Origin of the sequence: Aquimarina sp. Aq78 (assembly GCF_900299525.1) — a bacterium.
Lineage (GTDB): Bacteria > Bacteroidota > Bacteroidia > Flavobacteriales > Flavobacteriaceae > Aquimarina.
The window spans coordinates 634,385-676,052 of the sequence record NZ_OMKA01000003.1; the positions used below are offsets into that span (position 1 = coordinate 634,385).

Consider the following 41,668-nt stretch of genomic DNA (forward strand, 5'->3'; position numbering starts at 1 on the left):
ATTGAATTAGAGAAGTTGCGTTTTGGCAATCGTTTGAATCTACAAATGGAAATCACTGGTAATTTTAGCGGTGTGATGATCACTCCTCTTATCCTAATTCCTATAGTCGAAAATGCTTTTAAACATTGTTCTTTGAATGAAAGAGGAGATGTAGATATACAAATAAAAATAGCGGTTACTAATGATGAATTACATATCAGCACTGTTAATCCTGTAGGAAACTCTGTAAAAGAAGGTAATAAAAACGGAATAGGCGTTCAAAATTTATCTAAAAGATTACAGATTATTTACCCTCAAAAACATACCTTTAGGTTAGAAGAACGTACGCATAAGTTTTATGTCGACCTAAGTATACAACTAGATAATTGATGAGTACTATAAAATGTATTATTGTAGATGATGAGCCATTAGCTCAGGATGTTATTTCTGATTACATCAGCAGGTTAGATTTTTTATCCGAAGTTGGAAAATTTGATGATGCTTTATCAGCTATTGAATTTTTGAATACCGAAACAATCGATCTTATTTTTCTAGATATACAGATGCCTATGCTAAATGGGATCAATTTTTTAAAAGCCGTCTCTTCTCCTCCTAAGGTTATTTTTACAACAGCACATCGTCATTATGCAGTAGATGGATTTGAGCTTAATGCTGTTGATTATCTAATAAAACCAATTCCTTTTTATCGCTTTGTACAGGCTATTGAGAAAATAAGAACACATACAGATCAACCCATAAAAATTCCAGAAACTTCTCCTGGCGCCGCTTTTTTTAAGGTAGATAATAAAAAAATAAAGGTGTACTATACTGATATTCTTCTAATTGAAAGCTTAAAAGATTATATTAAAGTAGTACTAAAAGACAGGTTTTTTGTTACTTATCAAACCCTTTCGGGAATGTTAGAACTATTACCATCGTCTCAGTTTGTACAGGTTCACAAATCTTTTATAGTAAACTTTCACTATATAAGTGTTATACAAGGAAATGTATTAGAAATAAATGATCATACCATCCCGATGGGAAGAAGTTATAGAGATCAGGCTTTGGAAAAAATATACCTGACCGGAAAAAAGGTTTGGAAATAAACCTGTCATCTACTACAAATAGTACATATGATCACATTTTATCTTTAAAATTGCTTAAGTTCTTCTGGTACAATTTTACTTGTTTATCTTTTCTATGTTTTGCAATAGCTACGGCGGCTTCATAATGTTTTAATGCTAATTTATTCTGTCCATTTTGTGCTAAAACCTCGGCATAGCTATCCTGTGCATTGGGAGAATCAGGAAAAAGTATTGATCCTGCTCTTAGGATTACCAAGGCAGCTTTTATATTTTTTTCCAGATAATTATATCCCATATCGTTAACCATAAAACTCTCCATATGCCCTCTTTTCAATATCAATTGTAGAAGTTCACAAACAGTTTTTTCGTCTTGTTCTGTATACTCATTTTTTTCCAAAACCTTTTCTAGCTGTTTAAAAGGTTTTTCTCTATATTTTGCAGCACTTACTTTAGCTATTTCTTTAGCTTTTTCTAGTGCATCATCGGCAGTAGATTTAACATCAGGTATCACACCAACACCTTCCCAATTTGTATTTGTTACAGGATTGATCGACCGAGCAATTGGAACAATAAGCCTATATCCTTGTGGTAATCTCATAAAATTCACAGGATGCGCACCACCACCAGTGTTTTCTCCTATAATTGTAGCCCTTTTTCTCGCTTGTAGGTCGTATGCAAAAGCTTCGGATGCAGAAAAGGTTCTGCCATTGGTTAATATAAATAAAGGAACATCCAGTCTTTGCATACCTTTTACGGGTACTGTACTATAGTTTTCCATAGTATCTGTTCTTCTTGTGTATACACTAGTTAATGGTAAGTTTTCAGGAAGAAAATAACTACTTAAATTAACTCCAACAGGACCATTACCTCCCCCATTCCCTCTCAAATCTATAATTATAGCATCAGCAGTTGACAAATATTTCATTAGAGGATCTACTTTTATAGTGTCTTCTACTCTAAATCCTTTTAGGTGAACATACCCCACATTTCCTTCAAAAAAATTAACCTCTCCAAATCCTCCCATACGAAAACGCTCTATATTTTGTAAATGCCTGGGAATAAAACTCAAAGGGTTACTTTGAGCACTATTTCTAGGTCTAGGCGGGGCGATATTAAGATGTTTATCATTTGTGATTTTTTGCATCTCTTTTGTCAATGCTCTTGCAAAATCTTCTGGCTTTTTAAAAGTATCAAAATACTTCTCTTCCATTAATTTATCCAGATGTTTATTTACCTCCTGTGCCTTATCCAGAAAAACATAGTTTTTGATCATTAGTCCTTCTATTCTTTTAATGACATCAGTATTTGATTGCGCTAAAAGAAGCATTGGGGTTAAGACAGTCAGGATAAATATCAATATTTTATTTTTCATTATTTTAATCTGTATTATAATGTATCTTAGGTATGATTTTTATTTATTTTGGTTTGGATATCGATCCACATTCTTATACTGCCAAAGTAAATTTATGATTTGCCATTGGTTATTTGTTTTTACTAAATGTAAATACTCTACCCAATTGTCTGAAATCAATTTAACAGTAGCCATACGGTTATAGATATCTAGTATTTTTATTTCATTACTTGGTTTAGGCGGAAACTTGGTTCCAGACTTATTCCATGATTTTGCAAACTCTATCATCTGTTCATAACTGGTTTCTCTAATCACTTCTTTTTGTTTTTCCCGGTCAAAACCCATCGTTCTCTTTGCTAAATCTTCATGAAACACTTCTTTCATAAGATCAGGTTTTAATTCCTGTAGTGCTACTAAATACCCTAACGCTCTTTCCTTGATTTCTATAGTATCTTTTTTACTTACCGCACTAGCCATTCTTATATGAGTAACAGAAGGAAAATCTCGTTTGTGTATCAGTTTATTGTTTTCGTCAAACATCGCTCCTTTTATGAGGTATCCCTTGTCATCAAATTCTTGGTTGTTGGCTGCAAAATTCCATTGATTTTTAGTTAATTCTCCTTTTACATTATGATAAGAATACCTAATATGATTTCCATTTTTATCATAAGTATCTTGGTAAGAAGCCACTCCTATTGAGTTTTCTTGAACTTCTAACTTCTCATTAAGATTATAATTAGCTTTTGGAGATCCGTCTTTTCTATATAAAATTCCTGTTATCCCAAATTCAAAATATGGTGAAATATTAACAGGAGTATTTTGCAAATCATATCTCTTTTCTATTATTAATTTTTTGTTTTTTGACCACCTATAATTCGCAATTTTCCAATTAGATTCCATAGGATCACCATTCAGATCATAGAAATCCAGCGCATTTACAAATCCTTTTTTATCATATTGATATACTTCTTTATACACTTCACGATCATTGATCATTCGATTTCCTTTCTTATCAAAAAAAACACGGGTCTCTACCCCATTAGTGTAATCAAAAACTGTTCTATGAGCCCCTATTGTTGCTAAAGGGTGTTTTCGCTGATCATGATAGTGATAGTTAATAATCTCTGTCAACTGTTTTTTTTCATTATACTTAAACACATAATGAGAAGTACGTTGAGCTTCTTGATGATTTATTTCATGAATTCCTTTTATCTTTACATGTGGCGATACATGATTATACCTCATGTGTCTAAAATATTGTTCTGTAACAGCGTGTTGAGCATTAGATTTAGGAAAGTGTAATACTGTTAATAGCAAAAATGACGTTATTAAAAGGAGGTTGTTTTGCAGTATGTTTTTCATGAATATATTTTTTTAGTGTTTCTATATATTGATACTTCTTAATTTGTTTGATCAATACACCTTATCTAACCAATGTATTAGATTAAGTAACAGTTGATAATTTTCAGCAGCTTCTGCAGAATTCATCCCAACCTTAACTCTATCTCTACCGGCAATTTGCGCAGTAAACATGGCTGCTTCTCCAAATACAGCTATCCTACCTTTTCCATATTCTAAAACAGCACCTTGTGATAAATTCTCTGCAGAGATTCTAGGTGTTTTTTCATTAAAAACCCACATAGTATCTGTCATAAATACGGTATATTCTTTTTTTAAATTTAAAATTGAAGTAGCTTTTTCTGGTGTTTTAAACCCTTGACCGGTAAAGGTTCTTATGCGATTTATCCGCTCTTTAATATTTCTACCATTTGTTATCATATTATGACTGAGCATTTTATTTTTCCTGGAAAAGTCAAAAATGCCCTTATCATCTGGATCCATTACAAAGCCGTCATAAAATGTAAAACCAAATGCTTTTGCAAGATTTGCAGAGGCACCAGCAAAAGGCATATGATCTGCTATCAGAAAAAGAGAACCACCATTTTTAACCCATTCTTTTACATTATTTATCTCATTTTTCGAAAAAGCACTTTCTGTAGGTGCTACAAAAGGAGGTCTGCTGTTTTCTGATAAAGCATTAGAAATTACTAATATCTTAAGATCTTTTAATTTATCTTTTGCAAATTTCCCTTCAAAACCAGTAACTTTATAACCGTCCTTTGATACTAATTTTGCAAAAGGCAAAAACCTGTTGTTCTTTGTATGAAAATTGTGATGTCCTTGATCTATATGTATCGTAGTACCAGGTTTTTTTGGATACATTTTTACTGTTATTTCAGGACTATAAATTGTATCTGGTATCTGTTGAGAAAATAAATGGCTTATAGTTAAAAGACAAATTATAAGCATGATCTTTCTGTTCATTGTTTTTTGATTTTTAACTGACAAAAAGGATAAATTACTTTATAAAATCGTATGGCACCTATTAGCAGTCATTAATTCTGTTCTATGCATCAAGGTAATACAATCATACTCTTGCAGTTAAATATTTTTGCTGAACGGTAAGATCATACCTCTATATTAAATATCTATCTCGACATCCTGCCAAAAGTTAAATATTTGTATTTCATCGAGAAGTAAATGTTGTTGAGAGAAGATAATGAACAACTTTATACCAAGATTAGATATATCTTAGAAAAGTAATCCATCAAAATAAATGAGTTACATATTGTATATCTACTTAGCTTTTTAGTTGTTTTCCGTAGTCACAATCATCTGCTAACCCTTTTGAATAGCTAGTCTTTGTATTTAGATCCATGATAAGGTAAACTTTTTTCTTTATGGATATGGTTACATGCTCTTCTTGCCAATGTACTTTTATATCTTTCTTTTTAAGGTTTTTAACATAACTATATCGATTAGCATATAAGGCAGGCAATGGTGCATCTCTTCTTTCCAGGATATTTTTATGTGAATTTACGCCAGAAAATTTTGGATCGATTACCGCACATAGAAAGCCATCAAAATCAATATCTTCTTTATCTGCTCTCAAGAGGTAAGCCCAAACAGCATAGGTTTCTTCTTCGATCATCAATGTTCTACCGGAATTAGTATGTGTATCTGTCATAAAAATTTTTGCAGTACTCTTTTCTTGCTTCTTTTCTTTGGTGTTTACACTAAATAATCCATCAAAAATAGATAGTAATTCAATTTTCATTTACAAGTTTTCTTTTTGGGGCCCGTCGTAAGCTAGAGCTTAATATATTGGACGCAATCTCACCGTAATGGGTAAGATGTAGAGTTTTTATTTTTTACTTATTTCTTATTCATTTTCTGGCACTTTATTACACTAAGATATGCCTACATAGGATACTAATTCTTAAACTATGAAACTGTAGTTGGTCTAAACCAATTTGGTAAGATTATAAACTTCATTATCATACGTGTAATACTGCTAACATAAGTAATTATTTTTAAAGTTGTTTACGGTTTTCCACAACAATACCTAGGGGTTTTTTCCCCTGTTAAAGCCTCGGACCCCTTATCAATACTCAAAAAAAATTCGATAAAAAGATTCAAAAAAAAATGAAAAAAAATGAAAACAGAGCCATATAAACCAAAATCAAGTACTTTTCACAGGTTTTTCTTATCATCCTGATCGCAAAAAACCACTTTATAGGAGGTCAAAAACTTCTTCCTACTCCAGAAAATAACATACTTTTTACCTTTTTTTCATCATAGATAATGTAAATCCTCCTAATAGTAGGATCACAATACCCATTATACCCCATAACCAGATCTTATTAGCAAACAAGGGTTCTGTTACAACAGCTTCTTCTTGGTCAATAACCTGTTGTATTTCGGGAAGTAACGTTGATATCTCACTCGGGATTTTGGCAGATATATGATTAAGATCATACGAAGGTTTTTTCATTTTATCATTTCCATAAACAAGATAATATGTTCCTGGATTTGCAAAACGTGTAACAAGTTCGTGTTGATATCCTTTAACGATAACTTTATTAATTTTTAAAGGTTGATTGTCATGATTATCGATCACTATTCTAAAGTTCTGAGCAATTGTACTCGTATTGGTAAATACATTATCTTCTATAGAATTAAGTATTCCCGAACCAAGCTCTCTATAACGGGGTTTCCAGCTACCTTGCTTAGTTTGTATACTATCTGCTATATATCGAATAGATATAGGACGATAATAATCAAAAGTTTCCTGTACTTCGATACCAATATAACTTACAGGAACTGGTATTTTAAGATTAACATCTATAATAGTCTTTTTGGTCCCCTTAGGATTCTGAATATTTAGTTTTTCTATGTCATACTTCTTGTAGTTTGCTTCTTTAACTTCATACCTGGTTACACTAGCCGATTGTAAAACGGGTTTTTTAATACTTTTTATCAGTATCCTAAAATAGCGATACTGTGCGTTAGGAAATCGTACTGTGGTGAATTGATAGTCTGTAAGTTCATTTTTTATAGAGAGTATACGGTAGTCTTCTTTTATGGTATACCATTCTTTACGATCTCGAGTTCCCTCTAAAGTAATCAACCAATCAAAATTTGATTGCTCAAAATCTAGATGAATTTGATTAATTGGTTGCTTAGTTGGAATCTCCATTGTAATATATGCCCCTTTCTCATTATATGAAGTATTTAAGATGGTAAAAGGTACTTTATTAAAGGATTTTTTTTCGGTTTTTAATCGTAAAAGATAAGGTGCTTCTATCGTGTCTTTCTTGTTTGTGATCCCAAAGACTCTAATATCGGATAAGTTTGGCAAAACCTTACTAAACATTTCATCAGGTAGACTAATTGCATGCCAGGTATCTGTTATCTCTGGCAATATATTTTTATAAGCATATTGATCCATCTGGGCATAAGTCCCAAAACAAATCAATAGTGCCAGAAATATTATAATTTTCTTTTTCATGAGTTTAATTCTTTTTAATTATCTGCAAACAAATTAAGAACACATATAATCACTGCACACTCACTTTAAAGATTTTAAACATATTCTTATTCTTCATGAATAGGTTTTTAAAACTAGTTACTATTTGTTTCATCTGCTATAATATGTTTGTATTTATTGTATAAAAATGAAATAATTAAAAGAAGCACTCCTAAAGCTAAGAATACAATAGTTTTAGCAATAGTTTCCATATGTGAAATATCATAAAAGAATAATTTTATAAGTGTAATTCCAAATACGATAATTGCTAAGACCCGTAGATATTTTTTTCTTTTCCATATTCCTAAAACAATGAGTAACAAAGCATAAATACCCCATAAAATACTCAATCCTAGTTTATATGTTTCTGTATACCCCGACAGGTCTAACCAATGTATTAATTCACTACTTACTATCCAGATTAATGTACTATGCAATATAATTTCAAAAGCTATTTTAAAGGTTATACCAAGAAACTTTTGTCGTACATATTTATAAAAAGTAAATAGTAAACCAGCCACGAATACAAAAGAAATGTATCGTATACCTATGTGGGAAAAGGCTTCTGCACTAAATTCTGTTTCTTTTAATTCCAGATAATTAACTCTAAATTCACTTAACAGGTATAATCCTCGAGTTAAAAACCCAAAAAGAGCAAACATCATAAAACCAAGGGTGATATATCCAAAAACATTGTTTTTGATTTTTTTGATATTTACAAAAGACAAAATAATCAGAAACAATAAACTATAATTAATAAGCCAAATAGCTTTAAAATTTCTGGTATCTGATAATACTGTATACTGTTCTGTATTATTGATATTTTGAGAAATATACTGGTGGTCTATATCTTGATAAACCTGGTTCCAATAACTATCTATTTCTATCCAAAATGTAAAATAAGTGGTACATATCAATAGTAATGCAAGACCTATGGTAAGCATTGTATATAACCAGGGTTGCTTTGGCCAGGGAAAAGATAATTTCTCTTTACGATGTGTGATATAAATAAATGCAAAAGACACAATACACAATATTGATGTCATAAGGTAAATATTAAACACTGGTATTAACTTGGTTTCTGGTAGTGTTGGACTATATCGATAATACACTACGATCCAATCATGTAAAAGACTAAAAAAAGTTAAGGCCCACAATGGATACGAAAGTATTTCGTATATCGGCACTTTTTTGGTTCGCCCAATCCAAAATAACAATGCCGCTTCTCCTGCCCATAGCAGTGTAACCCAATTTCCATCTAGTTGTACAGGAAATGCAATTGTAATAAAAATCAAAACCATACCTGACACAAAATAAAACAGGTTACGGTCAGCTAGTTTTAATCTATGTACAATAACGCTAACTACAAAATGAATCACTGCATTCACCAATGTAAATACACCTAATAAATCCTTACCATATTCGTGATTGCTTAACATCGAAAATCCAATGCCATAAAAGATAAATGAATTAGATAACTGTAGAATTACATCAATGATTTTAAAGCTTTCTTTTTTTCTGAGTTTATATACCAAAAACATAAGATAGAATGTGATAAAAAATACAGAAAGAAATATAAAGCCAAGAGTAAAGTGTTCTTCTATAGTGTATTTATCTGCGTACCATGACATAAAAATGATCCAGGTAAGCAAAAAAGATGAAAAATAAAGAGGTTTCCAGTATTTTTTGATGGCAATAATGAGAATACCTATATTAATAATCGCCATATAACTAAACAAAATCACTACTCTACCCGATCCATCACTTAATAAAAAAGGAACCGCATATGCACCTACGAGCCCGATATGAGCTATGATTTGTTTATTATACTGTATTGCTGCAAAAACAGTAAATGCCGTAAATAATAGCATAAGAATAAATGTCAGAGTCTGCGGAATTAGACCGTATAAATCATATGCTAAAAAGGTAATAAAATATAATATAGTCATAGCACCACTAACCAGTACAGCACTAAAATTCTCATATTTTTTCTTTAGCTTCATTCCAATTCCTAAAAGCCCTAATCCTGTTAGATATCCCAGTATAATCCTAGTTAATGGTCCTATTAGATCATGTTCTATAGTATACTTTGCTCCAATAGCAACACCAATTATAATAATGATGATACCTATTTTATTGATTAGATTTTCTCCAATAAATTTTTCAAGGTTAGATTTCTTTTTTGGTATACTGGTTTTGGTAATAGTAGTTTTTTCTTCTTTTACTAATGCTGGTGGTACATCTTCAGATTTAACAGAAGAGGGTGGGGTTTTGACACTTTCTTTTGTAATTTCGGTTATAGGTGAAACAGGAGTTGGGTTTTCTGTTTTTATATCCGGCTGGTTGGCTGATGATATTTTTATCTTATATATTTCATCTTTAAGATCTTGTATTTGAGTTGAGAAATCTTGTTGTCTTTTCAGTAGAATTTCTAGCTTCTCCAAAAGCTGATGTATCTGATCTTGGTTGTTTCCCATATTACAATATTATTATATTTGCCTAATGCTAAATATTCTTCAAAGCTTTCATAAATTAAGATACTACAAAATATAACAAGGTTATATTTAAAGCTATATCATCACTTCTAAGAGTAAATACCACTATCTAAATCAAAAATTCAAAACCTGTTTCTTTTCAAAACTAAATATATAGCATACACATTTTGAATAGTCAACAAATATCTATGATACGCTCAATTTATAGTACACTGTTTCCCGTGAAAAGTATTATTTATATTTCACCCGGAATTACAGAATAAAAAATATTCATTCTGAAAAGGTAAAAAAGTTTTTCTAAAAAGGCACTATCTTAGTATATAATAGATGTTTGTTTTTATTTCAAAATACGAGCAATTTTATCTTTTAGAAACTGTCTTTCTTGTTTAGACTGGGTAAGTTGCATTGCTTTTTGGTAGTATGTTGCTGCTGTACGATTATCTTCTAACCGTTGATAGATTTCGCCTAAAGTTGCATGGTATAGATAATATTTTTCTAGCAACTTATTGTTCTTTACATTTTCAAGTGCTATTAGTGCTTCTTTTGGACCTCTGAGTTCTAAAATAACCAGGCATCGATTTAAAAATACGATAGGATCGTTAGCGATTTTTAATAAGAGTTCATAATACTCTAATATCATTTCCCAGTTCGTATCTGCATATTGCTTTGCGCAGCAATGTTGATATGCTATAGCAGCTTCGAGATGATATGTTGAGAGTTCGTCTCCAAAAGCAGCTTTGTTTAGATACTGTTCTCCAGATTGTATGAGTTCTGCATCCCATGTTGTACGATCTTGTTCAGAAAGTAAAATAAGCCTTCCTTCTTTTGTTAGCCTACTATCAATTCTTGAAGCGTGAAAACACATTAACCCCATCAATGCATATACTTCGGGTAATTGTGTACGTTTTTCTGATAATAGAGATTTACATAAAAGCATTGCCTGGCTAATTAGGTCTTTGCGAATCAACTGATCGGCATGAGTAGAATTATAGCCTTCGTTAAACATGAGGTAGATGGCATTAAGAACAGTTTTGGTTCTTGGGTTTATCTCATCAGAAGTTGGGATTACAGGGCGTATCTTGTGTTTTCTAAAATATTCTTTGGTTCGATATAACCTTTTAGAGATAGTATCTTCATTACTAAGAAAGGATCGTGCAACCTCCTTGGTACTAAATCCACATAATGCTTTTAGAATAAATGTAATTTGATTTTCTTGCGAGATATCAGGGTGACAGCACGCATACATCATTCCTAAGAAATCATCTTTAATATGCTGTTCCTGCCAATAGTTATCCATTGTAGTGGTTAGTGTATATCCCGAAGTCAGAAGTTGTTTTTCGGGATCAGAAAAATCGATAACACGACTATGTTTATTATGCCTGATAATATCTATCGCTTTGTTTTTAGCTGTACGATATAACCATGCTCTTGGGTTATCTGGCATTCCTCTAAATTTCCAGGTTTCCAGAGCTTTAACTAGAGCATCTTGCACCACGTCCTCGGCTAATTCTATATTTTCGATACCGAATATTTTAATCAATACAGAAACCATCTTTCCTGACTCTTGTCTAAAAAGATGGTTTAATGTATGATCTATGTGATCTCTATTTTCCAAAAAGTTACTCCATTGGGCTTATTTCTCGTACTTCGACGCTGCATCCATATTCAAAACCCGGACAATCCTTAGCTATTTGTGCTGCATGGTCCAGAGAGTTTGCCTTAATTAGTAAGTATCCACCAACTAATTCTTTACCTTCTGCTAATGGACGATCGGTTACCTTTTTACCACCTTCGGTCAATGTTTTGGCCTCGTTCATTAATGGCTGACCACCAACAAGTTGTTCTGATTTCTCCAAACTACCCATCCATTGTTGCCAATGTTGCATATGTTGTTGCATCTCTTCTGGTGATCGGTTAGCATCATGTCCGCCACGAATAATATACATAAACTCTTTCATTACTATATCTTTTTAATATTCTATTATCTTAATCCTCTGGCCATACTTCTCTTACTTCTACATAAGAATTCCATTGCAATCCAGGGCATCCTTTTGCCATTTCGGTAGCATCTTCTATTTTATCTGCTTTTATGATCAAATATCCACCTACCAACTCTTTACCTTCTGTTAGAGGTCTATCGGTTACTTTGGTTCCTCCGGGATGAATTGTATTTCCATGTGAATATAGTCGTTCGCCTCCAATAAATTTTTCTTGTTGGGCCATTTCGCCAATCCATTGTTGCCATTCCTGCATATGCATTTGCTGTTCTTCTGGAGATTTAGAATCCCATACTTTATCATCTCCTCTAAAAAGAAACATAAATTCTTTCATTTGTCTGTTTTTTTAAGTGATTATTTATTTTTTACATTACTATGACGAACGCTTTTTTGATTTTTGGACAAGCAACATGATATTTTTTAATAAAATGTTTTAAAAAATAGGCCAAAGTGATATTTATAGTTTGATATTGTATTGTTTTTCAACAAGTAAATCTATCTACACATTGAAAAAATCACGAATTATTGTTAAAAAGATAGCGGGTGTATTTTAATACACCCGCTATCTTTTTATAGAATTTTGTTAAAACGTTGTCTTCTTAAAAAACTTCTTATTCTTTAGTAGATCTATTATATATTACTTTTTCTTTGTTTATATAAAGAAATAACGTGTTTTCCGTTACTTCATAAGTTATACATTCTGAACTATCAATACACACCTTGCGATCTTTTACGTTTATAGTCCACGTTTTTTTAGTCGTCTTTGTTTTTGATTTTTCTACTAATGTATTATCTAATTTAAACATGATAACTGTTTCAGGGTCATTTTCTTTTACCCATATTCCCATCAGTTCAGCTCCTGGGAATACCTGATCAACTAAAATTCTTGACTCTGCTATCTGATCTTGCTGTACAGGATTTGTCTTAAAACTCATTAAAGTTACAGCTAAAATAACAATTGTAAAAATTACGGATATAGATTGGGGACTTTTCATAATTTAATTTTTTAATAAAATAAGGATATAAATTTAGTGTTTTTTTGGTAATATATAGTTTTGATATTTTTAAATGCTCAGAAGTTGATAAACTTATCAATTCTTTTACTCTATCAGCAAATTTTATACCATTGCTATATTATTATTCTTTAAATCTGGCATAATGAAGTTTCATTTCATTCATGGTAATCTCCAGCATATCTTCTCTTAGCACATATTCTAAACACATTTCTGTGCCTCCTTCTACCGATGTAGCTTTTAAGCATAGTTTGCTATCTTTTAATAGCCAGTACCTTTTTAGGGGCTCTCCTAAGGATTTTTCTATAACAGTTCCATCTGATCTCAATTCTATATAAGTATTAGGATCACCATCCATTACCCATTTCCCTATTAATTCTTTTGGGCCTCCCTGGTATACACCACTAGTATTTTCTTTTTCTCCAACAGTCTCATGATGTTCTGGGCTATTTTTAAAGCTGCTCAATGTTAGCATAGCTATACTAACTGTAGTAAGAATTAATTTGGATTGCATAGTTTGGGCATTTAAGTAGGCTAAATTTAACGTTTTTTTTGGTTTTATCCCTAATACTATGTTATTAAATATCCTTGCTTATATATGACAAATGCAATACAATTCATGTAAAACAATACAATTTACCAGAATCCCTATTCCAGTTTTGCTATCATTCTGGTTCTTATTATTAAGATATCTTTAAAAATTTTATTCATATTCTGTTCATCAATTTTTAAATTGAGAATTTCAAATATTATTTTAAGAAATTAATTGAGGTAGGGTATTATCCTTTATAAACGTTTTATTATAAAACGCCCATAACTTATCTATTAACGTAAATGGCTAAAAGGGAACACATATAAGGATAGTGTTCCCTTTTTATTGAACTCATTTATAAAAATGGAAGTTGTTTTAAATATTTTAATAGTTTCTGAAAATTACACTCTTTCAATTTTACATATAAAGCAACAAGCTTCAGCATTTCTGGCATGTAAATATGCTATGTCATTATAGTTATTAAATATTTCTGGTATCAATAGATCTACATCATCATCGCCTACCAATTTTGTAAATATCATATTTTGTTTCTTAGTATACCCAATCAATGATAAAGGGAAATTTTGTTTATCTGCTTTGATTTCTGGTGGGAATTGATGGCTATTCTTATAAGGTTTAACTTCTTTTTTGTGAACAAAAATTGGGCCTGGTTGATTAAATGCATTTTTAATTTCAAAAGGACTATGACTAATCAATAATCGGATATCTTTTCCTGGATCAAATTTTTGTAAGGAAATACGACAAGGCCCATAACCTGTAGCAATTTGTTCAACAATTGGGTAACCAAAATCATCTACTCTTGTTTCTTTGATTCTTGACACATATTCTTTTGTTAATGGGACAATTCTAAATTTTTGCATATTCTTATTTTATGATTTAGTCCAGACTATGCCATAGAAAATTCATTACATAACTCTGGTTTAACAAAAGTGACCAGAATCTAAAAAGCAAAACACCCGAATCTTGCTTAGTTATGAATTAACTTTTGCTGCTTCCCAGCCAATTATAGCTGTTTTGCGCGTACTGCCCCAATGGTATTGTCCTAAATCACCTGTAGATTGGATTACCCGATGACAAGGGATTAAAAATGCAACAGGATTACTACCTATAGCGGTCCCCACAGCTCTGGATGCTTTAGGTTTATGAATGTGATTGGCAATGGTTCCATATGTTGTTAATCCACCCTTTGGGATCTTGAGTAATGTTTCCCAAACTTTTAATTGAAAATCAGTTCCTTTAAGATGTAATTTTATTTGATTCAATTTTTTCCAGTCTTTCGTGAAAATAAATAAAGCATTTTGCTGAGATCTATCTACGATTTGAGTAAATTTTGCTTTTGGAAAACGTTTTTGTAATGTTGTAAATGCATGTTCGTCATCTGCAAATGTCATATGACAAACACCCTTTGAAGTAGAGGCTACCAGCATTTTACCAAACGGGCTTTCGGCATAGCTATAATTGATGTCAAGGTTTTGACCCCCATTTTTGTATTCTCCGGGTGTCATTCCTTCTATTTTTATAAAAAGATCATGTAATCTTCCTGTTCCAGAAAGTCCAGTCTCATATGCCGCATCAAACAAAGTCGTTTGTTGATCTTTTAAAATGTTTTTTGCATATTCCAGACTGGTATACTGTAAAAACTTTTTTGGGCTCACTCCTACCCAATCTGTAAAGAGTCTTTGAAAATGAAAAGGGCTGATATGTACCTTTTCTGCAATCTCATCCAGATTAGGTTGATCTTTAAAATTTTGCTTAATATACGTTATCGCCTCTGCAATACGATTGTAATGAAACTGATTTTGTTCACTTATCTCCATAATACTTTAATTTTAAAAACGGTATAAAAGTATTTAGCCCAAGGTATTTTTAAAACCCAGAACTTGCTTATTTCAATACAGAATAAAAATAATAGTATTTTAAGGTTAGAAAAATTATGAAGTAATAAACTGATTTAATCCATTATAAAGCTGAATCCTCCAGAAAACAAACTAGAGCTTAGTCCAGAGTCACGTTCATATTGTCTAAATCGAAGATCAATACTTTTTAAACCAAGTTTCCAGATATGTAATTTTGCAAAGATATCTGTATAACTAATACCAAAACCGTATTGATTCGCATCAAATCCAGACAAATCATAATCAGAGGTGTAGAATTGCTGTGTAGATAAATGTTGATTAAACGGAGCGAAATAATCTGCTTTTGTTTGTGTATAAAAACGATATGAAGGGTACAGTGTAAATTTATCTGTAATTTTAATAGGTACTTCTATACTTGCAGTATGCGAGTTAATCCCCCAATCATCTGTATAATATCTATAAAATGTTCGTATTGTAAAAATTTCATTAATATAATAATGTAATCTTCCTCCTGCGGCTATTTTAAATCTAGAATCTGGTAATCTTTCTACATCATCACCGTATGTAAATTCTTCAATAATTACGTCGGCCACATCGGCAAATTGTACTCGTTGAAACGGTGTTGACAAAAGACCTTCTTGTTGAATAAAATCTAATGCAAGGGATCCTTGTAATTTTTTAGACAAAATTTGTGAGAACCCAAATCCTACAGAATATGAATTACGAGATTCATCATCAAACTTTGTAAACGTAGGTTGATCTCTTAATTCTGTGGGATATATTGCTTTCCATGTATCCAGAAACACATTAGCTTTTACACTTAATTCTGTATTTTTTTCATTGAAAAGTCTAGAATAACTACCTCCAAAACCAACAGAAAAATAATCATACTCGGTTGCAACTGCTACATTGGCCGACCATACACTATTTCGATCATCACTACTATGGCTATAACTTCCTGATATTGTAGTCAAAACATCCTTTTTTGATGCTCCAGAAGAAGCTACAAATGGACTTGCAGTACCATTACCATCAAAAGGATTAACATTACTAGAAGAAGCTGATGAATATGCTGATATCCCTGCATCTATTGTTAATACATCATCATCGTTTAGTGGGATAGAAACCACTATTGTAGGTGTAAGATCAGTAAGTTCTTCTGTACCTACACCACCTGTAACCGCAGCATTATCTCCTTCCTGAGTGTAATAACTCATCAAGAAATCTACTTCTGCAGATTCTAATACTCTTTTTTTGTATGTTGTGGTACCATCTTGTTGTTGCTCCTGTCCAGTTACAATCACTACCGACAATATTGCTATTATTAAGGGGATTTTTTTCAAGGATCTTTACTTTATAAAATTGTATAGTATATTTTAATATTCTTTATTAATATGGTTATTGGTCACTAATTACAACCACATCCTCCTCCGGTTTTCCCTCCATTTGCTCCTGCAGCAGATTCTCTATAGGCCTGGAAATTGGTTTCGAAGCGATCAATTTTTTTGAGTGCTAACTCCATATCCGGATCATTGATTTGTACTTTTTCATATTCTTTTACGGCTACACATGAATTTAGAGAAAGTAGCAGTACTAAAAGTATTGGTATTAACTTGTTCATAAAGTACGTTTTATAAAAATTATCGTTATTGGTTATCTATCTTAATATGATCAGAGGTATGAATATTTCCCTGGTCATCAATAATGATACATTCAATTCCTGTTAATTGATTTATTCTATTTAATCCTATCTCAATCCCCATTACAAAAACAGAAGTTGCTAAAGCATCTGCCAACTCTGCTTTTGGGGCAAAAACTGTAGCACTTACTATACCAGTAGATGGATATCCTGTTCTGGGATCAATAATATGAGAATATCGCTTATTATCAAAAGTTACATATTTTTCATAATTCCCAGAGGTCACTACTGCTTTATCTATTACGGGTAATAATGCAAATGCATTATTTTTATTTAAAGGATTGGTAATTGCGACTTTCCACTCGCTTCCGTCGGGTTGTTTCCCCCAGGTATTCATATCTCCAGAGGCATTTATAATTCCGGCATTTACTCCTTTACCTATTAGAAGATCTTTGGCCTTATCTGCTGCATATCCTTTACCAATAGCTCCAAATCCTATTTTCATTCCTTTTTGTGTAAGAAATACTGTAGATTTTGTTTTATCTAAAACTATATTTTGATAACCTACCTTTGCCACCGACATCTTTATTTCTTCTTCAGAGGGCATTTTTTTCATGCTATTATCAAATTTCCAAATTCGGTCCATCGAGGCATAACTAATGTCGAATGCGCCATCTGTTAATTTAGATATCCGAACAGCTCTGTTTATTAGGTCGAAAAGTTCTGTATCAACTTTCACCGGATTAATCCCGGCATTATTATTAATTAATGAAGTTTGAGAGTTCTTATCCCATGAAGAAATCAATTTTTCGATTCTTTGAATTTCTTCAACAGCAATATCGATATACTGATTAGCTGTAATTTTATCTTTATCGACAACAGTAATATCAAAACGACTTCCCATCAATTTTAGGGTACGTTTATGTATTTGTTGCGAGAAACTACTACTTATTGTAGCTAAACATAAAAATGTAAGGAGAAGTCTCAAAATATTATTTGGTCATTGCACTTAGTATTTCTAAGTACGCATTTGGTGTTACTTTTTTATAACCGGTCTCCCCAATTTTTTTGCCATTTTTATCTAAAACAACGACTAATGGAAAGCCTCCGCTTTTATTATATGTCTCTGCTAATGTTTTATTCTGGTTTTGCAGCGCTTCTGGTAATTGGTTTTTTTTCTTTCGGGGAAAATCTGCCTTTAGCAATACATAATGCTTTTTTGAATATTCCTGAAATTCCTTAGTATCTAGAATCTGTTTTTCTAGTTTAATACATGGTGCACACCAGTCTGAACCTGCAAATACTAAAATTATTTTTTTATTATTCTCTTGTGCAATCTTTTTTGCTTCTTCAAAATCGGTTAACCATTCCTGGGCTCCTGCTAAATTAATTCCTAAAAACATCAGGAATATAACTGAAATAATCTTTTTCATATGAATGTAAATCTACTTTATAGTAACTATTCAAATTGTTAATTAGTACTTAAAATTCGTTTGAAGGTCATAATACGTACTAAGTCTAAATAATTATTATTAAAAGAACAATTTTTATACCGAACAAGGTTACATACTTACTCTTATTTACTACAACCTTTAATTCGACTTCTACTTATAATACAGTTATATAGAGAAACACCCTACATTAAATAGTCGTTTTTTTATAAAAAAACGGAAATACCTGTGGGTATTTCCGTTTTTCGAGAATGGATTAACATCCAAAATATATTATAAAACCCTATAAACTATAGCTTAGGGCACCTTTTACAATTAGATTTTCCTTTCTTTTTATATTTTTTACAACATTTTTTCTTTTTCCCTCCACAGGCTATTTCACAATTGACAGCCGGACAAGGAGAATATAATGATGGAGTACCTGAGCTTTGCACTGATATAATTTTTATTGAATCTAAATAAAGTACAAAAATATAAAAAAAAGATTCCAAAAAAAGGAATCTCTATTTTATCTTTATTAACTTATTAACAATCATTTAGGCTCTTCTGCTGCTTGAAAAGTATTGATATCTCTATCAAATAAATAATGACCAGACTTATCGTCGCCAATAATTTTAAGTTTATCTAATAATGTACGTGCTATTGCCTCTTCTTCTAATTGCTCTGCTACATACCATTGCATAAAATTATGTACATTATAATCTTTACGTTCCAGACATTCGTATATAATATTATTAATTTTTTCTGTAACAAATTCTTCACTTTTCAAGAATGTTTCAAAAAGCTCCATCAACGATTTAAAATCATCTCTAGGCTTATCTATTGCAGGAATAACAGCATTGCCACTTCGTTCATTAATAAACTTAACCAATTTGGTCATATGTACTCTTTCTTCTTCTGATTGCATATAAAAAAATTCTGCTATACCATTATATCCTCTGGTATCAGCCCAACTAGCCATCGAAAGATATTGTGCAGAAGCTTTTGCTTCAAATTTTATTTGATCATTTAATAGTTCTTCTATTTCTTTTATCATGTTTATTTAGTATTGTTCAATAATATTGAACTAAAATACATAATTCTATTATAACAAGAAACAATTACATTACCCTCCTTTACAGGTTTCGATAATTAATCTTCAAAAAAAAGTTATTAGGTTTTTGGTTTAAATTTAAAACCATCAAAATATGTCTCAAGCTGCTTTCTCAAAAGCAATATAATTGACTAGTTTACCATGTTTATCATGAACTGGAAATCCTTTAATGAGACAGACATACGGGGTTTTATTTTTTTTGTAGTTTAATATTGATACTTCAAAAGAGATTTCATTGTTTATAGCACTTCTTATTTTTGATGATGTCTTAGTACACGTATCTTCCCCTTGAAATATCTTTGGTGAGTTACCAATAATCTCATTAGGTAAATATCCACTTAGTTTTTGAATATTTTGCGAAGCATATACAATTTTAAGATTGGGATTCGTAATAACAATAACAGATTTTTTTTGAATAAGCTCTTGATAATAATCTCTTGTAAAATTCCAGTTTTCGGTAATTTTCTTTAATATATTAAGGTCCTCTCTAAAGCTCTCTAATACTGTATGATGCTCACCATAGAACTCCCAAGAAATTAGTGGCAATATGTGATTAGACGTTTTTTCGTAATACTTCGCCACCATACTATCGTACCCGAAAAATTCATTCATTACACTATTTTTTTAATACATTACTATATACAAATCATTCAAATTCTTACCACTTAAACTGTAAAGTTGTATACCAAGTTAAAGGTTCAGAAGGTATAATCCCTGGACCAGGATAACCAGTAGCTCTTCTAGTAAAATAATCGGTATCTAAAACATTATTTACTCCTGTTTCCAGTTTAAATTTCTTATATCGATAAGAAACTGAAAAATCAAGGATATGGTATGATGGGATTTCTCCAATAATACCATTACGACTATCTCCAGAAGGTGCATTAGTGGCATTGGTTACATCTGTAAACTGTTCTGACAAATAGGTGAATTGTGTGTTAGCAAGAAAGTTTTTGTAACCAAATTTTAATCCCGTCTTTAAATTCACTGCTGGTATAAATTCAACTTTTTTACCTTTTACTCCTGCTTCTTCAGATTCTATATATTCTGATTCTGTAAAAGAAGCATTAACAAACCAATTAAATCGAAAATCTGAGTTTCCTGTGTAAAATGTATTAAGAATATTCCAATCCACAAAAGTCTCTAGTCCATAGATAAGTGCTTTTCCAATATTTTTTCTAACTCTATTTGCTCTGTCATCTAATACAATCCCAATACGATCATCATAAAGCAATCCGAAACCTCCAATATCATAAGATAATTTATTCCCTCCTATTCTTCCTCTAACACCAAAATCAGCAGTAAAACCTTCTTCATCAGAAATATCAGGATCAATTATAAAAGTTGGACTTACTACACGAATATCACTAAAAGTAACTGATCTATAATTCTGAGATAAATTGGCATATGCTTCTAAATGAGTATTTGGCTTATAACTGGCTCCAATACCAAAAAGTAAGAATGAGCGATCCAAGGTTCTGTTGTCTACAAGGGTAGTATTAGATATGGGATTTCCTGCCAGATCAAAATTAACCTGATTATAACTTCCTTCGCTTTCGGTTTTAATATATTCAAATCTAAAACCAGGAGTTACTGAAAAGCTATCAGAAATATTAAAAATATTCTCTCCGAATATTGCTACATTCAAATTAGGAAAATCAAAATCAGATTGGTTTGGATAATCAGGAAATGCTTGTGTAGCAAAATCAAAATTCGCATTAGTCCCTACACTTCCAGGACCTTGTCTAGAGTCATTATTAGCTTGGTAATACTTTGAGCCAATTAAAAAAACTGATTCTTTTCCAAATATCTTGTATCTACTTAATAATCTAGCTTCTGCTCCCCAATTTCTAAAATTACCTACAATCAAATCACGCGGAAAAGCAAAATTACCATTAGCATCTGTTTCATCTACATCTGTGATTGGGTTTGAGTTTAATACAAAAGGATTTCCTCTAAAACCTACTGCTTTCCGAGAAGCATCAAGACCAAAAAGATTTAAACTAAAATCGGTCTTATCAGAGAATTTATGTTCTAGTTTTAGGGAAAATAATTTCCAATTTACATCAAACCAATTTCTGGTTCGATTGCTAAACTCTGGGTTTTCATCGAATTGAGTATCGGTTAATCCTCCTGGTTGTTGTGCTAGATAATCTAGATATGTGGCTTCAAAAGTTAGTTTTGTTTTATCGGTAAAAGCATATCCGACATTCGCATAAAAGTTTTTAGAATCAAATTCTGAATTTGGTCTATAACCGTCACCTTTTTTATAATTAAAATAAGTGTAATAACTAAACTTACCTAAAGTACCACTAATACTATTAAAACTCGTAAATAAATTAAATGATCCCAATGATTGCCTGGATATAAGTTCTATTTTTTTATTGGGGTTAGGCTGTTTCATTTTAAAATTGATTAATCCTCCAAACTGAGTTCCATATTGTAATGATGCAGCTCCGCGAACAACCTGTATTTCACTCAGAGCTTCTGCAGGAGGAGTATAATAACTCTCAGGATACCCTAAAACATCGGCACTTATATCATAACCATTCTGTTTTATGTTAAAATTAGCAGATCGGTTCGGATCTAACCCTCTACCTCCAATATTAAGCTGAAGGCCTGCATCACTATTTTCATATATATTTAATCCAACAACCTGAGCATAAATCTGCCTAGAATTATTTGAAGCTAAATTACCTACCGTTTGATCTACCAGAATTACTTCACTTTTTTTACCTGCAAAAATTGCGGTTCCTTCTACAGGTTTAAGTTGTTTAAGTCCAAAAATCTTTTCTTTTCGTTGTGTGATCAAAACTTCAGAAAGTTCTTCTCCAAGAGGTTTCAATACAAAATCTTGTGATGAATCCCCTTCAATCTTTATTTGTTGTTCCAGAATTTCAAAATCAAAACTAAAAATAGTAATCAGAAATTCTCCTTGTGGTAAGTCTGCAAATTTAAATTGACCATCCGTATTTGTAATTGCCTGCTGACCACTGGTTCTGTTATATACCTCGGCATTTACAACAGGTTGATTATCCAGATTTGTTACTGTGCCCTTAAATTGATATTGCCCAAAAACAGAGCTCATCATTAATAATGTTCCAAAAAATATTCTATAATCCCTTAATTTCATCCTTAAATGGAATAATCCAATTTTTATGTTTAAATGATTCTTTTTGTTTTCCCAGATCTACTGTTGGATCTATATATTGAGTACTCAACCTACCATTAAGTGCTACATAGCTCTCAACAAATACTTGTATGTTTTGATGCCCTTGACTTTTAAAATGCTTTTTTAGATAATGAGCGTATTGTAATATAAAATCAGGTTGCGATGCCATTTGTTTTTGTTGAAAAGCTGTAAGAAAATCATCATTATCAACATAAAATCGCTTTTTGGTTTTACTATCAACAATTTTAAAATTAGCATAGCCCGCTTTTTCCATCAACATTACTCTCCATGAAAATCGATATCCTTCTTCTGTCCAGAATAACTCTCCTGGGTATAACATATATCTAAACGGTAAAAGCAATTGAATAGCAAAGAATATAGTTATAGAGGTTAAAAGGATTTTATTTTTCTCAGGAAAAAATTGTAATGCTGTATTGGTATCAAACTGTAGCTTGCTTATTTTAAACACTTTGGAAATAAAATCTAATATTTTATGATGGAGATTAGCATCAAAAAATATCAATGTGCTCACAATCATAATATAAGGGAACATTCCTATAGGAAAAAGAACTCGGGTTAAAACATGAAAGATAACGACCAGAATAAAAGCAAAAGGTCTCGTTTTTTTATATAATAACAATAGTGGAATTGTAAGATCATAAATCGCACCCGAATAGCTAAATAGATAATGCATCCATTCTTTTTGCATCAAATCTCCCAAAAGAGGTACGCTATATTTAGAAGGTAACCATATTTTAAGAGGCATCGCTTTTGCCAACCAATCAGAATTAAGTTTTGCCAAACCTGCATAAAAATATACAATCCCCAAAAGTAATTTGATAACATCAATTGTCCAGTTAGGAATTAATTGATAAGAAATTCTTTTCAGTTTTGCATCTAATGCATAATACCTATTTGCAGGTAAAAAAATCATTACAAAACTAAGTAAGCTTATAAAATAGTAATGATTAAGATATGTTGTCTTATCCATCAATTCTATGTAAGTAAAACTGATAAAAAAAGTAACTATTGCAATCCTATATTTGAAACCAAGTGCTATAAAAATCGTAGAAATTCCGCATATGACAAAAATAATGTAGGTATAGATTCCTATAGGTTTTATCCATTCGAAACCATAATATGAGAAAAAAAACTTAGGCTGAATGTATAGTTTATCAATCCATCCGTAGCTCCAAAAACGAATAATACTAATTAGCATCATTACTCCAAAAAAAATACGAAAGACTGCAAGTGGTGCAGCCTCCGTCGTTTTTTTCAGATATTCGTCAAGTTTAAAAATCATCTAACAATATATGCAAATTTAATCTCCATCAGCATCAACAAAATCTACACGTATAGACAATGCAGAAAGCATATCTACTTTAAGAAAAACTACATTTTTCTGTAATTCATCATATGTTTGTGTCATTAAACTATTGTTAGTACGAACCTGAGATGAAAAATCGTCATCGAGACTTGATGCTTTTGTTCTTGCAGTATTAAATTGGTTATTGATAAGAGTACTTAAATCTGCACCATCCTTAATCGTATTTAAGAAATCTAAATACGTTTTTAAACTTTCTCCTGTAGTGGTACTACCAAAATGTTTTCCGTTAAAAAAATCTTGTAATGCATTAAGATTAGCATTAAAAAGTGTTTTAGATATATCTGTCTTATAAAAAGCTTCTACTGTATTATCTAATGGAGACCCCGAGAACACACCTGCAGGTATTCCTATTTTGGCTGCACGTAAATGCTTTTCATAATGAAAAATAAAATCATTAGTCAATTTATCTACCGAGCTTGTTGCAGAAGATCCACTATTACTTATAAAAGTACCTCTATAACTTCCTTTCCAGTCGTTTAAAACCTCATCGGTAAGATTATTCATACGGTTTACCAAATCAGTTAAGTACTTTTTATAACCAGCAGCATTAGCATTGGTAGTATAAAACTCAACGATCCCTATATCGGTACCTGATAATCCATTCAAAAGATAATCCAAAGCTCCAAATCCTTGTTCGTCTTGTTTTGTTACCGAAGTAAAATCATACGTTCCCGAAGTAATATTAGATTCTATTTCGGCTACAGTAACAGGATATACATTCATAAAATTTCGTAGCGAAAGTTCTTCTGCTTTTCCTATTTCAAACATACTCACCGATTGCCATGAGGTATATGCTTTTATCCAAGCATTCCTTAGCGCAATAAGATTTGCCGCATCGGTTGTAGTTATAAAACCAGAGGTTGCCGTTTTTAAAGCAGTTATATCATTAGAAAAACTTTGATATGAAGGTATAACTATATTATCTGCTATATTAGTTAATAAGGCTTTTCGGTCAAAATTATCTGTATTATCGCCTGTACCATTCGAATCATCACTCGATGAGCAGCCTGCAATAAAAATCAGCATGGCCAAAATTAAAAATAATGATTTATTCATCTTATTTTTATTTATTCTTAATAAATTTTTGCAAATGTAAAAAAAGAGGTTGGAAATGTTATGATTTCCAACCTCTTTTTTTAAACTTTATGAATTGTTTATTATTCTAGCTACCGGCTTGTGCCACAGTAAAACTAAATTTACCTGCAATTGTTTCTGAAATTGATTGTAAAGTTGCCGGAGTCACATCCCAAAATCCATTGGTACCTCCCATTAACTGATCTATTAGTCCTTGAACCTCTGTTCTCGTTAAATAAGGTACATTACCTTCTGATTTTCTTGTAAATTGTAAACTATAAACAAACCCAAACCCTTCAGATAGGTCATGAAATGCACTAGCATAATCTACAGTAGGGGCTTCTAACGCATTTTTTCCTTGTTGTAAATAATATACTGCTCTTACCGCAATAACTTGTGATATTTTTGCTCTAATAATTGCTGCTTGCTCATCACGAATATCATATTTCTTTGCAACAATGGCTGCTCTACCTAACTTAAATGCATCAAATATTTCTTTTGCAATACCTGCAAAATCAGAATCTCCTTCTACTCTACCAATATATTTATTTAGAAAACTATCATCTTTACCAATAGTTTTATTTGGATCTGCTTTATCCTGAGAAGCACCATATAGATAGCCATAAGCTTCATCCCATTTGTGCTCCATTGTAGTATAAGGTTTACCTTCTGCTACCACACCATTATTATTATCTGCTACATTAGAAGCTTCATCTAAAACCGCAGTTCCTAAATAATTATTTAAAGCTTGATCAGTCATTAAAGCTCCAATTAAACTCTTGGCAAATGCTTGGTTTAATTCTAATCCTTTTGCATTAACATATCTATTAGACCCTCCTCCGGCTTCTTGTATAACTCCTGCTACACCAGCTGAAGCACTTGTCGCCCAATTAGGAAAAACATCATCTACCTGGCTTTTTATCCAACCATCAAATTTTTCTTTTATAACTGCAGCATCTGTTGCATTATCAGAAAAATAATCTCTTGATGCAGCCGTCTTGCTTCTTACACTTTTACCAGATGCATTTAAATCAGCATCAGAAAAATCATTCGCTCCTTCTGCATGAGCAAACATTGCATCTAAAATAGCTTCGGTACTTGCATTATCTTTTAATTTACTTATAATTTCTTCGGCCATTGCAATACGCGTAGTTTGGCCTCCAAAGCTTATAGAGCTTTCATTATTACGTTCAAAAACGTAGGTCGCAGGTGCCTCTACCACTACTGGCGGAGTACTATCATCATCTGAAGAACAAGACCCTAAAATAAAGGTTCCTGATATACATACAAATTTTAGTAAGTTTTTAATTTTCATTTTTTTTATTTAGACTTAATATCAATAACTTATGAGTTCGCAAAGATATTCATCAAAACGAATTTGACAAAGTTTATTTATTCTAAATCTAAATTAATTTTAAATTTCAGTAAATAAAAAAAATATCGAACTGATTTTAAGACATTTATAACTTAATGGTATAAAGAAAATATTTTGGTAGCCTCATTATGAGAAGATTCAAAACTTAATGTTCTGATATTTATTTCGGCATTCACCGTTGTAAAATATGAGATCATACGCTCGGTAGGCATATTACCAGTTAATTCGTCTTTTGCCATTGGGCATCCTCCAAATCCCTGAATAGCTCCATCAAACCGTCTACATCCTGCTTTATATGCAGAATCTACTTTCTCAAACCAGGTCGTTGGTGTTGTATGTAGGTGTGCTCCAAATTCAATCTCTGGATAGGCCGGAATTAAATTCGAAAACAAATAATCAATAATTTCTGGTGTAGAAGTACCAACAGTATCAGATAACGAAAGAATTTTCACTCCCATCTTGCTTAATTTCTCGGTCCACTCTCCTACTATTTCTACGCTCCATGGATCTCCATAAGGATTACCAAACCCCATAGAAAGATAAGCCACCACTTCTTTATTTGCTTTATCAGCGATGTGTAGTATTTCTTGTAATGTAGCTACAGATTCTGCAATAGTCTTATGTGTATTTCTCATCTGGAAATTTTCTGAAATAGAAAAAGGGTATCCCAAATAATCAATCGCTTCGTGTTGTACTGCATCATTAGCACCACGAACATTAGCAATAATAGCCAACAATTTGCTTCTGGTATCAGAGAGATCCAATTGCGATAAAACCTGGGCAGTATCCACCATTTGCGGTATCGCTTTTGGTGAAACAAAACTTCCAAAATCTATAGTATCAAAACCACATCTTAGTAAAGACTGAATGTATTGAACCTTTTTTTCGGTAGGAATAAATTCTTTTATACCCTGCATAGCATCACGGGGACATTCAATAATTTTTACGTTTTCGGTCATTTTAGAGTAGCAAACTAAGAAATATTCAATTGTGTGTATAAAAGTATGATTATTTTTTAAAATTTAAAGCGTTTCGACGCTACATGATATGAACACCCAACAAAAGGATTATAATAATTTAACTCGAATTGTGTATGCGAAAATCTTTTATGACATATGTAACATCAATTGGTTACAAATCTTATATCTATAAGTAATTGATTTATTTATAATTGCTATATTTAAAAAGCCAAATTAAAAACATGAGAAATTTCTTTCCTCTACTTTTTTTAATCCTCCAAATAAATTCTACCGCTCAATCGATTTCTACAAAGCCTATAGAAATTACTAGTAAAGACAGTATTTATATGCCTTTAGAAGAAGTAACTCTTTACAAAGATTATTCTAAAGAACTTAATTTTAATCAAATTACACTCCAAGCATTTAAATCTATACATCTTTTAGATTTTAAAAATTCTGAACCAAATGCTTTTTATTGGTATAAATTTAAAATAGATATTAAAACAGATGCCAAAATATTATATTTTCTAACCTTTATTAGTGATGCTTCAGATTTTTATATACCTCTCAAAAAAGAAGGTTACAAAAAATATGAAACCGGGACATTTATTAAAAAAGGAAAGATTACTTATGATATTGAGCAAGCTTCATCACTTAGTTTATCTATAGATTCGATTGACTTTTCTAAACCTTTTTATTTTAATAAAAAACCAATCTCCAATGCTGGTAAATCAAGTATCAGAGAATCTTTTGGGATTATACTTGTTGACCATAAAAGTGTTGTTGGTGATATAATTAGAGAGGTTTCCGTAGCTAAACATCAAGAGTTTTATACAGGTGCTATATTCATTGCTTGCTTACTTTTTCTTGTAAGTTTTTTTATCTCTAGAGATAAAAACTTTTTGAACTATAGTATTTACTTATTTTTTGTGACCGCAATTTTTGCTCCAAATACTCCATTTACTTTTTCTGTATTGAACAGTATTCACCCTATGCTTTTTCATTATATAAAACAACTTAGTATTATTGGAGCTTCCTTTTTTTATTTTTATTTTGTTTACGGTATCTTAGAGTTTAAGGTAGTCCATAAACGGTTATGTAAATTCTCTAACTATTTTTTATTCAGCATTGTTCTTTTTGCTATTATTAACTTAATCATATCTATAATTGATCCGCACCTTAATTATCGTATTGGTGTTTTCTTCGCATTTAGAATATTTTTTGGTAGTACTGCATTAATTGTCTTTGTATATCTATTCTCTGTGAGAAAAGATTTGATATCAAGAGTTGTACTTATAAGTAGTTTTTTACTTATTATTGGAAATATTGCCTCTATAATTACGGCTAATGGTTTATACTTTTTAAATACTGTATTAATTGAGATTTTAATTTTTTCAGGAATTGTATCATATAATAATAAAAGAAATGTTGAATATAGAATTAAAGGTCAGTATGAGCTTGATAATGAACGAAAAATAAAAACCGAACTTATACAACTAGACAAAGCAAAATCAAACTTCTTTGCTAACATATCGCATGAGCTTAGAACTCCACTTACCCTAATATCTGGCCCCATACAAAACAAACTAATGAATGAAGATCTTAGTAAAAAAGATCGTGTTGATTTTGAATTAGTTTTAAACAATAGTAATCGAATTTCTGATCTAGTCAATCAATTATTAGATATCTCCAAAATTGAAGCCGGTAGTATGACTTTATCTTTGCAAAAGGTAAAACCAATACAACAAGTTAATGCTATCGTTAAAGATTTTGAGTATGCAGCAAGTTTAAAAAACATTAATTTTCTAACGTATTTAAACAATCATGAAGAAGAAGGCTGGTTGGATCGGGATGCCTTATATAAAATTACAACTAATTTAGTGTCGAATGCTATAAAATATACTCCAGAAAATGGTTCTATTATCTGCAATGCTCATATCAAAAAAGATAAACTCCTTGTCGATATAAAAAACACAGGAGAAGGCTTGACCAAAGAACAACAACAACTGGTTTTTAAACGTTTTTATCAAACCCATAGTTCTCAATCTGGCACAGGTATCGGGCTAGCTTTGGTTAATGAACTTGTAAAATTACACGAAGGAGTAATCACTGTGGATAGTAAACCAAAGGAATGGACAAGCTTTAACTTTGCAATCTCCTTAGATAAAAAGGTTATAAAAAATGCTACAGTTATAGAAGAAAATTCAGTACCTATTACTCATTATCATACTATTCATGAAATTTCTGACACCGCTACAAATGATTTAGAATTGGGCAATAAAAATGATGAACTTCCTATTTTATTAATAGTTGAAGACAATAAGGATCTAAATAAATTGCTTCAGGATAATTTTAAAGATCAGTATCATATTATTAGTAGCGATAATGGAGAAGAAGGATGTGAACTGGCGATACAACACATTCCTGATATCATCATTTCTGATATTATGATGCCCAAAAAAGATGGAATTGAGCTCACTAATGAATTAAAGAATGATGAACGTACCAGTCATATTCCAATCATTTTATTAACTGCAAAAGCCGGTGAAGAAAATGAATTGTCAGGATTGCAAATAGGAGCTGATGAATACATGACCAAACCTTTTAATCAAAAAATACTGGCTGCCAAGGTTAATAATCTTTTGATGATTAGAAAAAAATTGCAATTGCGATATAGCCAGGAAGTATTTTTAACTCCAAAAGATATCACCATAACCCCTATGGATGAAAACTTCTTAAACAAAGTACAAAAGGTAATGGATGAACAATTGATAGAATCTTCTTTTAGTGTAGAAGAATTTAGTAAAGCCATAGGTATGAGCCGAATGCAACTACACAGAAAACTAAAGGCTCTTACTGGCTTAACATCCTCAGAATTTATTAGATCTCAACGTCTTAAATTGTCCGCACAACTACTCAAAAATTCTGATACAAATGTATCTCAGGTTGGGTATGCTGTAGGTTTCAACGATCATTCTTATTTTACTAAATGCTTTAAAGAAATGTATCAATGTACTCCTTCTGAGTATGCTACTAAAGAAAGTAAATAATTCTTTTATCACCTCTTAATAAACATCCCTAAAAACAAGGGGCAATCCCCCTATTCTCTTAATGTTACATAATTCATAGTCTTTGTTACATACCTTATAATGATCTCCTTTTACATATCCTAGTTTTACCGTCAAGTCTAAAAACAAAGTTTGATTTATTGATTGATCATGCTAGCATGAATAAAAAAAGAAAAAGTTATAAAGGGCAACTCAATAGTTTTTCTACGAACAGCATACATCTAAATATAAATCATTTAGAAGATGGAACCTACACATTAAAAATCATACATAAAAACAAAATAATTAAGGAAGTAAAATTTAGGAAGTAAGAGTATCATCTATCAAATTTCTGCTTTTGTTGAAAGCTTGATTTTTTCTAAAAAAATTATGAAAAATATTCATAATAGAGGTAACAATATTCTTGGTATAAGGATATGAAGATGTAAAACTTTAAAAATAAAAGAAATGAAAACAAAAGCTTTTAACACACTACTGTTAGCCATACTTACAGTTATCCTTTTTTCGTGTAACTCAGATGATGATGATAATGCTCCTTTACGAGGAGGAGGAGAGTTTTCTTTAACCTTTACAGTACAAACTGAAGAAGATCAAATGGGTGAATTTGCAGAAGTCGCCATGGCTATTTTTGACGGAAAAATTTATGCTGCCGGAGGTTATAATTCATACGGTGGTTCTCAATTTCATTTCCTCTGGTCTAGTAATAATGGTATTAATTGGGGTACTGTTCCTCTTTCTAGTACTACACCAACAAGCTTTACATCTTTTCGTTATGGAGCTACATTAACTACATTTAATGATCAACTTTGGCTTATCGGTGGTAAAGACATTGCAGATGTTCCATATACCAATATATGGCATTCAACAGATGGGGAGTCCTGGAACGAATTATCTCCTCCCTTTGGAGCTTTATTAGCTCATGAAACCATCGTATATAACAACAGAATGTATGTAACAAAAGGTAATCGTACAACTAATCAAACTGAGGTATGGTCAACAACAAATGGTCTAGACTGGATACAAGAAACCGATAATGCGTTTTCTGGAAGAGCAGGACAAAAAGGTGTTGTTTTTAATGATGCAATATATCTACTGGGAGGAGAAGATATAGCGGGTAACAAAGTAAATGAAATATGGACCAGTACCAATGGTAGTTCATGGGCAGAAGTTAACCCCGCTACTCTGTTTTCTGAAAGAAATGCACATTCTGCAACTGTTTACAATAATAAAGTGTGGGTTATTGCTGGTAAAGATAACCTTACTGAGTTTAACAACGAAATATGGTATTCATCAGATATGATGACCTGGACCAGATATGAAGGCCCCAGACCAGGAACAGATGGTATCAACGGTCACACCGCATTACTATTTAATGATGAGATATGGATTTTTGGAAGTAATCGTAGTGATGGTGCAGGTGGTACACGTAGAACCGGTGAAATAAGCAGTATTAAAGAAGATTAAGAACTGTTCTTATATAAACAAGACACATTTCATCACTATTAACGAAGTAAATGACAGAATTAAAATTTAGAAATCATGAAATCATTACAACTCTTGATTATAGCACTTTTTATCACGCAATGGGCAAATGCACAAAGTATAGATACTAGCAAAACAAGTAAAAAAAATGTAAAAAAAGAGAATCTTTTAGATATGAAAGCCAACTTATTATCTGGTGTATTTGGAGAAAATCTGGATGGAAAATCAAATGGAAAAACAATAAGTTTCCTAGAACTACTCGAAAAAATGGATATCCCTGCAGAGCAAAAATTAGAGTACAAAAACATGTACTATTTACAAGCTAAAAAACTTACCCAAAAACAAAAAGATTCTTTGGGATTAGCAATCGAGAAAAAAATAGTAGAAGCCAAAAAACATCAATAAAAGTAATTAGGGGAAATAAAACGCAAATCGATGAAAACTACAAAAACACTTTGCTTTCTTCTTGCACTATGTAGTATCACTACAAGTAATGCTCAATTATTAGAAAGGTTGGGTAAAAAGGCAGAAGAAGCGGCAAAACGTACTATTGAAAAACGTGTAGAGCGGGAAACAGAAAAAAAAACCAACAAAGGTCTTGATGGTATTTTTGAAGGAAAAAAGAAGAAAAGAAAAAGGAAAAAGAAAAAAAGAGGAGTTATTATCGGAAGCTCTAAGGAGTATGAAATCAATCGTGCCTCTGATTTTATATCAGGAAATATTGTAGTATTTGAGGATGATTTCACAAATGATCAACAAGGAGATTTTCCTGCTAAATGGGATACCAACGGCTCTGGTGAAATCGTAAAGATTGATGGTAAAAAATGGTTCCGTTTGGGAGGTAACTCTAAGTATGTCCCGACAATTAAAGAGTCATTTCCCGAAAATTACACCATAGAATTTGATCTTCTTACTCAAGGATTAGATAAAAAAACCAGTTCTCAGGCCTGGATTAAACTTTTACTCGAAGACAATACTGGTTTTCAACGATCAAAAAACTGGTGTATGGTAGAACTATCTCCTTGCCAATTCATCGAATCTCCTGGTGTTGTAGAAAAAGTAACAAACGGACAACGCCAGATCCGAAATCAGATAGGTAAAGATTATCGTACTGCAATAAAAGGAATGTCCCATATAGCTATCGCTGTCAATAAAACCCGAATGCGAGTATGGCTTAATGAAAATAAAATCGTGGATATTCCAAGATTAGTTCCACAAAAAGCAAATGTATTTAAATTATACACCAAAGGATTGCGGGATGCAAGCGATAAAGACGAGGTATACATATCTAATATTAAAATAGCTAAGAGTGGTCAGGATAATCGAAGTAAGCTTATTACCGAAGGACGTTTATCTACCAATGCTATCCTTTTTAAAGCAGGATTCTCAACCATTACAGGAGGATCTGAAACGATCGTAAAAGAGGTAGCTATGGCTTTGCAAAACCTACCCGATATGAAAATAAAAATCATAGGCCATACAGATGCTGATGGGAATGCAGAAAGCAATAGAAAACTTTCTGAACAACGAGCAAAAGCTGTTAAAATGATTCTTGTAGAACAATATGATATTCGGTTTAGCAGAATTCAAATCGAAGGAAAAGGAGAAGCAAGACCAATAGCAGATAATACTTCAAAGGCCGGAAAAGCAAAAAACAGACGAGTAGAATTTATTAAACTCTAAATCTCAAAAAAATGAAAACATCAAAATCCATTTTATATATATTGTTATTGTCGTTATCGGTTACCATATTCTTGTCTTGTTCTAACGATGACAACGGCCCCGGAATAGATCCTAATCAAGAAATCATATTAGCAACATTTGATTATTCTAATCTTAGTGTAAACAGCTTACCTAATATGATCATAGCCAACAATGCTGAAGGCGAAATCTTAACCACCGTAGAAACCAACAAAATACCCGGAATTTATACACTAACCGCAAAAGGATATGCCTCAAATAGTTTTATGCTTACTACCCTTTTAGAAACAGATAGTTATAAAGGTCTAATCACTATCAAAGACGTACCTGTTGGCAGCAGTGCAATTGCTCCCAATTACAATTCTACTAGAAATGGTAGCATAAAATTTACGCTAAACTTAACCGGGGCTACACGCATCAGGCTTTTTGTTTATGGACTAAAACGCAGAACTAGTACAGATGGAGTCGATCCCCTTACCAGTGCTCCTACCAAAACTTATGAATATAATAAAGAAGGTTCTAGTGATAAAATTTTCCTGAAAATAAGGTATAAGCCAAATGATGTAGATCCTATGGTTTATGGATATACATGGATTGATAACTATAAAGAAATTGAAAATAGAACTTTAAGTTTTGCAGATTTTAACATCGTATCTACAAGTGCTATAACGGTAAATGATACTTCAGACAGAAACCACACTGATCTTTATGCTATTTATGACACCAACAGATCTGTTAATCTCGAAGGTAATGGTTCTCAATATTTGGAAATCACTGAAGGTTTTGAATATTACTTAACAAAATATGGAGGATCATACCCAGATGGAGTATACCATAGCAAAGCAATTAAAACTAATGGTTTACCTGAAACAGTATCCATTACAAAACCTAATTGGAATTTTTCGTATACTTCAACATCAAACAGTCTGCAAGTACAACCATCTGGCATTTATTTATGTACCAATATTGATACTCAAATTATAAATCCGGCAGCAAAAAACCTTTCATGGCACATTACAATCCCGAATAATGGTGCAAATAAAATAACACTTCCACAACTACCAGAAAGTCTTTCTGATTATGCTAATTATTTTGAAGATGCGTCTCGTTTCGAAGAGAATTATGTGGATTTGATCAATTTATCTAATAATCTCAATTATGCAGATTATATACAAGATGCAATTGATAGAACCTATGAACTGGTAGAGCGAAATGGAGAATCTATTTTAATTAAGCTTAATCCATAAAATCATCATGCCACCTATCAAAAAAATGAAGTAACGATTAATAAAACAATCTATGAAATGAGCCATAACCATATAAGTTGACACCAACCGAAATGAGTATTGGCAAATTTCATCTGACCTCTAAAAACAATGAAATACAAACAGATGAAACATATCACTTTTTTAATTACAATACTGGTACTCACATCGGTTTCTGCTCAGAACAACAATTGTAGTAAGTTTTATGCTAGTGAGGAAGGTAAAGAACTAATCATCCATCAATATGATAAAAAGGAACGCCTTTCTACCATAACCGAATTTAAGGTAACCGATGTAAAAAACACAGCTACTCAAAGTGTTATTACTATTGCCATGAATCTAAAAGACGGTAGAAACAAGAAATCAATTGTCACCTCATCATTTAAAGCTCGTTGTTCGGGAAAAACGACTCGTTTAGATCCCGAATCTTTTATTGCCCCTGGTATACTTGATCAATATAATGATATGGAATATAGTATTACGGGAGATGACATCTCTTTCCCCAATAGTTTAACTATTGGTCAGGAATTACCTAATGCATCTGTACATATGTCTGTAAATGCGGGAATCATGAACATAAATATGACCACCAATATGCAAAACAGAAAAATAATTGCAAAAGAGCAAGTTACTACCCCTGCAGGAACTTTTGATTGCTATGTAATTACTTATACCAACGAGTTAACCATGGGAATGACCACGACACAACATTCTAAACAATGGATAGCAGAAGGTGTCGGTATGGTAAAAGAAGAAACACGCAAAGCAAACGGAAAACTAATCACAAAAAGCATTTTACATCAAATCAACTAAAATTAATTCATTATGAAAAAAGTAACCACATTAATCGTAACATTCATTTTTATAGTTTCATCTCACGCACAAGACTCTGGATTTGACGCCAAAACAAAGGGGAGTTTTATTGCTAACGGGAGTGTTAATGTTTATTTCACCACTCGAAAAAGAAATGATGACAAAGCAACCGCATTTACCACCAGAATAACGCCAAAAGTTGGATATTTTGTAATCGATAATCTTGCCGTGGGTCTCGAATTAGGCATTAATACAAACAAAGAAAAGCAAGATTCAGATTTTGGAGATATAGAAACGACCACCAATGGTTTTGGTATTGGGCCTTTTGCCCGTTATTACCTGCAAAACAACATCTATTTCGAAGGCCTTATCGGAATAGGAAATTCTAAAACAACTACCGATGGAGGATTGCTTGGCTCAACAGATATAAAATCAAATATTTTTGGATTTAGAGTTGGAGCCGGCTATGCTTTTTTTCTCGGAAATCATGTTGCCATCGAACCTAGTGTAAGTTATTCCTGGGAAGATATTAATCCCGATAATGCACCATCTGGTTACAAAGAAAGCTTATCCTCTATTTTTCTGGGTATTGGTATTTCTGCCTTCTTTTAATTCCTAATTATCAATGTCGTTTACCTTAAAAAATCAATATGTCACACTGAGCTTGTCGAAGTGATTCCAAATTTGTGTTTTCAAAAATCTTCGACAGGCCTCATGAGTTTATCGAAGGACTCTGACCGACAACTAAACACATTATCAATAAAAAACAAAGGGTGCGCCTAAAAAAAAATGATATCAATCTATATACCTAATACAACACTAACCTATACTAACAAGATTAAAATTTTTAAAAACAATAAAGTAAGAACACATGAAAACAATAAAAAACAGTATAGTTATAGTGCTAGTAGTAGTAGTGCTAGCGAGTTGTAGTAGTGATGATAATGGTAATACCACACCTCCCCCTACGCTACCCATCGCAACCCTAAGCAACATAAGCCCTACCAGTGGGCCAAAAACCACCATTGTAACCATAAACGGCAATAATTTTGGTGAAGACATTAATAAAGTACAAGTGTTTTTTAATGACAAAGAAGGTACTATACAATCAGTAAGTAATAACCAAATCAAGGCAATTGTGCCGGCCAGAGCATTTACAGGACTGGTAACTCTATCTGTAAATGGCACAACACTTACTGGCCCAGAATTCTCCTATACCATTACCGAAGTAAATGTAAGCACTATAGCCGGTAGTACCCTAGGATTTGTAGATGGGCAAGGCAGTGCTGCCCAGTTTAATAAGCCTATTGGTATTGTAATAGATACAGATAATAATCTATACATAGCTGATTCTAACAATCAGAAAATAAGAAAAATAACACCACAAGGAGTGGTAAGCACACTGGCAGGTAGCACCTCAGGGTTTGCCGATGGTCAAAGTAGTGCAGCCCAGTTTTATGATCCCAGTAGTATTGCAATAGATACAGATAATAATCTATATGTAACGGATACCAATAATCATAAAATAAGAAAAATAACACCACAAGGAGTGGTAAGCACACTGGCAGGCAGCACTTCAGGATTTGCAGATGGCCAAGGCAGTGTTGCCCAGTTTAATAGACCATATGCTATTGCAATAGACACAGATAATAATTTATACATAGCTGACTCTTACAATCATAAAATAAGAAAAATAACACCAGAAGGGGTGGTAAGTACCTTGGCTGGTAATACTGAAGGTTTTGCAGATGGCACTGGTACTATGGCCAAATTTAGCTATCCTCTAGGTATTGCAATAGACTTAGATAGTAATCTGTATGTGACAGATTATGAAAATCATAAAATTAGAAAAATAACACCGCAAGGGGTAGTGAGCACCATGGCAGGAAGTACCCTAGGTTCTGCAGACGGCATTGGTACTTTAGCTCAGTTTAACTTTCCTCTAGGTATTACAATAGACACAGATAGTAATCTATACGTGGCGGATACTGAAAATCATAAAATAAGAAAAATAACACCGCAAGGAGTAGTTAGTACCCTGGCAGGAAGTACAGAAGGGTTTGCAGACGGCACAAGTACTTCGGCACAATTTACTTACCCATATGGAATTATAATAGATAGAGATCACATACTGTATGTTACAGATACTAATAATCACAAAATAAGAAAAATCACGCAAGAATAAAGTAAGAACACATGAAAACAATAAAAAACAGTATAGTTCTATTGCTAATACTAGTGCTAGCAAGTTGTAGTAGTGATGATAATGGCAATACACCACCAGTAGTAGTACCAGCAGCAACTCTAAGTAGTATAAGCCCTATCAGTGGTCCAAAAACTACTATTGTAACCATTAACGGTAATAATTTTGGCGAAGATATCAGTAAGGTACACGTATTTTTTAATGACAAAGAAGGTACTGTACAATCAGTAAGTAATAACCAAATCAGGGCAATTGTACCCGCCAGAGCATTTACAGGACTGGTAACTCTATCTGTAAATGGCACAACACTTACCGGCCCAGAATTCACCTATACTATTACCGAAGTAAATGTAAGCACTTTAGCAGGTAGTACTCAAGGTCATGCAGATGGAGCAGGTAATGTTGCCCAATTTAATAATCCTACTGGTATTACACTAGATGCAGATAGCAATCTATATGTTGTAGACATACAGAATCATAAAATTAGAAAGATTACAGCTCAAGGAGTAGTAAGTACCCTAACTGGTAGTACTCAAGGCAATGCAGATGGAACTGGTAGTATGGCTCAATTTAATTTCCCTACAGATATTACAATAGATACAGAAGGCAATCTATATGTGGCCGATACCTGGAATCACGCCATAAGAAAAATCACTCCTCAAGGAGTAGTAAGTACTATCGCAGGAAGTGCTCCTGGTTTTGCAGATGGAACTGGTACTATGGCTCAGTTCAATTTTCCTCAAGGGCTTGTAACAGATGCTTTAGGAAATATATTTGTTGCTGATTCTGGGAACGATAAAATAAGAAAGATTACACCCCAAGGAGTAGTAAGTACTATAGCAGGTAGTACTACAGGTTATGCAGATGGAACCGGTGGTATGGCCCAATTTAATTTCCCTACAGGTATTGCAATAGATAAAAATGACACCCTATATATAGTAGAACGGGGTAATGACAAAGTACGAAAAATCACGCCTCAAGGTGTAGTGAGCACCTTCGCAGGAAACACCTCTGGTTTTGCTGATGGCAATGGCACTGCAGCCCAATTTAACTCCCCTACAAGCATTATTATCGACACAGATGGAGTTATCTATGTTGCTGATAGTGGGAATGACAAAATAAGGAAAATCACGCCTCAAGGAGTAGTAACTACTCTGGTAGGAAATACCCCTGGTTTTGCAGATGGCACAACAGTATCTGCTCAATTTGATTCTCCATTTGATGTTACAATAGATACCGATAATCATCTTTATGTTTCCGATTCTAGAAATCATAAAATTCGAAAAATAACACAAGAATAAAGTAAGAACACATGAAAACTTTTTTTAAACATTTCAATATCGCTTTAGTGCTTTGTACACTACTACTAAGTTGTAAAAATGATGATGACCAACCTATTATACAATTTGAACTTGGGGAAATTACACTTTCTACGCCAACCACCGATGAAACTCTTTTTCGAATTGATGGAGAATTATCATGGGATGCTTTTGTGAGTAACGAATCTTTTAACTACGATATTTACATAGGGTTTGATGACAACAATATGAGTAAGATAGCCGCTGTAAGTACGACATCATACACCATAGAAACTCCTCTTGAAATAGGAGCTATTTATAAATGGAAAGTAACAGCAAATAATGGTGTAAGAGATATTGCTACATCTGCAATCAGAGCTTTTACAACAGAACATATCGCTCCCAGGTTACTTACCGACAATGCAGCTTTTCCTAAGCGGGCATACTCTACTACAGTAGCTTTTAATGATAAATTATGGGTTATCGGCGGTCAAAACGAAGCAGGAGATCCTTTAGGGGATGTTTGGTCAAGTTCTGATGGGGTTACCTGGGTTTTAGCGCAAGATGCTCCACCATTTGGTCCCATTCATCAACACTATGCTATTGTATTTAATAACAAATTATGGGTTTACGGAGGTGTACGAGGAGCAAGTGTATCTAGGGCAATCTATAGTTCTGAAGATGGCATTACCTGGATCGAAGAAGCTGAGATAACTCCATTTAACCAATATAACAACATGACCATGATCGTGTTTAATAACAAATTATGGCGTATTGCAGGCTACAACGGTAATGTTGCAGATCTTTCTAATGAGCGTCATGTCTACAGCTCTACCGATGGTCTTAATTGGATTTTGGAAACCAATAATCATGGTTTTGCATTCAAATATGGGATGGGTATTGCAAATTTAAACAATACACTATATGGTGTTTTAGAAGAAGGAAACCCAAGTAACCGAAGAGTAACTATACGAACAAGCACCGATGGGGCTACATGGGGTGAATTATCAAATAATACAACAATAAACTTCTCATACAATCCAACACTTACTGTCTTAAACAATAGGCTTAATATAATTTCTGGGAGTAATCTTACTAATTATTATCAATCAAGAAACGGTATTGATTGGAGGTTAGCCACAAATCGAATTCCTATCACCACAGGACTAAAGTATGCTTTCGCATCATTACATGGAAAATTATATGCTGTAGCTGGTGGTTCTTCGCCGGGCCTAGCAAACAATTCTGTTTGGATTCTTAACTAAATATATCAACCTGTTATGCATTTAAGAAAAATGCTACAAAGAAGTGTCAATTCGAGTGTTTTGCTGTAATGAAATGAAGACAAAATGTATCGAGAATAGCTTTTTTGGTCAATAATCCTATTCTCGATACACAGATTTCGGTAAAAGAATATTTAAATACACAACGAGTTATATCATTAAAAATTCACATCATGAAAACAAAAAAAATTAAAACTAAAGTACTTTTTTTTAACACTCATTACGTTATTGGCATTAGGTTGTTCTGATGGAGAAGACGGAGCCATAGGACCTGTTGGTCCACAAGGAGGACAAGGTATTGCTGGGGGTGACGGAACCAATGGGGAGAATGGTAATGCAAATGTTCGATCTTTTACATATAATCTCTCTACAATATCAGATGGTTTTCACGACCAGTCTATACCAGAATTCACACAAGAAGTGATTGACAATGATGCGATTTTGGGATACTTAAAATTAAATGGAAGCACTCGTTTATACCCAATCCCAAATACGAACTTAACTCCATTAAGAATCGATATCAGAACCTTTATAGAGTTGGAAAAATATTCTATGGATTTCTATAATAGAAATCTAAATACTGTGTTCTCTGTTACTGCTGGTCAATTCGACGAACTAAGAATAGTAATCATCGCATCAACAAATAGAAGCGGTGAGCAGCAGGATATTCTATCTAAACTAAAAGCAGAAGGAGTTGATATCAATGATTACTATGCTGTAATGAAGCATTTCAATAAATAAAAATAGCCATACCCAAAACTAATATGTAACAGAGAATGTATAGTTTACCCCATTACCCCCGCTCCCGCTAGCGTCTCGTTAGTGGTACTACAGTTTAGATAACCCAAAAAATATCAATCTCTACATGGTATAGTCATCCTAATATTTTTTTACACTACTATATTTACAATACACCATAGCGAAACTAACCAAATATAACCAGATGTATTATGAAATATTATAATTCTTGTTTATCTGACCAAAATACAATAGTACAGTTTCAAAAAATGAAACTAGAATATTATAATCTAAATAAAAAACCAGCTACATTATTGTAACTGGTTCTTATCGTTTATTTGCTCTACTCTTATTCTCCAATCTTGTCTTGTCCTGAAATAGGTTTACACAAAAGTGTAATATAATGGATAGATATTCAAAAACTTATTCAACAAAATGGCAGAATAGGTATAGTGAAGAATTTAAGCA

General features: G+C 32.4%; 37 protein-coding genes (1 of these 37 only partly in view). 13 read left to right on the forward strand and 24 right to left on the reverse strand.

Translation table 11 applies throughout. From position 1 onward, the window contains the following. On the forward strand, positions 1–369 hold the final stretch of the coding sequence (locus DG435_RS07685) for a sensor histidine kinase (protein WP_106792582.1). It extends 669 nt beyond the left edge of the window; 369 of the gene's 1,038 nt are visible here — the last part of the coding sequence; its start codon lies off the left edge, out of view; the stop codon is at positions 367–369. After that, on the forward strand, positions 369–1,085 hold the full coding sequence (locus tag DG435_RS07690) for a LytTR family DNA-binding domain-containing protein (RefSeq protein ID WP_106792581.1): 717 nt from the start codon (positions 369–371) through the stop codon (positions 1,083–1,085). The genes DG435_RS07685 and DG435_RS07690 overlap by 1 nt, the downstream gene beginning before the upstream one ends. A 31-nt stretch (positions 1,086–1,116) precedes the next feature. Here the strand turns inward: DG435_RS07690 and DG435_RS07695 are convergent, their stop codons facing one another. The 24 genes from DG435_RS07695 to DG435_RS07810 all read right to left on the reverse strand — a co-directional run bounded on the left by DG435_RS07695 (position 1,117) and on the right by DG435_RS07810 (position 27,349). Beyond that, entirely contained in the window at positions 1,117–2,436 is a 1,320-nt protein-coding gene (locus tag DG435_RS07695) for a S41 family peptidase (protein ID WP_106792580.1), read from the reverse strand. Between the two features lie 39 nt (positions 2,437–2,475). Continuing rightward, entirely contained in the window at positions 2,476–3,777 is a 1,302-nt protein-coding gene (locus DG435_RS07700) for a nuclear transport factor 2 family protein (protein ID WP_106792579.1), read from the reverse strand. Positions 3,778–3,828: 51 nt separating this feature from the next. Further along, a complete protein-coding gene (locus DG435_RS07705) occupies positions 3,829–4,740 on the reverse strand; it encodes a hypothetical protein (protein WP_106792578.1) in 912 nt (303 codons plus the stop codon). 316 nt (positions 4,741–5,056) lie between these two features. Further along, positions 5,057–5,533: a hypothetical protein gene (locus DG435_RS07710; RefSeq protein ID WP_106792577.1), complete on the reverse strand. Its 477-nt coding sequence runs from the start codon at positions 5,531–5,533 to the stop codon at positions 5,057–5,059. Between the two features lie 504 nt (positions 5,534–6,037). After that, positions 6,038–7,267, reverse strand: coding sequence for a DUF3999 family protein (locus DG435_RS07715; protein WP_106792576.1), 1,230 nt, complete (start codon positions 7,265–7,267; stop codon positions 6,038–6,040). Between the two features lie 113 nt (positions 7,268–7,380). Next, positions 7,381–9,762, reverse strand: a complete 2,382-nt coding sequence (locus tag DG435_RS07720) for a DUF2339 domain-containing protein (protein ID WP_106792575.1) — start codon at positions 9,760–9,762, stop codon at positions 7,381–7,383. Positions 9,763–10,117: 355 nt separating this feature from the next. Continuing rightward, positions 10,118–11,395, reverse strand: coding sequence for an RNA polymerase sigma factor (locus DG435_RS07725; protein WP_159025566.1), 1,278 nt, complete (start codon positions 11,393–11,395; stop codon positions 10,118–10,120). 4 nt (positions 11,396–11,399) lie between these two features. After that, positions 11,400–11,738 (reverse strand): YciI family protein, encoded by a 339-nt coding sequence (locus DG435_RS07730; RefSeq protein WP_106792573.1) that lies wholly within the window; start codon positions 11,736–11,738, stop codon positions 11,400–11,402. A 28-nt stretch (positions 11,739–11,766) separates the two neighbouring features. Further along, complete coding sequence (locus tag DG435_RS07735; protein ID WP_106792572.1) at positions 11,767–12,111, reverse strand: YciI family protein; 345 nt, start codon at positions 12,109–12,111, stop codon at positions 11,767–11,769. Positions 12,112–12,388: 277 nt separating this feature from the next. Continuing rightward, positions 12,389–12,772 carry a hypothetical protein gene (locus DG435_RS07740; protein ID WP_106792571.1) on the reverse strand — a complete coding sequence of 128 codons (384 nt, stop codon included), beginning with the start codon at positions 12,770–12,772 and terminating at the stop codon, positions 12,389–12,391. Positions 12,773–12,914: 142 nt separating this feature from the next. Next, positions 12,915–13,304 (reverse strand): hypothetical protein, encoded by a 390-nt coding sequence (locus DG435_RS07745; protein WP_106792570.1) that lies wholly within the window; start codon positions 13,302–13,304, stop codon positions 12,915–12,917. 419 nt (positions 13,305–13,723) lie between these two features. Further along, entirely contained in the window at positions 13,724–14,203 is a 480-nt protein-coding gene (locus DG435_RS07750; RefSeq protein WP_106792569.1) for a DUF1203 domain-containing protein, read from the reverse strand. 111 nt (positions 14,204–14,314) lie between these two features. Beyond that, a complete protein-coding gene (locus tag DG435_RS07755; protein WP_106792568.1) occupies positions 14,315–15,160 on the reverse strand; it encodes a methylated-DNA--[protein]-cysteine S-methyltransferase in 846 nt (281 codons plus the stop codon). 134 nt (positions 15,161–15,294) lie between these two features. Further along, positions 15,295–16,542: a DUF3570 domain-containing protein gene (locus DG435_RS07760; RefSeq protein WP_106792567.1), complete on the reverse strand. Its 1,248-nt coding sequence runs from the start codon at positions 16,540–16,542 to the stop codon at positions 15,295–15,297. Positions 16,543–16,607: 65 nt separating this feature from the next. Then, positions 16,608–16,820, reverse strand: a complete 213-nt coding sequence (locus DG435_RS07765; RefSeq protein ID WP_106792566.1) for a DUF4266 domain-containing protein — start codon at positions 16,818–16,820, stop codon at positions 16,608–16,610. A gap of 25 nt (positions 16,821–16,845) precedes the next feature. Then, positions 16,846–17,826, reverse strand: a complete 981-nt coding sequence (locus DG435_RS07770; RefSeq protein WP_234387091.1) for an FAD:protein FMN transferase — start codon at positions 17,824–17,826, stop codon at positions 16,846–16,848. Positions 17,827–17,830: 4 nt separating this feature from the next. Continuing rightward, positions 17,831–18,271: a thioredoxin family protein gene (locus DG435_RS07775; RefSeq protein ID WP_106792564.1), complete on the reverse strand. Its 441-nt coding sequence runs from the start codon at positions 18,269–18,271 to the stop codon at positions 17,831–17,833. A 550-nt stretch (positions 18,272–18,821) separates the two neighbouring features. Continuing rightward, positions 18,822–19,325 (reverse strand): ferritin, encoded by a 504-nt coding sequence (locus tag DG435_RS07780; RefSeq protein ID WP_106792563.1) that lies wholly within the window; start codon positions 19,323–19,325, stop codon positions 18,822–18,824. A gap of 156 nt (positions 19,326–19,481) precedes the next feature. Next, a complete protein-coding gene (locus DG435_RS07785) occupies positions 19,482–19,994 on the reverse strand; it encodes a PAS domain-containing protein (RefSeq protein WP_106792562.1) in 513 nt (170 codons plus the stop codon). Between the two features lie 46 nt (positions 19,995–20,040). Then, positions 20,041–22,515, reverse strand: coding sequence for a TonB-dependent receptor domain-containing protein (locus tag DG435_RS07790; RefSeq protein ID WP_106792561.1), 2,475 nt, complete (start codon positions 22,513–22,515; stop codon positions 20,041–20,043). Then, positions 22,496–23,857 (reverse strand): HTTM domain-containing protein, encoded by a 1,362-nt coding sequence (locus tag DG435_RS07795; protein ID WP_106792560.1) that lies wholly within the window; start codon positions 23,855–23,857, stop codon positions 22,496–22,498. The genes DG435_RS07790 and DG435_RS07795 overlap by 20 nt, the downstream gene beginning before the upstream one ends. A gap of 18 nt (positions 23,858–23,875) precedes the next feature. Continuing rightward, a complete protein-coding gene (locus DG435_RS07800) occupies positions 23,876–24,997 on the reverse strand; it encodes an imelysin family protein (protein WP_106792559.1) in 1,122 nt (373 codons plus the stop codon). 106 nt (positions 24,998–25,103) lie between these two features. Further along, the gene (locus DG435_RS07805; RefSeq protein WP_369871787.1) at positions 25,104–26,324 is read right to left on the reverse strand and encodes a DUF4856 domain-containing protein; all 1,221 of its coding nucleotides are present in this window, start codon (positions 26,322–26,324) and stop codon (positions 25,104–25,106) included. A gap of 158 nt (positions 26,325–26,482) precedes the next feature. Then, positions 26,483–27,349, reverse strand: a complete 867-nt coding sequence (locus tag DG435_RS07810; RefSeq protein ID WP_106792557.1) for a hydroxymethylglutaryl-CoA lyase — start codon at positions 27,347–27,349, stop codon at positions 26,483–26,485. Positions 27,350–27,591: 242 nt separating this feature from the next. On the opposite strand from DG435_RS07810, the gene DG435_RS07815 reads away from it, so the two are divergent. The 11 genes from DG435_RS07815 to DG435_RS07865 all read left to right on the forward strand — a co-directional run bounded on the left by DG435_RS07815 (position 27,592) and on the right by DG435_RS07865 (position 41,203). Further along, positions 27,592–30,399, forward strand: coding sequence for an ATP-binding protein (locus tag DG435_RS07815; protein ID WP_106792556.1), 2,808 nt, complete (start codon positions 27,592–27,594; stop codon positions 30,397–30,399). Positions 30,400–30,864: 465 nt separating this feature from the next. Beyond that, positions 30,865–31,881: a hypothetical protein gene (locus tag DG435_RS07820; RefSeq protein ID WP_106792555.1), complete on the forward strand. Its 1,017-nt coding sequence runs from the start codon at positions 30,865–30,867 to the stop codon at positions 31,879–31,881. A gap of 75 nt (positions 31,882–31,956) precedes the next feature. Then, entirely contained in the window at positions 31,957–32,304 is a 348-nt protein-coding gene (locus tag DG435_RS07825; RefSeq protein ID WP_106792554.1) for a hypothetical protein, read from the forward strand. A gap of 30 nt (positions 32,305–32,334) precedes the next feature. After that, complete coding sequence (locus DG435_RS07830) at positions 32,335–33,582, forward strand: OmpA family protein (RefSeq protein WP_106792553.1); 1,248 nt, start codon at positions 32,335–32,337, stop codon at positions 33,580–33,582. 11 nt (positions 33,583–33,593) lie between these two features. Next, entirely contained in the window at positions 33,594–34,847 is a 1,254-nt protein-coding gene (locus DG435_RS07835; RefSeq protein ID WP_159025565.1) for a hypothetical protein, read from the forward strand. Positions 34,848–34,976: 129 nt separating this feature from the next. Beyond that, entirely contained in the window at positions 34,977–35,678 is a 702-nt protein-coding gene (locus DG435_RS07840) for a hypothetical protein (RefSeq protein ID WP_106792551.1), read from the forward strand. Between the two features lie 12 nt (positions 35,679–35,690). After that, entirely contained in the window at positions 35,691–36,290 is a 600-nt protein-coding gene (locus tag DG435_RS07845) for an autotransporter outer membrane beta-barrel domain-containing protein (RefSeq protein WP_106792550.1), read from the forward strand. Positions 36,291–36,549: 259 nt separating this feature from the next. After that, positions 36,550–37,863 carry an IPT/TIG domain-containing protein gene (locus tag DG435_RS07850; protein WP_108840578.1) on the forward strand — a complete coding sequence of 438 codons (1,314 nt, stop codon included), beginning with the start codon at positions 36,550–36,552 and terminating at the stop codon, positions 37,861–37,863. 11 nt (positions 37,864–37,874) lie between these two features. Next, positions 37,875–39,182, forward strand: a complete 1,308-nt coding sequence (locus DG435_RS07855) for an IPT/TIG domain-containing protein (RefSeq protein ID WP_108840579.1) — start codon at positions 37,875–37,877, stop codon at positions 39,180–39,182. 11 nt (positions 39,183–39,193) lie between these two features. Further along, complete coding sequence (locus DG435_RS07860) at positions 39,194–40,444, forward strand: kelch repeat-containing protein (protein WP_106792549.1); 1,251 nt, start codon at positions 39,194–39,196, stop codon at positions 40,442–40,444. A gap of 246 nt (positions 40,445–40,690) precedes the next feature. After that, positions 40,691–41,203, forward strand: coding sequence for a hypothetical protein (locus DG435_RS07865; protein ID WP_106792548.1), 513 nt, complete (start codon positions 40,691–40,693; stop codon positions 41,201–41,203). Positions 41,204–41,668: the final 465 nt, after the last annotated feature.

Bases quoted from the DNA above. Each gene is read 5' to 3' on its own strand.
- DG435_RS07815 (WP_106792556.1), top strand. From the start codon at position 27,592: ATGAGAAATTTCTTTCCTCTACTTTTTTTAATCCTCCAAATAAATTCT.
- DG435_RS07830 (WP_106792553.1), top strand. From the start codon at position 32,335: ATGAAAACTACAAAAACACTTTGCTTTCTTCTTGCACTATGTAGTATC.
- DG435_RS07700 (WP_106792579.1), bottom strand. From the start codon at position 3,777: ATGAAAAACATACTGCAAAACAACCTCCTTTTAATAACGTCATTTTTG.
- DG435_RS07820 (WP_106792555.1), top strand. From the start codon at position 30,865: ATGAAAACAAAAGCTTTTAACACACTACTGTTAGCCATACTTACAGTT.
- DG435_RS07730 (WP_106792573.1), bottom strand. From the start codon at position 11,738: ATGAAAGAGTTTATGTATATTATTCGTGGCGGACATGATGCTAACCGA.
- DG435_RS07735 (WP_106792572.1), bottom strand. From the start codon at position 12,111: ATGAAAGAATTTATGTTTCTTTTTAGAGGAGATGATAAAGTATGGGAT.
- DG435_RS07740 (WP_106792571.1), bottom strand. From the start codon at position 12,772: ATGAAAAGTCCCCAATCTATATCCGTAATTTTTACAATTGTTATTTTA.
- DG435_RS07810 (WP_106792557.1), bottom strand. From the start codon at position 27,349: ATGACCGAAAACGTAAAAATTATTGAATGTCCCCGTGATGCTATGCAG.
- DG435_RS07755 (WP_106792568.1), bottom strand. From the start codon at position 15,160: ATGGAGATAAGTGAACAAAATCAGTTTCATTACAATCGTATTGCAGAG.
- DG435_RS07825 (WP_106792554.1), top strand. From the start codon at position 31,957: ATGAAATCATTACAACTCTTGATTATAGCACTTTTTATCACGCAATGG.
- DG435_RS07690 (WP_106792581.1), top strand. From the start codon at position 369: ATGAGTACTATAAAATGTATTATTGTAGATGATGAGCCATTAGCTCAG.
- DG435_RS07845 (WP_106792550.1), top strand. From the start codon at position 35,691: ATGAAAAAAGTAACCACATTAATCGTAACATTCATTTTTATAGTTTCA.
- DG435_RS07835 (WP_159025565.1), top strand. From the start codon at position 33,594: ATGAAAACATCAAAATCCATTTTATATATATTGTTATTGTCGTTATCG.
- DG435_RS07715 (WP_106792576.1), bottom strand. From the start codon at position 7,267: ATGAAAAAGAAAATTATAATATTTCTGGCACTATTGATTTGTTTTGGG.
- DG435_RS07785 (WP_106792562.1), bottom strand. From the start codon at position 19,994: ATGAATGAATTTTTCGGGTACGATAGTATGGTGGCGAAGTATTACGAA.
- DG435_RS07765 (WP_106792566.1), bottom strand. From the start codon at position 16,820: ATGAACAAGTTAATACCAATACTTTTAGTACTGCTACTTTCTCTAAAT.
- DG435_RS07750 (WP_106792569.1), bottom strand. From the start codon at position 14,203: ATGCAAAAATTTAGAATTGTCCCATTAACAAAAGAATATGTGTCAAGA.
- DG435_RS07780 (WP_106792563.1), bottom strand. From the start codon at position 19,325: ATGATAAAAGAAATAGAAGAACTATTAAATGATCAAATAAAATTTGAA.
- DG435_RS07850 (WP_108840578.1), top strand. From the start codon at position 36,550: ATGAAAACAATAAAAAACAGTATAGTTATAGTGCTAGTAGTAGTAGTG.
- DG435_RS07745 (WP_106792570.1), bottom strand. From the start codon at position 13,304: ATGCAATCCAAATTAATTCTTACTACAGTTAGTATAGCTATGCTAACA.
- DG435_RS07775 (WP_106792564.1), bottom strand. From the start codon at position 18,271: ATGAAAAAGATTATTTCAGTTATATTCCTGATGTTTTTAGGAATTAAT.
- DG435_RS07795 (WP_106792560.1), bottom strand. From the start codon at position 23,857: ATGATTTTTAAACTTGACGAATATCTGAAAAAAACGACGGAGGCTGCA.
- DG435_RS07710 (WP_106792577.1), bottom strand. From the start codon at position 5,533: ATGAAAATTGAATTACTATCTATTTTTGATGGATTATTTAGTGTAAAC.
- DG435_RS07720 (WP_106792575.1), bottom strand. From the start codon at position 9,762: ATGGGAAACAACCAAGATCAGATACATCAGCTTTTGGAGAAGCTAGAA.
- DG435_RS07695 (WP_106792580.1), bottom strand. From the start codon at position 2,436: ATGAAAAATAAAATATTGATATTTATCCTGACTGTCTTAACCCCAATG.
- DG435_RS07840 (WP_106792551.1), top strand. From the start codon at position 34,977: ATGAAATACAAACAGATGAAACATATCACTTTTTTAATTACAATACTG.
- DG435_RS07860 (WP_106792549.1), top strand. From the start codon at position 39,194: ATGAAAACTTTTTTTAAACATTTCAATATCGCTTTAGTGCTTTGTACA.
- DG435_RS07790 (WP_106792561.1), bottom strand. From the start codon at position 22,515: ATGAAATTAAGGGATTATAGAATATTTTTTGGAACATTATTAATGATG.
- DG435_RS07855 (WP_108840579.1), top strand. From the start codon at position 37,875: ATGAAAACAATAAAAAACAGTATAGTTCTATTGCTAATACTAGTGCTA.
- DG435_RS07800 (WP_106792559.1), bottom strand. From the start codon at position 24,997: ATGAATAAATCATTATTTTTAATTTTGGCCATGCTGATTTTTATTGCA.
- DG435_RS07705 (WP_106792578.1), bottom strand. From the start codon at position 4,740: ATGAACAGAAAGATCATGCTTATAATTTGTCTTTTAACTATAAGCCAT.